Raw genomic sequence first — 57,671 nt, 5'->3', positions numbered from 1 at the left:
TATAAGATGACGATGGATGGTAATGGATTAGAGGAAATTACCCTTCCTAATATAAATTAGGCTAAGCTGGGGCTGTCCGAAAAATTCCTTTGTTTTATTTAAAAATACTTTTGATCGTTCCATCTTTATAATTAGCACTCTGTTGATTGGAGTGGAAGGCACGAAGACTCCTGCGGGAGCAGCGGGACAGGTGAGACCCCACAGGAGCTTGCGACGAGGAGGCTCACCGCCCGCCCCGCGGAAAGCGAAGTGCCTGGAACGGAAATCAACAGACTTATTTTAAGCGGCTAAAACCAAAAATAAGGGGCTGTTCAAAGAGTCGTATTACTGACTTTTTGGACAGCCCCTTACTTACGGTATAAAAATAGAATAACTCACTAACTCATTTTTTGAATCTTCCTGACTACGTTTAACCCATAAGCGTCTGAAATCAGGCATCCCATAGCCAGTTACTTCTATACCCTTTAGTGATTTGTGATAGTTTTGCTCTTCATATGTATGATAAGTGAAGATGACCATAGCCTCTTTAATGAACCATTCCTCGATATGCTGAATGTAGTCCATTCTCTCAGCTATGGTTGGTTTAGTATGTACAGTACTTAGTAGACAATCTAACTTATCTCTTAAACTGTCATTTAGACTAAAACGGAGTACACTATTTTCACTTTTATATAAAATATAATAACTTAACAGTTCGTTTTCCTCGAAAGTTTCCCCTGAATAAAACAAATCGCATGTACTCATTTGAGTTTTCTCATAAATGTTAGACAACGGTATAGAAATTATCTCCAAATTAAGCCCTATGCTCCTACATCGTTCCTTCAGCCAATTCGTATCTTCCATTGCTTCGTCAAAATCAAAAGTACCCAATTTAATTGTTTCGCCGTTATAGCCACTAAGTTTTAAATATTCTCTAGCCCTCTCCATACTATTCGTAACTGGTGTACTACCTTCACTTTTTGCAACGAGAAAACTTGTTGCAACCATTCTTCTAGGAAACCCTAATTCTGAGACAAGTTGTTGTTGATCCAGTAAATTTTGTATGGCCAAACGTAAGTAATGATTATGGTGAATACCTTCTTTATTAAAATTAAAAACAAAGAAATAACTACCTAACTCTTTAAACGTTGTTTTTTCATGCTCCATTCCCTCATCTTCTAATTTATTTATATAAGATTTCGGAACATACCACATTTCAATTCTATCGAGAAACGGTCTCCCTAAAAAATGATTCGTAAATGCCTCGAGTGTTAAAATATTTTCATCATGCTTACCTATTTGAAAAGGTCCTGTTCCCACTGGATGGAGTTCATCTACTTTGACATCTTTTGGAATAATAGAGGCATAGAAGCTGCTAATTAAATCTAAGAAAAAATAACTCGTTTCTTTCAATATAAAATGAACGGTCACTTCATCTATCATCTCTACCTCTTTAATAATATCGAACAGTCCCTTTGTTGGCAGATTTTCATCAAATCTTAAGCGGTTAAAGGTATATTGAACATCTTCTGCTGTTAAGGTTTTACCATGATGAAAAGGCACTCCTTTTCGCAAATAAAACGTCCATTCCCTTCCACTAGATTTCTCTTCCCATGCAAAAGCCAATCCTGGTTGAAAATAATTACTTTTTTTATCATATTTAATTAATGTATCAAAAATTTGTGTAACAATATGTGCCTCGTGAACAATCGCGATTTTTGCTGGATCAAGAGTATGTATTTTTTCATCATTAGGTATTTTTAGAACATCCACTCGCCTACTAAATTCGGAGGAGGAATGAAAACCGAATTGGTTTTGCAACAGGTTCAATAGTACACCTTTAACAGATGGAGGTAACTCACTCCATGTGCAAAAGGTATAAGCTTCTTCTAATTTCTTTTCATTTATTAAACGGCTTACATGTGTCCGCGAAGCCTCTAGTAATGATAAATGAAAAATCAGTGTGGATTGTCTCCCCCTACCTTTTTGTGGTGTCCAACTAATCCATTCATTTTCTATCATTTTCTTCATAATGAGATTAGCATTCCGGATAGTACAAGACATTTTCTCTGCTAGGATGGCTGCGGTAGTTAGAATTTCTTGGTTATCATGTACATGTATAAAAGCTAGACGCATATTGACATAATGTTCTAGAGTATTCATGAGATCTCCTAAAATACGAAATTTATAAATTATATTTACAGTTTTTCTTCCTATTTTTCTTCATTATAATCAATGGAGAAGAAGGAAGGTAGATAATAATGAAATTCCGTGATTTACAGTCAAATATTAAAATTAGACTCTATACAGACTTTATAACCGATCTGTCGCAAATGGCTATATTCCCTTTTATGGCGATTTATTTTTCCTCCCAAGTCGGGCAAGGCATAGCAGGACTCCTTTTAACCCTGAATGTCATTTGTTCCATTCTTGCGGGGCTGTATGCTGGGTATTTATCGGATCGTTTAGGTAGAAAAAAAGTAATGATTTTTGCATTAATCATTCAGATTGGAGCCCTAACTATTATGGCTCTAGCGAATTCTCCATGGTTTCTATCCGTATGGGTTACATACTTCATGTTCCTTATTAGTAATGTTAGCTCAAGTGTTATCAATCCTGCTGCAAGTGCGATGATTATTGATAGCAGTACCGAAAAAGAACGTCCTTATATTTACAGTCTTCAATATTGGTCAGGAAACATCGCTATTTCCATTGGGGCTGTATTAGGAGGATTATTCTTTGAAAGTGGACGATTCATTCTGTTTTGTATGTTTGCTCTTGTTAGCATCGTTACTTTACTCATTATTATTTTCTTGATAGATGAGTCAATGAAAGAGATACATGCTCATGAGGAGAATAACAAACCAAGCTTTAGTAAGAGTATTTTTACTAATTACCTCAATGTGATAAAAGATAGCAAATTTATGTTTTTCGTAATGGGTACCGTTTTTGTTTTATCGCTAGAGTTCCAATTAGACAAATATATTGCTGTTCGTTTAAAAGAAGAGTTTCATGCGAGTCTTTTTGGTTTTGAAATTACCGGTATTAAAATGTTCAGTCTTATCATTCTCATTAATACAGTCTTTGTTGTCGTTGCTACACTACACTTAAGTAAATGGCTAAGTAAGTTTAGTCACAAGCTCATACTGACCATTGGGTTAGTTATTTACTCTCTAAGTTTTAGTGCCTTGGCTGTTAGCAATAGTTTCTTCATATTAGTAGGTGCTGCCGTACTTTTCACTTTAGGTGAGTTAATGTATTCGCCGATTAAACAGACCATCTTAGCAGGTATGATTCCTGATCACGCTCGTGCTTCCTACATGGCAGTAGACAGCTTATCCTTTAATGCAGCCATGTTACTTGGTAGTCTAGGTTTAACAATAGGTGCTGTACTACCTTCATCTGGAATGGCGGTACTTTATCTAATTCTAGGGTTTGTGGGTCTATTTTGCTTCCGTTCTGGCATGAAACATAAAAAAACAACAGAGTACCAACCTGTTGCAAACGAAAGCCACCTGTAATAGGTGGCTATTTCTTTATATATCAAGGTTTTTCAGAGTTTAATCAAACGTTTGATTATATAATAGGGAATGTCTACACTGGATGTATTAATCTGGTTTTACTTAAAGGGGGGAGTAGAAATAATGAAGATTTCGGAATTAAAAATGGAGGATTTCTCAAAAGTCAGTAGTTCGTTTGGTGCTAACCACATAGGTGCTATTTTCGCAGGAGGAGGATTATTAAATTTAATCCTCTCGGTAATTGCTACATTCATCATTTTTGCAAATGCCGAGGAAATGTCAGTATATGATAAGGAAACGACAGCGATGGCTTATTGGTGGTTATTTATGTTGTGTGTATCTATTATTCAATTTTTAATGGGTATTATATTTGGTGGTAAATTCACTCGATACAAATTCATGAAGTTTCAGTCTATTGTTGCAGCTATATTCGTTTTCTTGTCCCCGTTAGTATTGCATGGTTTCTATCAGATTTTGCTATATGATAATTTGATTCATAGTGTGTGGCATTTGTCTTCGTTGGAAAGTATGCAAATGTTTAGGCTTCTTGGTCTTTTTGTCATCGTCTTAGGTGTTGTGATTGCAGTCTACTCGGTGATATATGGATTCATAAGAGCTAAGCATGGTCATTTAAGAGAAAGTGGCAAAGGGACTTTTAATGCGAAGCCTTATGTGTGGAAACTGTCTTTAATTTTAACATTTATCGTGTTGATATTTCCCTTGTTATTAAGAATATTGGGCTTTTTGGTAGTAATATTTGCTTCTAATTCCTTTTATGAGTTTACTGTCGTTTTGTTTGCACATTATCATTATTACATGGGATTAGCATTTCTATTACTCTATCAAATTCCCCTTTCTATGGTGTTGAGAGATTATGTCTTAGTGGTATATACCCGATTTAAGTTTCCGGCTATGTATGATTACGAAAAGGCTATTTTAAAAAGATTAAGTAAAAGTAAATAATTACCATCTATAGTGTGCGTTGATGTGTGAAAACTCACTTAATAACGAAAATTATATAGTTTTGTAAAGTATAAAAAAACACTTACGAATTGAATTATGAATTCGTAAGTGTTTTTGTACTCCAAACTGAACTACTTATTTTATTAGCTGCTACCTTTTTTATTTGAATGTTAATAACCCTGTAATTAATGTACCAAAACTCTCCAACTGCTTTTGTACTTTCCCTGCATATTGCTTGTCAGTTGTTTGAGGACTCGTATTTTCAGTTAACGAAGGTGGGTCGTATGTTACTCCTGTAGCTGATGCCGCTCCCATAATTAATGAACACATAATAATTAAACCTAGAAAAGTGAAACCAAGCCTTTTTAGCACTCTTTTTCTTCTCCCTTCAATTCTACACACTTCATAAAAACTTCGTATGTAAGCACAAAGAAAACTGAACCGTTCTCGTTCCAGACCAGAATCATACTAGTTTGCCTGAAATTAACTCACTTTTTTATACTATGCAAGGGAGAATGAAATATGATACAAAAAAATGAATTTTAAAGCGGAATTTTCTAGCTATAACCAACCCTTTTCCTCAGCAATCGTAATGGCTTCAATTCGATTTTTCACCTGAAGCTTACTAATCACTTCAGAAATATAATTTCTTACTGTACCCGGTGATAGAAAAAGTTCCGAGGCTATTTCCTTTGCTGTCTTTCCTTCAGCTGCTAGTTTTAAAATTTCTTTCTCTCTATCCGTTAAAGGATTCCCATCTTTCATACTGCCAAACACTAATTCCGGTGCATACTCACGCTTCCCTTTCATCACTTTACGAATCGTGTCGGCTAATTCATCACTTGAACCATCTTTTAGCATGTAACCATGAACACCGGCCTTCACAGCACGCTCAAAGTACCCAGGTCTAGCAAAAGTGGTAAGAATAATAATTTTACAATCAGAGCCTAGTTTATTTAACTCTTCAACTACATCAAGTCCCGACATAAGCGGCATCTCTATGTCTAATAAACAGACATCTGGCTTTTCTCTTAAAATGAATGTTAATGCTTCTTCCCCATTTTCTACTTCTCCAATTACTTTAATGTCATCTTCCAAATCTAAGAGTGACCCTAGTGCTCCTCTTAGCATTCGTTGATCTTCTGCAATCATAATTTTAATCACGAAACCTCACCTGTCTCTCTTTGCTTCATAATGACGGGGACCTTGATAATCAGACTTGTAACTTGAGTAGATTGTAGTTTCATAGAACCATCTATTAGCTCGAGCCTTTCTTTCATTCCCTTTAATCCATTGCCGTCCTGTTGGCTTTGATCTAGCCCCTTACCGTTATCTTCTATAACCAAGTTCACTTCACCAGCACTGTTTCTAATTTCCACAGAACATTTTGATGCCTCGCTATGCTTAACTACATTTGTTATACCTTCTCTTAAACACATACTTAGTATATTTTGAGTAAGGTATGGGACATTTTCTATTTGAGTATCACCTTTTAATTCATAGCTAATTCCTGCAGCGTCTAGAATATGTTCTACTTCAATAAGCTCCTCCGCTACTGTAATCGTTCTCATATCAGATACCAATTCCCTTACTTGAGCCAATGCGGATCTAGACGTTCTTTCCATTTCTAGAGCCTCTTTTTTCGCTCGATCCGGATCTTTAGAAACCAATTTACCTACTAATTGGCTTTTTAATGTAATGAGGGAAAGAGTATGACCTAAAGTATCGTGAAGGTCACGAGCAATTCGCATTCTTTCTTCTCTTTTTACAAGCATTTTAATCTGTTCATTTGCTTCATCTAATTTCCGTTCCAGCTCCATACGGCTGTTCATTGACCGTATACCAAAGGGAGATATTAACATAATTATGATAAAGGGTATAAAGTAAAATAGTTCTCGAGTGGATAAATTATCCAATTGTAATATCAAGGGTGATATTATGGCTAGCCCAAAGAGGACTAGTATCTTTGAGAATTTCTTTCTATCCGAATACCAACCTATGAAATTAGCTGGGAAAAAGCCAAGGAACAAATTGTAAAGATTATAACTTACAGATAGAACGAGAATAATGGCCACCTGTAGAATAAGCCAATACGTAAAGACTTTTTTATCCATTGAAAAATATAGTTGTCGATAAGTAACCAAAAATAAAGCTAATAAAAGAAAACCTAGTGCCATCTTCAAGCCTGCTTGTGCACTAATATAGTAAGCAGGCATGCAAAGATACACTAGGAAAATATACGGAAAGAAACCAAATCTTTTTGGGAATATCTCTATTCCTTTTTTCTTCATATGCTTACACCACTGCTTCCTGTTTTCTCCTAATATAACTTGATAATATCATGAACAGGAAAAGATATCCTATTAAAATCACCACATTCATAAATTCTGGCGCATTCCCACGGATGATTTCCCAAGCACCATTACCCAAATTATATGAAGGCAGCCACTTGCCAATGTCCTGAACAAATGTTGGCATAATCTCAAGCGGCATCCACATTCCTCCGGATATAGCTAGGAGCATATAAATAAGATTGCTAATTCCAGATGCCGTATCTACTCTTTTCATTGTGCCGATTAACGTACCAAGAGCCAGGAATGGGGCAGATGCAAGAAGAATCCACAATCCGCTCATTACCCATTCGAAAGCCGTAAGTTGAACCCCATTAATAATGGCTCCAGCTGAGAAGATAACGATGATTGAAAATAAATGAATCACCGTTTGACCTACCATTTTAGCGAAAAAGTAAGCTTGGTCTGACAAAGGAGTAATTCTCATAAACATTGACCAGCCTTTTGTTCTTTCCTCCACTAATCTAATTCCTAAAGTCATGATGGCAGAACCCATTACACTAAACGTGGTCATGGACATTAAATAATGAGCTTGCCACTCTTTTTGATTATCTACATTCGTATTAAAAATTTTAGTGAAAATGACATAAAATAAAATTGGCATCATTAATGACCAAAAAACGTAATACGGGTTTCTCATAATTCTTATAATTTCAGCTTTACACTGCATCCACAAAGCATTCATTTAAATTGCCTCCTTCACATTAACCGTTAATTGTTCAAATGCTTCATCTAAACGGCCTTCTTCTACTTTTATTTGAGTGATTTTATACTTCTTTTCAAACAGTAGGGAAAGGACTAAATCGGTTTCATTTGTAATCACATACACTCTACCGTTTTCTTTATATACTTTTTCAACAGAAGGGAAATTCTCCAATTCATCAATGCTCATTTCCTCACTTGGTATAAAAGAAACATATTGCTTTGAGAGCTTAGACTTGATATCTACCGGTGTTCCATCCGCTACAATTTTTCCTTGGTGGAATAAGATGATTCTTTCCGCTATATCATCTGCTTCCTGAAGATAATGAGTCGTAAACACAATCGTTTTACCTCTTTCCTTCAACGTTCGCACCGTCTGCCAAAACAGCTTTCTCGATTGTATATCCATTCCTACTGTTGGCTCATCGAAGAAAAGTAAATCCTGATCCCCAGCTAAGGCAAGTGCAAATCCCAATCTTCTTGTTTGCCCTCCAGAAAGTTTATCTGCTCTTTTTTTCAGTTCATCGGGTGTAAAACCTGTTAGTGATACAAGCTCATCGTAGTCCATTGGTTTAGGATAATAGCTTCTAAACAACTGAATTACTTCACTCACCTTCAGCCGATCAATAACACTTACTTCCTGAAGCATCGCACCGATTTTTTCACGTATCTCTTTTTCTTTAGGATTGTGACCAAACAATTGAACCTTCCCGCTTGTAGGCTCTAAAAGTCCAAGCATCATTAAAATAGTCGTTGTCTTCCCTGCTCCATTCGGTCCTAAAATAGCAACGATTTCTCCCTTTTTTATTGAAAATGACACAGAATCCACAGCATTTTTATTTTTAAAAGTTTTCTTTACTTCCTTTAGTGAAACGATTTCTTTCATCACTTCCACCTCCAACGTTTGTATCTTCATTATAAGTTAGAGGAATATATTGGATTAGTTGATTGTGTCATGAATGTCATATGACACATGTCACATCATTACAGAAAAAAATTGCAATACTTTTAACACTACAAAAAAAATGTCTTTTCTAATAAAAAATGTTAAAATAGACTTACAAGTCACTTTTCGAATATTTCCACTATTTAACCCATACATAGCCTATAAAAGTGATCATTTAAACAACCCTCAAAATTAAAGGAGATGACAAAAATGAAACACGAACTTATTGAAAGATTAACTAGATATGCAAAAGTAGATACGCAATCAAATGAAGAAAGTACAACTTGTCCTTCTACACCTGGGCAATTAACTTTAGCTAAAATGTTAGTGGATGAGTTAAACGCCATTGGCATGGAAGATGTAACAATGGACGAAAACGGGTATGTAATGGCTACCCTTCCTTCTAATACGGAAAAAGATGTGCCAACAATCGGATTTTTAGCTCACTTAGACACAGCAACTGATTTCACTGGCCATAATGTAAATCCACAAATCGTAGAAAACTATGACGGAAATGATATTCCATTAAATGAAGAAGTGATTTTTTCACCAAATGCTTTTCCTAAGCTAAAAAACTACATCGGACATACTTTAATTACAACAGACGGAACCACTCTATTAGGTGCGGACAATAAAGCTGGAATCACAGAAATTATGACAGCAATGGCCTATTTGATTAAGCATCCGGAAATTAAACATGGAAAAATCAGAGTAGCTTTTACTCCTGACGAAGAAATTGGCAGAGGGCCACATAAATTTGACGTTGACGCTTTTGGAGCTAAATATGCCTATACGGTTGATGGCGGGGAATTAGGAGAACTTGAATACGAGAGCTTTAACGCTGCTTCCGCTAAGTTAACTTTTAAAGGAACGAACATTCACCCTGGAACAGCTAAAGGGAAAATGGTGAACTCCACTAAAATCGCAATGGAATTCAACAGAAGATTACCTGCAGAAGAGGCACCTGAATTTACAGAAGGCTATGAAGGCTTCTATCATTTAGGTTCGTTCGAAGGTGACGTAGAACAAACGAAGCTCTCCTATATCATTAGAGATTTTGATAAAGAAAGCTTTCAAAATCGTAAAGTGACGATGCAGAATATCGCTAACGAACTTCAGGAAATTTACGGTGCGGGCAGTGTCAAACTAGAGTTGAATGACCAGTACTACAACATGAAGGAAAAAATTGAGCCGGTAAAAGAGATTGTTGATATCGCTTATGAAGCAATGACCAACCTAGATATTAAGCCAATCATTAAACCGATTCGTGGCGGTACAGATGGATCACAACTATCTTATATGGGACTTCCAACACCAAACATCTTCACAGGTGGCGAGAACTTCCACGGTAAATATGAATTCATCTCTGTAGAAAATATGGAAAAAGCCACAAACGTTATCATTGAAATTACTCGCTTATTTGAAAGCAAATAAGTTTTAAGGGGCTGTCCGAAAAGGTCCCTATGATTTATTTAAAAATACTCTTGATAGTTCCTTCTTTATATTGAGCACCTGTTGATTGGAGTGGAAGGCACGAAGACTCCTGCGGGAGCAGCGGGACAGGTGAGACCCCACAGGAGCTTGCGACGAGGAGGCTCACCGCCCGCCCCGCGGAAAGCGAAGTGCCTGGAACGGAAATCAACAGACTTATTTTAAACGGCTAAAACAAAAAATAAGGGCTGTTCAAAGAGTCATATTACTGACTATTTGGACAGCCCCTTAACATTTATACTACCGTCATTTGACCTGATTTAAAAAGTTCCTCTAATTTATCCGCCGTTAGTGGCCTGCTAAAGAAATACCCTTGTCCAACCATACAAGCATTTTCCTTTAAAAAATTCACTTGCTCTTTTGTCTCAATGCCTTCTGCAATTACATTAAAACCAAGATTAATCCCCATATCAATAATGGTCTTAACCATGACTCCTTGATTAATATGATAAATAATATCATCAACAAACGATTTATCTATTTTAATATTATCAATTGGTAAATGCTTTAGATAACTAAGTGAAGAGTAACCTGTACCAAAATCATCAATGGATACTTTTAGCCCTAGCTCTTTTAATTGCTTTAAAATTAAAGTAGACTTCTCAATGTTTTGCATGACGCTTTCTGTAATTTCTAACTCTAAATAGGTAGGTTCCAAACCAACTTCTTTTAATGTTCTCTTAACTGAATCCACAAAATGATCATCTTGAATTTGTCTAACAGAAATGTTTACAGCAATCGGAATCTTAGCAAAGCCTTGATCGTGCCAAGATTTCATTTGTGAACAAGCCTCTTTTAACACCCATTTCCCTAAAGGAACGATCAGTCCAGTTTCTTCGGCAAGAGGAATGAATTCAGCAGGTGATATAAAACCATGCTCCTTATGTATCCAACGAACCAATGCCTCAACTCCGATGATTTCACCTGACTGTAAATCCACTTGTGGTTGATAATGCAGCAATAATTGGTTTTGTTCCAATGCCTTTCTTAATCCATTTTCAAGCTCCATTTTCCGTGAAGAACGTTCTTGTAAATGAGCAGTATAGAATTGGAAGGTGTTTTTACCTGATTCCTTTGCCAAGTACATAGCCGTATCAGCATGTTTAATTAATGTTTCTACATCTTCCCCATGCGAAGGATACAAACTAATTCCAATACTAGGTGTTACAAAAAACTCTTGCTGATTTAAGTTAAAAGAATAAGAGAATTCATCTAATATACATTGTGAGATTTCTATTACTCTTTGCTTATCAACATGATCTAGTAAAATAATAAACTCATCTCCGCCTCGACGGGAAACCATTCCATTATTATTTACCGCTTTCTTTAATCTGTCGGCTACCTTTTGTAATAAAACATCGCCAATTGAATGACCCTTTGTATCATTTATAATCTTAAAACGATCTAAATCTAAAAAGAGTACTGCTAACGTTTGATTTTTACTTTCATTTAATAATTTACTTAAATGTTCTTTAAACATATGACGATTGGGAAGTCCTGTTAGCTCATCATAATAAGCCATCACTTCTATTGTTTTTTCTGCTTTCTTTCTTTCCGTTATGTCCTTCCCTACAATTTGGTATGCCGGTCTTCCTTCATATAAGATAGGCATGGCGGTAAGTTCCACATCGATTCCTTTTCGGTCTAACCTTTTCACTGCAAATTCAATTTTCATTCTACCCTCTTTATCTGTATCTAATTGTTTGCTTTTAATTGCATCAATCAGATTTTGAGGTAAGAAACTCCAAATCGATTCTCCAATCAGTTCTTCCTGACTAGATGCTCCAACCATTTTACAACCTGTCTCATTAATATAATCAATTTTATTTCCACTAATAACGGCAATAATATTGGGGGACATCTCTACAAGAGTTTTGTAACGGTCTTCGCTTTCTATTCGGCCAGTAATATCGAATAATACACTACTGAAATCTACAAAATGTCCATTTTTATCTAATGTTGGTATTCCTCTATCTTGAATCCAACGTACTTCTCCATCTGGACGAATAATTCTATATTTACTTGTAACTATTTCTCCAAGTGTTAGTTTTCTTGATCGTTCAGTTAGTATATCTGTATCCTTTGGATGGATAACTTTTTTCCAAAGTGTAGGGTCTTTGTAGAAATCCTCTTTCGGATAACCATATAATTTTTCAATTCCTGGTGTAATTAATAATGTATTTGTCTTTAAATCATGAGACCATACAGCTACATCCAGCGTATCGAATATATTTTTTAGCTTTTGTTTACTACTTTCGAGCTCTTCTCCTGTTTTTACAATTCCCCTTAATAGAAAAAACACCATTACGATTGATCCAAGTAATATAACAAAATGGACAAGATGGCTGCTCACTGTTGGAAAAATGTAACTAATAGCCTCGCTCAGAATTTCTGCAAACAAAAATATTAGAAGGATAAATATGATTTTAGGTTTATTAGCTGAATCTTGTATATTCATCTTGAGTTCCTCTCAATATGTTAAGCTGTTTCAGTTAGTTCTTTAGTTCTAATACTAAAATATCAGACAAACAAAGCCAATACAATCATAGTGTTAAATGTTTTCATAATAAAGCATAAAAAAAAACTAGAAATTTCATTTATCCCAAATATGAATCGTCTTATCTCTAATCGGTTAAGTTAAATTTGAGCATTTCTATGCTCAAATACTTCGTCGGGAGTGATGTATCATGGCAAGAAACAAACTTTTGGTTCCTGGCTCAGCAGATGTGTTGAATCAAATGAAGGAAGAAATCGCCAATGAGTTTGGAGTTCAACTTGGTGCTGAAACGACCGCACGAGCAAACGGTTCAGTCGGTGGCGAAATGACGAAACGCCTTGTTGCACTGGCAGAACAACACCTTAGGGATCAACAGGGAATCTAAAGTTGATTCTTCCAAGGGACCCTCGGGTCTCTTGGACATATCACTTTTGAAAGGAGGAAATTACTATGACTAATAAAAATGACAACCGTGAAAGACAAAATAAATATCCAAACAATCTAAAACAGGACACTGAATTTAATAAAGAAACAGATATTCGAAGTGAGATCACTCAGAAGGATATGAAGAAAAATTAAAAACATAAGGCTAACCCGTTTTGGATTAGCCTTCATTTATACTCCTCTATTTAGTATTATAAGTTTCTTTGCCTCTCGCACTTCTGGTTTCATTCTAGGACACGTATAACATTTATGCTGATCTTCCGTTTGATAGGCTAAGCAACATGAAGGCTTCAGAGGTAAGGGGTCACTTTTATCCCATGGATTATCAACAAATTTCAACTTTTTTTGGAAAGGATGGATCTTTAGGTTAAATAGTGAGGGATGTGTATCTTTCAGGAGTTTCTCTATTCCTTTTAGAAACGATTCTTCCAATTCTTTTGATATCGATACACGCTTGATACGATGTTCAACCCAATATAGACTATGATATACTTGGTGCCATAAATTTAAGAGGGATTCAGTGGTTACATCGGCTAATTCTGTCATAATAGGCGTTAAGTATTGCCGGCAAAATCCCTCTGCTTCCGTTCCTAAATCTGAATGAGCAGCCACTTTATACTCTTCAAAATAAAAGTTAATCCAACATTTGTTTTTCGGTTTTTGATAAACTTGAATTCTTATATCATTTACCTCTATTTTTCTGTCATGGGTATAAAGATAATGGAGGCCGCCCCATAAATAACCTAGCCATCCTGCTATATACAGTGCAGTAACGTTCTGATTGGTAGCTTTTATACCTTGTCCGTAAATGTTCAGGAACTCACTACTCACTTCTTTAGTAAGCAATTCAGGCAAGGAAAAATCCATCAAATTATGCTGCTGATTTCGATTTGATATATAAAATGTTTCCAGCATTACATCCCATTTCAATTCTTTCATTCCTATCCTCCTTTTATGGATATTAGAAAAGCGCAAGCGCCACGGTTAGCGACGTATGGACTGGAGCGCCTCGACTGAGATAAAGGAAACACGAAAAGCGTAAGCGATTCGATGTTGACTTATCGTAGGGAGAGGAGCGAAGTACACTAGTCGCTGGGCGCTGGAGCTAGACAGTTGTCTAACTTCAAGAAGCTTACACTTATAAAGTAAAAAAGGAAGAGCTCCCCCTTCCTCTTTAAAGTTATTGAAAGTTATTTTAAATTCTCCATATTTGAAGTAATGTCATCTAATAATAGATTCGCAGATTTGATACCACCTGATAAGTTCCAGATAATTTCATCCACTTTAAACGCCTTATTGTTCTTAGCCACATTTAGCTTTTGATAAAGTGGGTGAGTCATCCATTCTTCTTGCATTTTCGTTCCACCCTTTTCTGCATCATAATCTGCGTTAAAATAAAACATTACATCTCCATCCATACTGCCCATTTGCTCCTCCGTGATAACTTCCATAAAGTTATCAACATCCTGAGATGCTGGTCTAGCAAATCCGACGTCACTTAGAATAGTACCGGCAAATGTATCTTTTTGATAAATTCGAACCGTGGTTGGTAAGAATCGAACGATTGAGATTTCCATCGTTAATTGATCAGATAGATTTGTCTTCACTTTCTCAACATGTGCATCATATTTGCTCATGGCTTCTTTACCTTCAGTTTCTTTATTTAATGCCTTCGCATAAAGAGTAAAGTTTTCTTTCCATCTACCTGCTAAATCCTCTGAAAAAACAGTGGGAGCTATATCTGATAATTGAGTATAAATTTCTTCATGTCTAACTTTATTTCCAAAAATCAAATCAGGTTTAAGATTTGCGATTGCCTCTAAGTTAGGGAGGGATTCTTCTCCTAGTTCCGGTACATTTTTCATTTCTTCTAAAATATGAGGGAACCACGTTTCTCCTACACCTGATTTAACAGCTCCAACAGGGATAACCCCAAGCTCTAGTACCGCTTCTGTACTTTCATTTGTTAAAACAACTACTTTTTGAGGTGTACCTTTAATCTCTGTTTTGCCCATTGCATGTTCAATCACACGAGTTTGTTCCTGAGTTGTTTTATCTTCTTTCTTAGCTTGTTCTGTTTTAACAGCATTTTCGGGTGCTGCGGTATCTTTTCCACCACAACCCGTTAATATAGTTGCAAAAATGGTAAGTATTAATAGGGTCATACCCCACTTTTTCTTCATAAACATTGACCTATCTCCTCTATTTTTGATTTGAATTTATTATTTATCAATCAATAATGAAATTCATTCTCATTATAAGAGTAAAAAAAAGATCAGGCTATGAACATATTTATCATTTTTCATGGACTCCTTTTTCCTATTCTATTTTCCTAAAGAAAGAGATACTTTCTCTAATCATATGTTCTCTTCCGATTGGACCCCAGGGATCCCATTCGATACTCGCTGGGCAATAGATCTGATTTTCTTTAACAGCTCGTAGCTCTTTCCATGCTGAGTCCATTTTTAGGGCCCTTTTGACAGTTGCCGGTGAACTCCATAAAAACAAAATTCTTTCTGGATTAATCCTTATTAATTCACTAAGAGCATTACATTTATAACCTTCATGTGTAATTTCATCAGCAACGTTAAAGCCCAAATTTGAGAAAAACAAGTCATTAAGGGCGTGTCCTGATCTTCCATAAAGTCTAATATCATTTTCACGAACCCACACAATGGCCCACTTTCCTTTCCTAGTAAAAGGTAATAAGGCATCTTTCGCTTCTTTCTCTATTCTTTTCATGGAATAAATGGTCCGCTCGGCCTCAGTTTCCCTCTTAGTTAGAGTAGCAAGCTGCATTAAGTACTCTTCCCATGAAGGTAAATGTTTTAAATGCACAATGCTCGATTCTTTTATGGAATGTACCTCTTGGTCAGAGTGCAAATCCATTTTTAAAATTAAATCAGGACGTACCTGTAAAATATCATCTAAATTAATCTCATTCTCTACATTCAATGCTTTTGTCCCTTTTAATCTATTACTCAAATAACTTGGAAAGCCAGTCTTTGTTCCAAGTAAATGCGGATAGCTAGGGGCTACAACTGGTTGAATTCCTAGTGAAAGTAGATGATCTTGTAAAAACATCTGACTAACAACCGCTATTCTTTCACCATTTTGTTTCATATAAATGGTTGGTGACACTCCCTCTTTCTTTTTAAAGACTCGACTAAAATAAAACTCATCTTGAAATCCAACTGTATTCGCAACTTCTTTTAGTGATAATGAATTCAGTAAATCTTTTGCATGATTGATTCTTAATAATGTCAAATATTCTGAAGGGGTTTGACCTGTCATTTTTTTAAAAGCTCGGGAGTACGAGCTAGGTGTCATCCCAGCAATCTCGGACAACTGACCAACATAAATCCCTTCGTCAAAATGTCTCTCCATATAGGCAACGGATTTTTTAATCCCCGTTAAATCCATCTCTGTATATTGTTCATACTCTTCATATAAAAGAGATAATATTTCATAGAATAAGGATTGTTGCTTAAAATAGTCACTCGCTGTATTACATTTAAATTTCGTTTCCAACTTTTTTAATAAAATAAATATCTTTGAATTAGATTTTAGTGTTAATTTTTCGATGTCAAAGACTTTTAGTATTTCTTTCGGAGCTTCATCAGGTGGTTGAAGAAGGTATAGATCTAAATCTTGACCCTCATCCACAAATATTTGTATATCGGTTCCTGTTCGAAATAGTAAGCTATCACTCTCAGTTACTATATACTTTTTACCATTAACCACGATTGATCCACTACCTTCAATGATAAAACTCCAGGTATCTGTCTTTGTTTGTATTACTTTTTTATCCCTATATGTAATTTTGTGTTTTTTTAACATTATTAATTTCTGAGCATATGCCTCCAATAAGATTCACTCCCATAAACTTAATTGAAAATAATTCTCATTTAAGTTTATCATATTTTCACAAATCTTACTAATATTCTCCAGGACACACTTTAACCAAACCTCTACCTTTTTTTAACCTTTTTGTAACTTTTTCCTATTCACAAACGACTATGATAATGATGTGAAGCAGATAACAAAATGAATTGCTGGAGGATAAGTTGATGAAAAAAATGAATAAATTAATGATTGCTGGATTAGCTGTTACTTTATTGGCCTCACCTATTATGACAAATAATAGTTATGCTAGAGTACAAGAACAGAAATACGAGTTAGCATCTGTTAAGCATGCATTAACATCTCAGCAAGTTGTTAAATTAGCAGCTAACTGGGCAAAAACAGCTAACTATGTTCAAGGTGGAGGAAATTATAAAGAAGGCGAATACAAATCTTTTCAGTATAAGGGAAAAACGTATCGATATTTAGCAAGAAATATTGATACAAAGAAGGAACTTTTAACTTTATTGAAAAAAACATTAACTTCAAAAGAAGCTGAAAAGTTTATTAAAACCTCAGGTATTATTGTGCACAAAGGAAAATTGGCACAAATTGAAGCAGATGGCGGGTCTTTACTAGACTGGAGTAAGGCAAGTGCTACCTATGTAAAAACGAGTAAAAACACCCTTCACTATCGTCTTGTCGTTCCAGTTGGAGATACGGATGAAAAGGAAATTTACTTAGTGGGGCTTCAAAAAGTAGGAAGAGACTATAGAATTAGTAACATTCCTACATTGGATCACTCCTTTACCTTGACAAATGAAAAAGTGGAAAAGTTAGTAGCAGATTGGATAACAACTAAAATGTATGTCCAAAGTGGCGGAAGTTATAAGGAAGGTGAATATCAATCTTTCTATTATCAGAATACTTATTACCGTTACTTAGCAAGTGATATCGATACAATGAATGAACTCTTAACATTACTCAAACAATCACTTACACAAAGTGAGGCTGAGAAATTTATTAAAGATAATAAAATTATCGTTCACAATGGTAAGCTAGCTCAACCAGATGCTGACGGGGGCTCGTTACTGTTATGGAAGAAAACAAAAGCAGAGTTTGTAAAAGAAAATAATAATACAAAATTTTATAGAGTAGTAGTACCTGTTGGAGATTTAGGAGTTAAATCCGCCTACATTGTTGAGATTCAAAAGGTTGGTGCAGACTGGAAAATTAGCAAGCCTCCTTACCTAGATTTAGATATACCTGGAAATATTAATCCAGCCTATTTATTCATATACAACCTATTAATTAATAGTGATATTTCAAAAGATCAATTACTAAATGTTAACTTAAATGTAGATGAATTTAAAAAGGGTATAAATAAATTAAGATATATTGATATGAAAGAAGTAGGCCGTGAAACAGCTCAGGTAGAGTTTGCAGTTAAGTTCTATGTTGAGCTAAAGAAAGACTACAAAGGCTCGTTAAAACCTGGTGAAAACCAAATGTTTTTCTTAATTCAACAAACAGATGAAATGGAATACAAAATTGTAAGTGTTGGAACTGAACCGCATTTAAAAAAGTAAAATAAATCATGCTTTTACCTTCCCCCGGAAAAAGCATATAAAAGGGTCAGTCCCCCTTTAGTTTACTAAAGGAGAACTGACCTTTGTCATGATTAAATATATTTTTATCTGAAAGTAAGAGATATGATCTGGAAGAAGCTCTTTAATTGGCTTCAACTTATCTCTACCTGCTTCGTTAATTGCCTTTTCTATTGCCGACCTTTCATCCTCGTTTAGCAGAATTGAAAAGTCCAACTCCATCCCTTGTTGGGAACATTGAAGTAAATGATTCTCGACAGTGGATAAAGCTAAATCACGTTTACTAGAAATCTCTAGGACAGTTAATTTTTCCTGATGATATTTATATGTTTCTAAATGAGAGTCAGTAACAGTCTTCTTTTTAGGTTTTGATTTAGGTGTAGCACTAGTTTCAAGGATTGGTTCCCGTTCTGGATGTGCCTCACAGTATCGAACAATTTCATCCATAAAGGCTTGGCCATATTTTTTGAGCTTGTTCTCCCCCACTCCGTTAACCATTAAAAATTCATCTTCATTTTGCGGGATTTTCGCACACATATCCATTAAAGAGCTATCAGAGAAAATAACAAATGGCGGAACTTTTTCCCTGTCAGCAATTTCTTTTCTTAAAGATCTTAGTACTTCAAATAACGGATCTCCTTTTGACACCTGTTTCGTTTCAACTGCTTCTTTTCTAAGAAGTATGTCCTTACCAAGCAGAATGTCCTTTCCTTTTGCAGTAACGTAAATCGTTGGAAAAGTACCATGTTTAACAGCAACCACTTCTTGCGATATTAAAAATTCAATGAAGTCACTAACATCCTTTGAACTTTTATCCTTTAAAATGTTATAGGTCGGAAGTGTTTGGAAGCCAAATTCAATGATTTTCTTATTTTTAGAACCGGTCAACACTTGTGCAACGAAAGACTTACCAAACCTTTGCCCCATTCGAATTATACAAGACAAAACCATTTGGGCTTCTTTTGTAACGTCAACACTTGACCTGGAGTCTGTACAGTTTCCACAACGTCCACAAGCCTCAACCTCGGTTTCTCCAAAATACTTTAATACATAAGCTTGTAAACATTCTTCTGTATGGCAGTAATCAACCATTAATTGAAGCTTTTCTAACTCTTGTGCCATTCTCTCTCGTTCGCTTGACTGCTCAATTAAAAATCTCTGTATTTGTACATCCTGAGAAGAGTATAGAAGGATACATTCACTATCCAACCCGTCTCTCCCTGCACGTCCAGCTTCTTGATAATAGTTCTCCATATTTTTCGGCAGCTGAAAATGAATAACATAGCGGATGTTCGATTTATCTATTCCCATACCAAAAGCAGAAGTTGCTACCATTACGGTTGCGTCGTCTTGTAAGAAACGTTCCTGTTCGATGCTTCTATCCACATCGCTCATACCTGCATGATAACGAGCAACATTAATATTTGCCTTTTTTAATGTCTCATATAACTGATCTACCGTTTTCCTAGTGGCAGCATAAATAATTCCAGCTTCTAACGGGTTCTTTTTAATATAGCTGGTTAAATATTTGAGTCTATCTTGACCTTTAATAGAAGAGAAAGAGAGATTTTTTCTTTCAAACCCCGTAATAACCATATTTCCTTCTTCTATCTGTAGGGACCGACCAATATCTTCTCGAACCTTTGGAGTGGCTGTGGCTGTTAATCCCACTACAATCGGTCTTTCAGGTAAATAGTTAACCAATCTCATAATGTTAAGATAGCTCGGCCTAAAATCATGCCCCCATTGGGAAATACAGTGAGCTTCATCCACTGCTAAAAGCGATATGGGTATACTTTGTAAATCTTGAAGGAACTCACGTGAATCTAATCGTTCAGGAGCAATATATAAAAGCTTATATTCTCCTAGCTTCGCCTCTTCCATCCGTTCTCTAGCTTCAACAATACTAATGGAACTGTTAATATAGGTTGCAGGAATCCCAAGTTGAATTAGTGTATCCACTTGGTCTTTCATTAATGAAATTAGCGGTGAAATAACAATGGTTGTTCCTGGAAGCATAAGAGCTGGGATTTGATAACAGATAGACTTCCCTCCACCTGTCGGCATAATCGCAATCATGTTTTCTCCATCAAGTATGGAACGAATCACCTGCTCTTGACCTGGGCGAAATGCAGAATAACCAAAATAAGATTGAAGTAGTTCTTGAGCTTTATTAAACAAAAAGACGAGCTCCTTTCCGGGGAATGATTTTAAGAGGATGATAGAGGATTAATACAGATAAACTACTAAACATTTTAACATATTTTTTATTCTTTATACACGGTTGAATATACACTTATTAAAAGATGAACAGCTAGCTTTATTGTTCATAATTTCTTCAACAATCTTTATCTAATTTGTGAACTATTTCACAAATCATATTCTAATCAGTAAATCTAGAGTATATTGTAAGTGTAAACAAAACAAAAACATAATTAGTAATAAAGAAAGGCTGGGATTAAAATGTTCAATCAATTTTTAAGAGAGAATAAAATTTCTGCCGGGATATTAACAGTCATTCGTTTATTCCTTGGATATTCTTGGTTTACTGCTGGTCTTGGAAAATTAACAGGTGGTTTTGATGCTTCAGGTTATTTAAAAAATGCCGTCGCTAATCCTGTAAAAGGTCCAGACGGAAGCATAACTTATGGTTGGTATGTATCATTTCTAGAAAACTTTGCATTACCAAATATAGATGTATTCAACTTCCTTATTCCTTGGGGTGAGTTATTAGTAGGTTTAGGATTAATTTTAGGATGCTTAACTTCTGCAGCCGTATTCTTTGGACTTATGATGAACTTCTCTTTCTTCTTAGCAGGAACTGTATCACATAACCCTACTGATATTTTCTTAGGATTCATCATTTTAGCTGCAGGTTATAATGCTGGTCGATTTGGTTTAGACCGCTGGGTCATTCCGTACTTCAGAAAAAAAGCTCATATCGAAAACAACAATCAATCACCAGACAGTAGCTTTAGACCAGCTGCGTAACAGAAAAGCGTAGGCGCCCTGGTTAGCGACGTATTGAATAGGATCACCTCGACTGAAATCATCAAATCCCCCTATTTCTAGGGGGATTTTGTTTGTTTATATACCATTTAAAAATAACGTTGCCGTCATATATTGCTTTGTTAATGTTTGATAATAGGAAGATAGCACGGTTAAAGTAGTCATAATTAAAACATTTAAGACAATGTTTCTTTGTTCTTCATTTAAACCAGTAAAAGTAGGAATCAGCGTTTCGGATTCTTTTTTTATAAACTCTTCTATTTGAAGATTGATAGGGACTGAAATATCTCCAGGTATTAATCTCTCATGATGAATTTTCTCAAAGATCGATGCATAGGCTGCATACAATGTTAGTGGATCAATTACATCATCGGTTCGATCGGCAGGATTGTTAAATACTAATGTTAGCACCTTTCTAATGGACTCAAAGTCAAGGGAGGACTTTAAGTCTTCAATTATTAAAAGAATCGCTGCTTGATCAACCGTATATTTTTTTCCTAACTGCGGAGAGCCAATCAAATTTTTCACATCCCGCTTCACCCAGTTCTGAACGGCAGTTGGAGAAAGGTTTGTAAATTCAATTTGATTACCTAACATGACAATTTCGTTAATAGAGAATCCTATTTTACTTTTATTTTCTTTTATAAATTTCTCAAAAACAGCTGGCATTTTTGTTTCCATGAAAGCAGGTAGTGAAGTTCCATTATGTACTTCGTTTTGGTGGGAGTTTGCCCATGCCGATTGAAGAACGGTCAACGGAGTCTGGTCTCCTTCACCTTTTAAAGCAACTAGAAAATCTGCCATATTACTTCTTGAAAGCTGAAATAGTTCCAACAATATCAACCCCTGAGTCCCTTTTCTTCTAAATTAAGAAATCTTATATCATTAGTCATTTTATCAATAATTGATTCAAGCTACATATACAACTTATACAAAGAGTAAACCCCTGTCCTCATTTTCTTCATCCTAATTGTTTCCTAATCTATAGTCAACACCCTTATGAAACAGTATTTACAAGTTTTATATGTTGAAATCTTTTTTTCATCATCATATAATAAGTCTTAGGATAAGTTCAAATGAACTCAAAAATTATTACCACAAAAGATTATGTTCAAAACATCTATTATAAAAAGGTAAAGGGTGAGTGTATGGGAAAGCGTATTTTTTATTTTTTGTTAACTAATATTCTTGTATTAGTGACCATTAGCATTATCTTTTCTCTCATTGGCGGAGGAAATTACATTAATGCTGCTGGTGGGATTGATTTTGGTGCACTATTAGTTTTTAGTGCGGTTATTGGTTTTTCCGGTGCTTTTATCTCTCTAGCTATGTCACGTTGGATGGCAAAGAAAATGATGAATGTTCGAGTATTAAAACCAGAAGCTTCACTTTCATCCATGGAAAGAGAAATTGTTGAAAAGGTTCACCGTCTCTCAAGAGCAGCTGGTTTAACTCATATGCCAGAGGTTGGAATTTATGATTCTCCAGAAGTAAATGCATTTGCTACAGGACCATCTAAAAAACGCTCTTTAGTGGCAGTTTCAACTGGCTTGTTACACGAAATGGACGATGCAGCAATTGAAGGTGTAATTGCCCATGAGGTTGCGCACATTGCTAATGGCGATATGGTTACGATGACTTTACTCCAAGGGGTAGTAAACACGTTTGTAGTTTTCTTAGCACGTATCGCAGCTTGGGCTGTATCACGTTTTGTTAGAGAAGATATTGCTCCAATTGTACACTTCATTGCGGTAATCGTATTCCAAATTGCCTTCTCGATCTTAGGAAGTTTAGTTGTTTTTGCATACTCAAGACATAGAGAGTTCCACGCTGACCGTGGTGGTGCAGATTTAGCAGGTAAAGATAAAATGACTCATGCCCTTCAGATGCTTAAAGCATACTCTAACCGTATGCAAGGTGTTGAGGAGCAAACAGCTATTTCAACTTTAAAAATTAATAACAAATCGAAGAACGTGTTATTTTCAACACACCCAGATTTAGATGAGCGTATTCGTCGATTAAATGCGAAATAATAACTAAGACAGTCTCTTGAAGAGGCTGTCTTTTTTTTATCTCTCCTGGGCATGAAAAAAGCTACCTTATTTAAAAAGGCAGCTTCAATAATTAATATTAAACTTACTCCCCTTCAGGGACAAATGTACGTTTAGCTAATTCGCTTTCTAGCATAAAGAATGCGTTACTGTCTTTATCAATACGTTTTAGTTTTTGGATTAAGTTATCGAAAAGTGCTTCTTCCTCCACTTGTTCTTCAATAAACCATTTTAAGAAGGTCATAGTCGCATGCTCTCTTTCATCAAGAGCCATATCAGCAAGCTCATAAATGCGACGAGTTACTTCTTTTTCATGTTTTAATCCTTCTTCAAACACTTCTAATACAGAAGAGAATTCGTTATTCGGAGTGCCGAATCCTTCAAATACTACACGCTCTCCCATGTCATTTATAAAATTGTAGAATTTCATTGCATGGAATCTTTCTTCCTCAGCCTGTACAAGAAAGAAATTAGCAAAACCATCTAAGTTCTCTGCAGAACAATGAGCCGCCATTGCTAAATAAGCATGCGCTGAATAAAACTCATAATTCATTTGCTTAACTAAGCCGTTAACTAGTTTTTCACTTATCACAGTAACCCCTCCTACTTTTATTTCAGTATATAATAACATATCCCTTCTTATGTAAGGCAATATTGAACTTTTTGAGAAGAGGTTTATATTTCTACTTAAAAGATTCTAGGGCTTATTCTCTCGACCTTTTTAAATTTTTATTATAGATTGCAGAGGGAAGGTTGATTTCCGCTCCAGGCGCTTGCTTTCCGGGGGGCGTTCGGCAAGCCTCCTCGTCGCAAGCTCCTGTGGGGTCTCGCCTGTAACGCTGCTCCCCCAGGAGTCAAGCGCCTTCCGCTCCAATCAACTAGGATTACTTATAAAAGAAAAAACTGTAGACAATTTTAAATCCTACAGTCAAAGATTAGATTTGTTAGAAACTAGTAATCCAACTCAGATACCCATTTTATTGACTCTCTATATAAGCTATAAAAACGATCTTTTGGTATGGTCGATAAGGAATTAGTTTGAGTTAGTTCTCCCCAGTTGGCTTGTTCATAGTTTATTACTATGTTTAACATGTCTGTGATTTCTCCACTATTACCTAGTAAGGCATCTTTTACTTCTGAGGTTAGCGGAAGTTCCTCTACTATTCTCTCCATCTTATTATTTAAGATAATATCAATAGAAGAAAATAACCCAGACATAAAGTACTCATAATACTTGTTTTGGATACCTAGTTCGATTGTGAGTAACCCCATTAATCTTCCTCTAATTAAGCTGTTTTTTACCAATTCCTTATTCTCTACACTTTGGATATCCTTAAACATGATTAAATAAAGAAGGCTTTTGATTTGTTTTGCTCCTAATCTTACGAGAGCCTGCTTTAAAGAGTAAATTTTCGTCCTTGAACTAAGTGCAACTGAATTGGCTAATTTTAAAATTTTATAAGAAATTCCTAAGTCTCTCTCAATGATTTCGGTGACAATTTGATAATCTGGCTCTTCGTTGTCTAGTTCATTAATTGCACTAATGATATTTATATTTAGTCCCCCATCAATGTCTTTACCTGTTACAATGACTGGTTTACTGAAAAAGTATCCCTGAAAAAGTTCATAACCCATTTCGACAGCCCTTTGGTACTCTTCTCTCGTTTCTACTTTTTCAGCTAAAAATTTAATTTTATTTTTATATCTACCTATTAGATTATGCAAATGGCCCTCTCTACCAAACTCAATTTTGATAATGTCAGCCACTTCTATAAGAGGTAAGTATTTTTCAGCAAATACAAAATCATCTAATGCTAAAATGTATCCTTCTCTCTTTAACCTCTCGCATACACTTACTACCTCTTTAGTAGGTTCTACCCTCTCTAAAATTTCGATTACGATTTTGTCCTTTGGCAATAAAAAAGGTACTTCTTTTGTTAGTAAGTCTTCTGAAAAATTAATAAAACCTTTTGTGCCACTAGTAAGCTCATCAATATCCATAGCGAGAAAAGCATTGTTAATTAATTCGGCCGTTGATTGGCTGTCATCGGTTCCTTCATAAAAATTATTCATACTCTTTCGATACAAGAGCTCGTATCCGAATACATTCATTTTTTCATCAAATATAGGTTGTCTTGCTACGTAAATTTCCATAAAACCACCTTTAGAAATAATGGTTATTTTTACCTATTTTATTATCAAAAAATGGAAGTTGCAAGTTTTATCCGCTAAAGGAATAGGTAGCATCTTTATTATTTTTTCATAAATTGAATTAGTTGGTTAAAAACCTAATACGTTAATTAGATAAAGTGAAAAAACAATAAAGGATGGTATGATGAAAAATACGAAAGTGCTTCAAGAATATGTGCCAAAATTAAATTTAATGGAAACAGAGGTTGCTATTAAGCAGATTAAAGATTTCTTTGAAAGTAAGCTGAGCGAGGCTTTAAGTTTGATAAGAGTTTCAGCTCCTATTCTTTTAAAGGGTGGTAAAGGATTAAATGATAATTTGAATGGGGTTGAACGTGTAGTTGCCTTTGATGCTGTTGACATTGGCGATGCTCCATTAGAAATTGTCCAGTCTTTAGCTAAATGGAAACGAACCGCTCTTGCAAGGTACGGATTTACTCCTGGGCAAGGTCTCTATACAGATATGAATGCAATCAGAAGAGATGAAACTTTAGACCAGCTCCACTCTATATATGTTGACCAATGGGATTGGGAAAAAGTAATCACGAAGAGTCAACGCACGATTAAAACTTTAAAATCGGAAGTTAACAAAATTTATAAAGTATTCCTTGAAACGGAGCAATACTTAAACCACTGTTACCCAAAACTTACCCCTGTACTTCCTGAAGAAATATACTTCATTACCGCTCAAGAACTCGAAAATTTATATCCTCATTATTCGCCGAAGGAAAGAGAAGATTTAATTACTAAACAAAATGGGGCAGTATTCATTATGCAGATTGGAGACATTTTAAGATCCGGTGAAAAACACGATGGTCGCTCACCTGATTATGATGATTGGTCATTGAATGGAGATATCCTTTTCTGGTATCCAACCCTAGAAAGAGCCGTTGAAGTTTCTTCCATGGGGATTAGAGTGGATGAAAGGTCATTGTTAAAACAGCTAAGGCTAGCCAACAATGAAAGTCGTCTCACGCTTGATTATCATCGCTCTGTTCTAAATAACGAGTTACCTTTAACCATTGGAGGGGGAATTGGGCAGTCAAGGTTATGCATGTTCTTTCTTAAAAAGGTTCATATTGGTGAGGTTCAAGCTTCTGTTTGGAATGAACAGATTATAAAGGAATGTCTCGAGAGAAATATTCCTCTATTGTAGGTAGAATGATAACTTCATAAGTGGTGGCCTCTATAAAGAAGATATGTAAATCGTCTTGTGCCAAAATATTACTTTTGGCGTTTTTCTAACTCCTATCAATTATGGTTTACTCGTATTAGAAACATATTTCTATTTTAGAAGGTGACACTTATGAGGAAGTTAATTTTTCTCACTTTATCGGTCCTGTTTGTGCTTTCTTTTGCCACTTGTTCTATGGCAGCAAATAAGTTCTCTTTAAACAAAAATTGGGTGTTTAAACTCGAAGATTCATCCTTTTATGAAAAACGTATTTATCACGTTACAAAAGAACAATACTCGGTTTACATCCTAAGCGATGGAGAAGGTTTTGCAAAAATGCTTACCTTAAATCCCACAGGAAAGAAGGTTTGGGAGAAAGAGTTAAGAAGTTCTTTTGCCATTAGTAACAATACGACACCAGCTTTATTTTTGATTGAAGATGGAAACATTCAAAAATATTATTTAAATAGCGGAAAGAAACTACTAGACATAAAAGCCCCTGTTGCAGACATTCATAATACTGAACTTTATGGAGTGACTAAAAATCAGACTTTAATTTTACTTGATTGGAATACAATGAATATTGTAGAGATTGATGAAAAAGGAAATACACTGTCTACTGTCACCTATTCAGATTCCGCTCTTAAAAAGTTCTCCATCCAAAAACCAAATATGCCAAACGGAACCATTCAGCCTTCAGAAACTATACAAAATGCCATTGTGAAGTCCTACTTACCAAATTTCATAAAAGACAAAGAAGTTTTTCAAAAGAAATACGGAAAAGGAGCAAAGTATTTTCCTTACTTTGAGGCAAAGTCTAGTGGTGCATATGTGTATGTTTTAGCTTATTTTCAGATTAATAGTACGATCAATAACGAGATATTCTCTCACTCGGTTTTGTATAAGTTTAAGAAGACAGGTAGGTATATCTCCCAAAAGAATTTAGGAAATTACAACGGTACAGATATTGATGTTTCTAAAAAAGGGGAAGTCTTCGTTTCGCTCAATAACCTGAATACTGCTTCTCCTTATGGATTAGTAAAAGTAATCAACAAAAAGAACTCGACGATTAAAACCATTAAGTTTAAAAATCAGTACGTTACGGAAGGAAAACTCTACAAGAATCAATTTTTCATTGTTACTGATAAAGCATTTTATTCTTATAAATAGGGACGCAAAAAGGACACTTTTAGCTAGTGTCCTTTTTCTATTAGTCAGTACTTAGTGCCTCTTCCACATTATATCGACTAAGGTCCAACTCCATTGGTTGTCCAAGTACAAGTTTGGCCAGTTCCGCACCTATGTATGGCCCTGCTGTTAAACCCGAAGCTCCTAAGCCATTCGCAACAAATAAACCATTATAATTCGGGATGGCCCCAAAGACAGGGAGAAACCCAGGAGTAAAAGGTCTGAAACCAACTCTTGTTTCTAGCCATGTGCTGTCTGCTAATCCAGGGGCAACTTCAAGAGCCTTACTCAAAACCTCATTTATTCCTCCAGCTGTAATTCTCTTATCCCATCCAGCCTCATCTTCATGTGTCGCTCCTACAACCACCCTACCGTCCTCAAAAGACAATAGATACTGATTATTTGGCGGCATAACGACCGGCCAATCGCTTGTATCTGTCTCTTCTAGCCTAAGATGAACAATTTGTGCTTTTTGAGGGGTAACTTGAAATTTGAAACCTAATGGCTCCAGTAGTTCTCTTGACCAAGAACCTCCAGTAACAATGATCGTATCGGCTAACACTTCACTTCCAGCTACATTAACGCCTTCTATCGTGTTACCTTCTGTTAAAAGACTAGCTTCCCCTTCGATATAAGTTACCCCCAGTTTTTTAGCAGCATTGATTAAAGCATCCCTTAATGCCCTACCATTCACTCGGGCTCCTCCACTAATATAAACAGATCCAAATTCATCAGCTAAAGGTGGAAATAACTCTTTTGTCTCTTTAGGTGTAAGAATTTTTATTTCACCGATTTCCGGAGCATCTTCACGACGTTTCCTCGCCCGCTCTGCCATTTGCTCCAGTTTTTCCTCATTTGTATGTAAACTGATTGCTCCGACCTGCTTATAACCAGTATCTTTTTCTCCATCTTGCTCCAACTGTTTAATTAAGGTTGGGTAATAACGTGCCCCACCTTTTACTAATTCATACCAAGCTTTATTTCTCCGCTGTGAAATCCATGGACATACGATTCCTGCTGCAGCATCTGTCGCCTGGCCGATATCCTTTCGATCAATTAATGTAACTTCCACTCCTAATTTCACTAAATGATAGGCGGTTGAAGCTCCTAGTATCCCTGCTCCAATGACAATGACTTTTTTCATTAAATGCTCCTAACCTAAATATTTTCTAGCCTTATTTTACAAGACAATAACAACGGACTCAAATGGAGGAACTAACTGTTTTTTACTTATGGTCTGGGTAGCGATAACGACTTTTCTGGACATTTTTTGGAAAATTAAGTCGAAAGTGAGCTATTAATCTGTTAAAATTTAATATTATAGTTATTACTTGGATAAGTAGGGTTAGTTTAGTAGTTTTCAGGGGGCTGTTATAAGTAATTTCAATGATTTTGCTTGGTATATCATCGTTTTTTACGAATATATCATCGAATTTTTGAATATATCATCGATTTCACTGAGGATATCATCGTTTTTTTGAATATATCATCGATTTTACTGAGAATATCATCGATTTCCAATATATCATCGATTTCACTGAGGATATCATCGTTTTTTACGAATATATCATCGAATTCTCCAATATATCATCGATTCTTCGAGGAATATATCATTTTCTTAAATCAACCTGTGAAATCATAAAACCTCTCAGTCACCCTACTCTAGCAAACTACATACCAAAAAACCTTAACTCTTCAAATGAACGACTTAGTGAAACTTACAAACAATTTGGGAGGGAAAGTTAGATGAATTCTTTTAAAAAAGCAAATAGGTTATTAATCTTTACAATGATTTTTACATTAATCGCTTATTCACTACCTATTACTAGGGATGTTGCTTTAGCTTATGACTTAACAACATTTACAAAGAAAAATAAGAGTGAATATTACATTGGGCCAGGAGTGAAGCATTCTAGCTATAGCCTAGAGAATGAAGCAAGTATTCAAGCTGTCAATACATTAGAAGTAGATCCTTCTAATCCGCATATTAAACTACTAGTAGGTTCTCCAAGCAAAGTGTTAAGTTTGGATACCGTTAGAAACCAAGCCAAACAAGCCGATTATAAAAATCATCGAGTCATCGGGGCATTTAACGGCGATTTCTATAAAACTACTTCTCCTTATGCTGGTCAACCCATTGGGCTACAAATCACAAACGGAGAAATCATCTCAAGTCCTGTCAATACAAAAAGTGTTTTAACTATTAGCGAAGATGGTAGTGCAACCATTTTAGATTCAGTAAAAATGACCTCTAAAGTTGAGATAACTGGAGTTCGTGGCACCAAAACGCTAACCGGTATCAATAGAGGAAGAAATATTGAAACACAAATCAACAGCTTATTTTTATTTACAGATCGATTTAGTTCAACGACCAAAACTTCAGACAATGAACTAGAAATTTTATTACAACCAACAGAAAATCGAGTTTCCCCTAACGAGACACTAACCGCAACGGTTGAAGATTTTCTGACAACAAACAACTCACCAATTCCTGAGGGCAAATGGATATTAGCTGCTTCTGGTACACAAGCGGATTGGATTGATGAAAACTTAGACATCGGTAGTGAAATTAAATTTACGATTAATTATGGTGAGGAAATAGATAATGGGATTCATGCTATATCAGGTGGAGATTTAATTTTAAAAAATGGAAAGCAAACCTCCATTGCTGTGAACGATGCATCGGGGAGACATCCTAGAACTATGTTTTCCACAAAAGAAGGAAAGCTTTACATAACAACGTTTGATGGAAGACAACCCGGTTATAGTAATGGGGTTACCCTTTATGAAGGAGCGAAATATCTTTCTGATTTGGGAATGGAATCCGTTATTAATATGGATGGCGGTGGTTCAACTACTTACTCGATTCGACAACCAGGGGAACAAGGACTATCTATTCTAAATAGACCTTCTGATGGGTATGAGCGCAGAGTAGCTAACTCATTTTTAGTTGTCTCAACAGCACCTGTTTCTGAGCTAGCAACCATCATTCCAAATGTTAGTGATAGCATTAAAGTGCTAGCTAACTCAACCGTGCCTATCTCTGTAAAAGGATTGGACAAATACTACAATGGTGTGAATGTAAATGCGAACGACCTATCATGGTCAGCAAGTTCGGCAGTAGGAAAAATCGATAATAGCGGTCTGTTTACTGCAGGCTCACAAGCTGGGAAAGGGAAAATTACGATTAAGAGCGGGAAGGCCACTAAATCAATTAATGTTGAGGTAGTCGATTCACTAGCATCTATAACAATTTCCCCTAAAGACTTAGTTATTGTTCCTGGAAGCAAACAAACCTTTAAAGCAAAAGGCTATGACAGCAAAGGGAAAGAGATTTTCCTAACTCCACAAGCATTAACTTGGAAGACATCAGGAAGTATTGGAACGATTGATAAGAAAGGTACTTTATCTTCTGTATCTAAAATTAAAAAGGGTAAGGTAATCGTTTCTCAAGGTAAAACAAAGGCTGAGGCCATTGTATATGTCGGAAAATCTCCTACTACTATTGAAACTTTTACAAGTATTAAAGATATAAGTATTACTTCAGCTAGAGTAAAGAGCGCAAAGGGAACTAGAGTAACTAAGCCTAAGCCTGTTAAAGTAGGAAAATACGCTATGGCTCTTTCATACGATTTTACAGGAACAACGGGTACTTCCGCAGCCTATGTCAATTTTAACGATTCAAATGGAAAAATAGGTCGCCCGCTAGCATACAGACCGATGAAGCTTGAAATGTGGGTGTATGGAGATGCTAAAAAGCACTGGTTACGTGGAGTGATACAAGACGGGAATGGCAAACTTGTTACGTTAGATTTTACAGCTCAAGGGAAACTAGACTGGAAGGGTTGGAAAAAGGTTTCTGCGACGATTCCCGCAAACACACCAACGCCAATAAAGGTTAGACAAGTGTATGTCGTAGAAACGAACAATAACAACAAAAATAAAGGAACTCTTTACTTTGATCACATGAGGGCCATTTATACAGAGCTAAAATAAAAGGCTCTTTTCAAAATTACAATAACAGCCAAATAAAAATATTGACTACTTCCCATGATGTATTAAACTTAAGTTAATATGTCATGGGAAATTCTTGCTAGTTAAACACATAGCCATATTACCAATGCTATATTCTGAATATTCAACACAATCGTTAAGTGTAGGAATTTATTCCTCCCTTGTTTCATAGAATTTACAAAGCAAGCTTAACCTTTATACCCTTCAACTGTGGCTAGTACATTCTCTTTTATCTGAACATTTAGAATTGCAATACTAGAAGGAGCTCACGTATGGTAAAAGCCAGGATTTTTGATTTTTCCTTATTTTTCACAGCCGTCATTATAGCTTTTGTTTCTGGTTCAAACATAACAGATTTAAAAACTTATGGAATTGCTTTACTAATCTATTGGATTTTTTCTAGTTTGTATTATCCTTTGAGAATCGAGTACAAAAGTGGTAATACAAGTATAGACTATGGTATCAGCTACAGTTTATCCTTTGCCCTGTTTGCTGGACCACTAGGACTATTAATTTATGAGATAATGTATGGAATATCAGTCTATGTTTACAGAAGGTGGACAAATCGAGCTATTAAAGGTGACTTTTTAGACTCCTTTTACAATGTTGGATCATTTGTTTTAAGTAATACTATATGCTATTACCTATTCATTAATTTTAACCCTCTATTTAACACTATTCCTTATGGCTTTATGATTTTAATATTCCTGTTGGTAATAGTAAATTACTTTATTTCGAGTACTCTACTAGTTACCGTATTCTTTATTTTAGGTGAGATGAAAACCCTAAATGAAGCAATTAGTTTCTATAAGAACAGACCTTTCCTTGATACTGGAAAAATAGCTATTACTAATGGTCTTTTGTATTTGTTCCTACAACAAGGTCAATGGGAAATGCTTTTTAGTATGTTCTTACTCAATTATATTGTTAGTCGCTCATTCTACTCTAAAACTCAAAGCATACAAAACAAAATTGAACGAGACAAATTCGAACAAATGGCATATACCGACTTCTTAACAGGCGTTTCAAACCGTGCCTATATGGATAAGAAAATGGCTGAATTAAAGAATAGCTCTAAAAGTATCGGAATTGTAGTAACTGATATTGATAAATTTAAAAAGATTAACGATACTTACAACCATGCTATCGGAGACCAAGTGATTAAGCATTTCGCTACTACCTTAAAGAACAACTTAACGGATAAGGATATTCTATTTAGAAGTGGTGGCGAAGAATTTACTATTTTTCTACGAGAAAAAAGTCCTGAAGAATGTGAAAGTTTAATTGAATCTATCAGACAACGTTTAGAAGAACAGTTAGTAGAAGTTGAATTCAACACCTATAATCTTTCTATTAGTTATACAGCTTCATTTGGATTATACTATCATGAATCTAAGGACCAAGTTTCTCTTGAAAAAGCATATATATTTGCAGACCAGCTGATGCTGCAATCGAAGCAAGTTGGAAGAAACAAACTAACGGTAAGTACTAGATAACGAAAAAACACTCATTCGAGTGTTTTTTCTAGTTTTTCAGTTGCTTTTTATATGCCTTTGAAGTTCTAATCTCTACTGTTAAAGAACCATTTTTTGTAGTTGCTTTCACAAGCAATGGTACTCCTGTTGTATTCTCAAACCTAAAGTCTACCCCGCCATAGGATACAGTAGCGTCTCTTCCTTTTGGAACGTATCCAACATTAACAGAATGATTATGGTGTTCGACGTATTTTACACCTAGTTTATCAATCGCATTGTAAAGTGTGGAGGAGGTTTGACAGATTCCTCCGCCTACTCCCATTACTAATTTTCCGTTAACCGCTTCTTCCGCTTCTTGATATCCATGTGCTTTATCACTTGGTCCAACCGTCGTGTTAAAAGAAAATATATCCCCCGTTCCAAGAATGACGTTATTTATTGCCTCTGCAGATAACTCAATATTCTTGGACCTTCCTGCTACATTCGTATTGTAGTAAGTTGTGTAAGTGGCCACCACGGCTTCTCCTAATGTAGGGACATCTTCTGGCTTATAGCCACTTTCCGTTTTATAGAGAGGCAGCTCTACCGTTCCACCTTTCTCAGATGCTTCGACCACTCGTTCTAATAACTCTGTTTCTTCTAATATTACTCTAGGATTTCCCTTAATCACTTGACCGTCTTTTCCTATTCGATCAGGAATCATTCTTTGGTCGTATCCCTCTTCTTGTTCTGTCCCTCGCGCAATCTCCTTAGCCCAAGTTTTAATTTCTTTTTCAAACTCACTATCCTTCGTTCCATAACCCAACTCTAGAGGAGTAAATGTTTTTATAACCTCTTTTGTTTCTGGGTGTACTATTTCAACAGTAATTGGCTTCTGTTCTTCCTCTTCTTTTTTCTTTTCTGCTTCTTCCTGTTCTCGTTCCTTTTCTTCTTTTTCATAAGCCGCAATCTGTTTTTCTAACTCTGCAACTCTCTCCTCTAATTCTTTTTCTCTAGTAGAGGTTTGTTCTGAACACCCTGCTAATCCCACTAAACTGACAGCTAGCAACATTGAAATTCCCCAGTTTAACTTCCCCATTTTTCTCCCAACTTTTCTTATATTTTCAGGGCTTCAATCCCCAAATTTTTACACTCTAAATCATATTCATTTCCTTCATGTATATGACACGATATAAGCCCATATTTTCTAGATTGGGGATAAAGTTTTAGGGAAATTCAATAAAAAATGCTACAGCATGAAAACTGTAGCATTTTACTCATTATTTTAGGCAATCTCATCTAAGTCTTTTATTAACATTTTCTTACTGTCTTCCACGACTACCTTCTTTGCATATTCATATGCTGTTTGTTTTGCCAGCTCTGCTTTTGAAAGGTTTCCTTGGACATGAAAAGCTCTAGCTAATGCTTCATAAGCATAACCAATATAGAATGGTTTGAGTTCTGCCTTTTCACTAATGGAAACACAACGTTCTGCATATTTTAAAGCGTTTGTCCCTTCTCCAATCGATGCATATACTCTGGATAATTGCCAATATCCTATAGAGAGGTTCTGTTCAGTACAGTCATGACTTTGAGTCCAGTGCCAGAAAGAACTATGACATAAATGTACCATCTTTTCATTTTGTTCTTCCGACCGATTTGGAATGTCTAATAAGTCCCAGACTTTGTTAAAGGTTGAAGCAGCTAGCCCTCGGTGGCTAAAGCTTTGATCTGTTTTAGTACCCATTATAAACTTCCTTTCTAATAGAGAATCTTAGCTCTATTATAGCATCTATAACAATTATCCTTTTCCTTCAATCACTATTATTCTAGTGTGTATAGGGTAACTATTTTAGTGAAAACTCATACCCAACATAATTAAACGAGTTCGTAAATCCTAACCCTTCTGCTAGGGCGACAGATGGTTTGTTTCCTTCCATGCAGTCCCAGTATGGAGTTAATTTATGTTCTAGGCATTCTCTAACAAAATAGTGTGCGACCTTTTGAGCAAGTTTCTTACCTCTATGGTCTTTCAATGTCTCTATGTCTACACAATGATATTGTTCATAAATTAAGGCTGAGAAACATACACTGACAACTTTATTTTCATACATAGCGCAAAACCCCTTACCTTTATCGAAAAAGTCCTCTGGGTTTGGCCAGAAATCATGAAGCTTAGCATGCAAAAACTCGAGGTTGATTATAGATTGATCATAATATAATTCTCGAGTAATTCTTTTAATCTCGTAGTTCGCTTCAATGTCTTTCTCATTTTGTAGTTGATAATTTTTCTCCTCTAAAGTAAAAACCTTTTGATTCCAACTACCTAATGTTTTATGGGCAAATACCTCTTTAATGGTTACATACCATCCCGGATGATTACTTATACCTTCAAACCATTCTAAGTTCATTTCCCTTGCCTGAGGTGCAATCACTGTTTCAATCAGTTGATTTAAATTTTTGTTAAACTCTTCATTGTTCTCATCTCCAATAAAATAGAAACCATCGTTATTCCCTTGCCATATAAGCCCTGACTTCGGTGAGTCAACATTATCAACAAAGATTCTTCCTGGACTATTTCCATCCACAATGGCTTTAACCTCTGCTTGACCGTTTACATTTATAATTGGTTTACATTTATAGTACTCTTCCTTTTTTAATTCAGTAATCATTATATATAATCCTCCAGCTTTTACTTATGAGTATCGCTTTAATATTCTATTTATTGGTTAATATACCCTTTAATACACTCTCATTCTAGTAAAAAAAAGGAGACTATGGCAGAAATGCTACCTAGTCTCCACTATCACTTTGCATTTATATTTCCCAAGAACAAATAATCTGATCTTTTCCGTTTCGTTTTGCTTCAAGCTCTGCATAATCTGCTTTCTTAATTAATTCAAGATGATCTTTTACTTGGTCTAGTTTAAAGCAAGAGATTCCAATACTAGCAGAAACTTTATAATGATTTTGAAGGACTCCTAAATTTCTAAATACCCCTAATATCCTTTCAGCAACCTCTTTTGCCTCTGTACCACTCGTATTAGGCAATATAACGATAAATTCTTCTCCACCATACCTACCTGCAATATCCGTTCTTCTTATTGAGTTCTGTAAGGATTCACATACTCTTTTTAGTACAGAATCTCCTTCCTGATGCCCAAAAGTATTATTGATAAACCTAAAATTGTCTAAGTCTATCATTAAGAATGAGAGGTCATGTTTATATCTAATGCATTTACTGAATTCCTCTTCTAACCGTTTCATAAAATAATTTCTTTTATATAAACCTGTTAAATCGTCCGTTATTAATGTTTGATATAAAACATTATTCTCAATTTGACTTGATATCGCTTCAAATAAGTCTGTGATAAATTTTTTGTCTTGAGAGCTAAATTCATTAAAGTTATAGTTCTCTAAGGAAACGAGTGCAATTACCTCTTCTGTCTCTTTAGAACAGATTGGTAAAATATAATAGTTCGATGAGGTCCCTTGAACCATTTTAGGAGTATTCATTTTTACTTTGAGTATTTCCTCTAACTCTTCATTTTCCTCTTCATGCACTTGAAGCTGGTCATTAAGAGTGATTCTATTATTATAAGAATAATGCGATTGAATGATCTTCATATGAAATTGATCAAATAACAAGTTTTCAAATAGGATAGCCGCGATACTTTTTGATAATGTATAAATATCAAAAGTTGACTTAATACGTTTCATACTATCAAGCAGCAGCTCGTTATACACTATTTTTTCAATCATATCATTATTCTCTTTATTAACTTGGTCAAATATTTCTATAACCTTACTTTGCTTCTTCTCTATATTCTTTTGTTCTAAAGGAAGTAGGCTTGAGCTTAATTCACCTAAACTACTAATAAATGTTGTTTTAACACTATCCTTAATTCTTAAATTAAATTCATATACTTCTTTTAAGTTCTTTTGCTGATTATACTTCCTCATCCACTTTAAAGACTTCTGTAAGTATAGATTACACTCAATGAATTCATTCTTTTCTAATAATATTTTTGCTTTAAGAAAATGAAACTTTCCTAATGCTCCGTAGTACGAGCTTTCCATAATAATGGTATATAATTGGTTAGCCATTTCATAGCTTTCATCCAACTGATTTAATTTAATAAGAGCCTCTATAAGCATTAGATGTGCTGCTATTCGGTTAGTAATAGAAATGGAAGGGATATTGATTAATTGAGTTAGATCATCTCTTACTAGTTCGAAACGTTCATATAAAAAGTTATACTTACTTTTAATTAATAGTTTTTCATTTTCAAGTCCGCGTCTGCCACATATATGGTTAATTACTGGCCAAAGTCTCTTAGCCTTTTTTCTATTTTTCTGCTCAATAATGACGGTGAACAATAAAATATAGGCCTCATCTCTTTCTTGAAGTTGACCATTTCTTTTTGCTATTAGTAAGGCTTCCTTCAAATATTGCTCTGCCTTAATATATTGACCCATTTCTCTCTGATAAGATGCCTTTCCCATCATTAATGTGATTTTTTTGTAGCCTTCATTAGCCGAAATTCTATCAGCATTTTCTATAAACTTATTTGCTTGATAAAAATCTCCTAAGCTTATATAACAATCTATTAAATTTATGGAAGCAGTTAATTCGTTACTTACATTCCCCATTACTTGAGAGCTACTGAATGATTTCAAAAAGTAATCTTTTGCTTTTTGCATATCCTTAGTTAACTCATATATCCCGAGTAAATTATAGGCACTAGTTTGATAAGTTTTTAAATTATACTTTTCAGCCAGTGATAATACTTCATACAGAAGATAAATGAATTTATTCGTTTTTTCATCCTCGTAAGGTATATATGACAAAAGAACATATAAGTTGTATAACCATTTAACATATTTCCTAGGTTTTAATTTACTTTTTAAAAGCCCTCTGTTTTCCTCATAAAAAGCAAATAACTCATATAACTTCTCATACTTTCCTTCTTGCATATAATAAAAACCAATGACAATTCTGCTTTCAACTTGTACAGAAAGGGAATTATTTTTATCTTTTATTCCTTTTTCAAATACTGAAATATATGGTTCTAGTAAATTGGTTTGATGTGTATTTAAACAGTCTACTGCAAAATTATTTAATGCTTTAAGCGAGCCTGTTTTTTCAAAAATTTGGAGGTTTAACCTCAAGCAGTCTTTTGTCCCTCCAATTTTATCTAGAATTTTTGCCTGAAGTTTTAAATAAGTGAATGGTATCTCTTTATTAATAAAACTAATATAGATCACAGATGCCTTTTCAAATGTATCTAATGCATCTTGATACATTTGATTTCGATAGCACAGCCTTGCATCACAAATATAATAAGCAACTGCCCTCTTCCAGTCCTTCCCTTTCTCAAAAAGATAAGCGAGTTCGCTTAATTCTTTTACACCTTCTGCTAAGAGTGACTCTGCTAAGTTTATGTGTAATTGAGCTATCTCCTCTTTAGGAATCGTTTGATATACTCGTTTCTTTTCCTCCATTGACGGGAATTGATAGTGAGTCATCATTTCTAACAAGATCCCTTTTGTTTCAAGCATATTAATAATTGTTAATAAATCTGAGTAATCATCTATACAACAAACCCTTTGTAATGCCTTAAATACCGCCTCTTCCTTATTCAAGAACGACCGGAAAAGGGAAATCACATTACAAACTTTTCTAGATAATGGATCTAGTTGTTCAATATGATAATGAAATAATGTAAGATCTGAGAATGGTACCTCGAGATTAGATGGACTGACAGACAATCTCCACTTAAAATCTTCTAAATAGATTTGCTTTGTGTCAGCTAAATAATCTAAGATATAAAATGCTCTCTCTAACAGCCCTTTAGAATGAAAGTCTATCCAAGTAACAAATTCTGTATCAATAAAGTCGTTGGACCCTAGCTTTGTATCCAAACATTGAATTAACTCATCCTTTGAAAGAGGAGCAAGATCTAGTATATTCGTAACCCATTCTTTCATTAATATGGTCTCACTAGGTTTTGAGATAGCTATTATCCCTATTTTCCCTTTTGAAGATGCTAGTATATGATTGAAGATGCTGTTTGATATTTCATCAACTTTATGAGCATCATAAATCTCCAAAACAATCGGATTGTTAGAAGTATTGAGGTACTCTAAAAGAAAACCCTGTAAGACTCCCTTTATACATCCATTAAAGTTCTTATTAGTAAGAGTAAATTCCTTTTCATACTTTCTTTTAATACTTGGGAATATGGAGGATAATGTAGGCAAGTAAGACTTCGCCATTTTCCTCTTTTCTTCGGAATTTAAAGAGTAAACTAAACATTTTGCTACAATTTCTTCGATTGCACTTAGAGAGGCTCCTTTTGCCGTCCCACTTAAATAACCAATATTACTGTATGTGCCGCTAACCTCATAAATCAACCGTCTTCTACCTAGTCCCTCTTGTCCCATAATTAACATAGATGGTTTACTTCCATTAATGACTTTTTGATAAAAACTCTCTACTTCTTCTACCTCTTTTTTTCTGCCAATAAATTCTGAGTAGAAAAGGTGAACGGATCCGTAGTTTTTTTCTATTTTCACATCACTATTAGAATTCCCCATTAACAGATGAAGCTCTTTTAGCATTTGTTTTATCCATTGATATCGCTTTGACGGCTTATGATGGAGCATCTTTAAAATAATTCTATCTAATTGATCTGGTATTCTCTTATCGTAATCAGAAGGTGTCAGGCTTTCTTTAACCGGCTCTTTACTCCCTATCAGTAAAAGTAAAAATGTGTAACCTAGATTATATATGTCAGACCTTGAATCAATCGGATGCATCTTAAGTAGTTCGGGCGCAAAGAAAGGATTTTCTTCCACACTAATAGCATTAAGCAATTGTATGGTCGAAGGAAATAGCATAGTCATTAACTTTATTTCATTCGTCGGAAGGACCCAAATATATTCCGGTATTAGTGAACCATGCCACATTAACCTAGAATGAAGTTCATCGGTCGCTTCTGTGATTCTTAACATTAAGTTAATTTTCTGGTCATATGTGCCTTCCGTTAGGTAAACTGATAGCGGTTTCATTTCTTTAAAATATTCATATATGATAAATAGTTCATCATCTGTACGAATCAAGTCTATTAGTCTAAGCATAGACGGACAGGTGGATAATTTATTTGCCTTATTGTGAATATGCCCCTCTTCAATAAAAGTGGCCATCTGTCCCGAAATCTTCAAGACAATAACATCCATATCTTTATAAGGTATATACCCCTTATAAATTTCACCGTAATAACCTTTTTCAACCAATAGCTCTTGTAAGATAAAAGAATGACCCATATCATGATTAGGTACTTCAATCTTCTTTTGACTACATTCTTTCTTCTTTTTAATATGATTGCTTGACTGAATTAACAAGTTTTCAAACTCTGCCTTTGCTAAAGGTGGGCTATAGTAAAAGCCTTGATATTGATGACAATCTACATCTTTAAGTACTTTTAGTTGCTCCTCATTTTCTACACCTTCTGCCACTATATTTAGCTGCAAAGACTTCGCAATTTGAATAATACCTTTGATGATGTTTTGGTGATTTAATTCTGTTTCTACCTCACTAATAAAGGACTTGTCTAGCTTTAAAGTATGAATAGGTAAATCCTTAAGTGAAGATAACGAGGAATAGCCAACGCCAAAGTCATCAAGCGCAATTCGAACTCCCATACGGTTCATAGCAAAAAGCTGGCTCTTGATACTCAATAAGTTTTGAATCATGACACTTTCAGTTAATTCAAATTCGACTAACTTAGGAGCAATAGAATATTTTTCTATCATCATTTGAATAAAATGGATTAACTCGGGGTCTTCAAATTGAATTAATGATAGATTAATAGCCATACTTAATGGCTTAGATAGGGATTCATTCCATAACCTTAATTGCTTAAAAGTGTGTTCAATGACCCACTTTCCTAACGGAATAATAAATCTCGTTTTCTCCGCTAGTGGAATAAACTGAACGGGTGAAATCCAACCATGCTCCGGATGCTTCCATCTTAACAATGCTTCTACCCCAGAAATATTTCCTGTCTGAATATTTACTTTAGGCTGATAATGTAATGAGAAATTTTCAAAATTATTTTCTTTTAGAAGCTCTTCCTCCAAATTGATGTTTAGATTAGTAACCACGATAAGTTTCACTCCTTTTGATGGTTTACTTTGTTTATACGCATTGTTTTTAATTTATTGGATTCAGTTATCTTTTCGAAATGAGTGTAAAAACTGTTTTTATGTGAAATTATTTATACAGTTGTTTTTCAGAAGGAGAATGAAAGAAGGTGATTCTTTTTTACTATTTAAAGTATTTTTATAATATAAATTACCTATTTTCTATATTATGTACAAAATGTGAATAAAAAGGAAGAGAATTTGCTAAAATTGTCGAAAAAAGGAAGAGGGAAAGCTAATTGTTGGATGATACAAAACAGCAAAAAGGTGCCCCGAAAATGATCGAGACACCTTCTTCTATTAATCTTCTACAATCTCTTTACGATTTTTCTTCAACATCTTTGAGAAAATTTCATAAACAATTGGTACGATAACAAGCGTTAATAAGGTTGAACTTAATAGTCCACCAATTACAGTAATCGCAAGGTCTGCTGACATAAGACCTCCGCCACCACCAACACCAAGTGCCATTGGAAGCATTGCACCGATAGTTGCGATTGCCGTCATTAAGATCGGACGTAAACGAGTGGCACCTGCTTCAAGAATAGCTTCTCGCATCGATAAACCATCACGTTCCATATGAATAATTCGGTCTACTAGTACGATTGCATTTGTTACAACAATCCCAATCAACATTAATAGACCCATCATTACTTGTACTGAAATTGTGTGATCGGTAATAAATAATCCTACAAATGAACCGATTACCGTAAATGGTAAAGAGAATAGGATAGCAAATGGTGCTAAACCTTCACCAAACGTAACTACTAAAATAAAGTACACAATTAAAATCGCTGCAAGCATGGCAATTCCTAATTGAGTGAATGTTTCAACCATATCGGCTGTAACTCCAGTAACACTAGTGGTTACTCCTTTAGGTAAATCAAGGTCTTTTACTTTCTCATCCACTTCAGAAGATGCTACCGAGATATCATCTCCAACAATCGTACCTGAAACGGTTGCATTGTATTCTCCAGCAGAACGAGTTAGTGTATTTAACGTTGTTCCTTCTTTTACAGTCACTAATTCAGACAACGGAACCGTAGTCCCTAGAGCTGTTTGAATTTCTGTTTTTAATAAATCCTTAACTGATTTTGGAGCTGTCTTTGCATCTCGTTGAATAACAACCTCAATTTCATCCCCATCATTTTCAAGTGTTGTTAACACTTCTTTAGCTCCAGAATTGGATAAGGCCATAACAATTTGTGCTGTAGTTAAACCATATTTAATTACATGATCTTGTGAAACTTCAAAGACATTTTCAACATATGGATCTTCAGCATCCGATTTTACATCTTTTAAGTTTTTAACCTCTTTAAATGCACCTTCAACTTGCTTTACTGCCTTCATTAAATCATTTAAATCTTCGCTATAAAGAGTATAGCTCACTTCGTTTGAAGACATAGAAGATGCACTAAAGTTTTGAGTTTTCCACTCACCTGACTGACCAATGTTAAATATATACTCTTCCACTTCTTCTCTAGCTTCAGGGAAGTCATCCATTTCTGGGTCAAAGATTAAGTACATTAATGCACCGCCTCCGCCACCCATCATCATAGCAGAAGGATCAATATTTTCAGGATCCGTAATAGATAATTGAACAATATCAATATCTTCACGTTTTAATAGTTCTTTTTCAACTTCTTCGATATTAGCTTCCGTCTCTTCTTTTAACTCTCCTGCCTTTGGAGTATAGGTCAAGTACATAACCTTCTCTTCTGAAGAGCCCATGAAACTAAATCCGATTAGAGGAGTTAAAGCAAGTGAACCAACTAATAAAACAATCGCAATCAATGAAGTAATAATTTTATGATTTAACGCTTTTTCTAGAACACCCTTATACCATAGTGATAGTTTGCCAACTTCTTTATGGCTTTTCTCTGTTTTCTCTCCATAAAGGTTCTTACGGAACAAGAAATGTGAAAGCGCTGGTACGATTGAAATCGCTACAAGTAATGAAGCACCTAGTGCAAATGACATCGTCAACGCAAACGGCATGAACAATTCACCAACCATACCGCCTACAAAAATAAGTGGTGCGAATACGGCAACGGTTACTAATGTAGAAGAAAGGATTGGTTTAAACATTTCAATGGTGGCTTCACGAATTAATGCTCTCCCACGGAGCTTTTCTTCTTTTAAATACATACGTCGATAAATATTTTCTACTACTACAATTGAATCATCAATTACACGACCGATGGCAACCGTAATCGCCCCTAAGGTCATAATATTTAACGTTATATCCATCCAGTTTAATAAAAGTAAAGCCATAAAGATGGAAACTGGAATCGAAATGATTGATATAATAGTAGATTTAAAGTCTCGTAGGAACAACAGAATAATAATAATCGCGAATAAACCACCGAATAAGGCTTTTTCAAGCATTGAAAACACTGAGTCTTCAATTGGTTTACCTTGGTCTAAGGATATGTCAACCTGTAATCCATCGATTGCAGCTTCTTGTTCCTCTAGTAAATCTTTAACAGCATTTACAACTGTTACAGTGTTGGCCTCTTGACCTTTTACGATTTGGATTGAAATCGCATCTTCCCCGTTTGTACGAGAAACAGATTGAACTTTACCAACCAATTCAACTTTTGCAATGTCACCAAGTTTGACAAACGGTACTGGATTTTCAGCTGTAGGTGTGACAGGAATTAAAATTTCTTTTAATTGCTTAACCGTTTTTACATCACCATCAACTCCTACGGCTTCTTCTCCTTTGTCAAATTCATAAAGACCTAAAGATAAAGCCATATCACTTCCTTGAACCATTTGTTTCACTGTTTCTTCTGTTAATCCAAGGGAAGCCATTTTTTCTTCATCAAATTTAAATTCAACTTGTTCAATATGTTGACCTGTAATCGTAGCTGAAGCAACACCATCAATCTTTTCAATCTTAGGTAATAAAAGATCTTCAACTGTTGATGTTAGTTCAACAATATCTTCTTTCGAACTACTCACCGAAAGAGCAACAACTGGCATCATGTTCATGCTGATGGCCATGATGGTAGGCTTTTCAACCGCTTCTGGTAATTTCACATTGTCAATTGCTGATTCTAACTGACGTTTTTTCTCATCCATATCAATACCGTATTCATATTCGATTTGAATTTGGGATACGTTTGAGGAAGAGTTTGAATACAATTTCTTTACATCTTCTAGACCTTCAATTGCTTTTTCCAGCGGAATGGACACTTCATCCATGACACGCTCAGGAGTAGCACCAGGATATACACCCATTACGATTAAATAAGGAATGGATATATCAGGAATGGACTCCATTTTCATTCGCGTACCTGAATAAATACCTGAAACCGTAACAATAATGGTAAGTAACCATACAGCCAGTTTATTTTTCAAGACAAAATTAACTAAACCTTTCACTATTACACCTACCCTAAATTGACTTATATCTTACATTTTTTTATAATAATGACTAATCGGTCAAATGTCAATCAAATAGGAGGAGTGTCACTATGTCTAAAAAACTTCTCATAATGGAAAAATCAATAGAATTATTTGCTGAGAATGGCTTTGAATCAACTTCAGTTCAGCAAATCACGGAACGGTGTGGCATTTCAAAAGGGGCTTTTTACCTTTACTTTAAATCTAAAGAAGAGTTGATTACTAGTTTAATCGACCATTTTATGAGTAGTATCATATCTGATATTGAACAGTCAGTCAGAAATGAAACACAGACAGACAAATTATTATATAACTTACTGGATGTTTTATTTAGCACATTTCAAAAGCAGACCAATTTCACAAAGTTTTTTATAAAAGAACAAGTACTTACCTTTAATCAGGATTTATTTGCTCAATTACAAATGTACACAACTATTGTAAACAAGACTGTCCTTTCCATCATCCAAAAGCAGTTTGCATACACTCGTCAAGAAATGCATCTTGACCTACTGTTTACCATTAATGGATTCATAAAGAGTTACTTAGAATTATTCTTTATAGATGACTATGAAATCGACGTGGATCAATTATGTAAGGCAATTGTAGAAAAGGTCAATATTATAGCCGAACACTCAACTATTCCATTTATAACTCCAGAATACTTAATCAAAACTAAGATGCAGAGTGCTATTTCGAAAGAACAGGTCATGAATTTATTAAAAGAAGCAATGGATGAAATACAAGAAGATGTAATCATCCTAGATTCATTAACTTTGTTATTGGATGATTTAACTAACCCCACGTTAAGTGAGGCTATTAGACAAGGGTTATTAAACAATCTTCGAACAAATAACTCTTGTAGATGGGTAGCTTACATTTATGATTTATATATTAAGGAATCATCTAGTGCAGGAAAAAATTGAGGAAATAAATTAGAGGATTGGAACTCACCTGTTCGAGTATTTAATAGTGAGTTCCTTTTTTCATCAATACATATTGTCAAATAATCTACGACTTATAATTTTCTGTTTCTTTCTGTTTTAGAATATCTCTTATTTCCGCTAGCAAAATTTCCTCTTTTGATGGAGTTGGTGGTTCTGCTGGTTTAGTTTCTTCTTCTTTCTTCTTAAAGGAGTTAATTGCTTTTATAAAAATAAATATTGAAAAAGCAATGATGATAAAGTCAAATGTAGTTTGTATAAACTGCCCATATTTTAAAACTACTGGCTCTTCTCCTTCTCTACTATAAACATACTGTAGAGTAGTAAAATTAACTCCACCCACTAAGAGTCCTAGGAGAGGCATAATGATATCGTTTACTAAAGAAGTGACAATCTTGCCAAAAGCACCTCCAATAACCACTCCGACTGCCAAATCTAATACATTACCTTTTAGTGCAAATTTCTTAAATTCGTTTAACATGAACTGTTCTCCTAACCATGAATTTATTTGTTTTTTAAAACATTTTTCAACTATCATTATTTCTTAAAAATTATGTTCTCAAAAAGGAGTTCCTATCAATTGAATTAGAAAAAACCGACTGTGTTATTTAAAACAGTCGGCTTTTGTTTCGAGATTCTTCATTCAATAGCTTCTGTCACCAACCAAGGATTTTTTGTTCGATTCTCCTGCCAAGTTTCTTAAGTCAGCCCCAGATGGATTTTGGAACACTCTAAGTCCAAACTCAGGTGCAACCGCAAATAGATGGTCAAAAATATCAGATTGAACAGATTCATACACTGCCCACTGTACGTCATTGGTAAACGCATATATTTCAAGAGGCAATCCGTGTTCATCATGGTCCAGCTGTCTCACGATTAAGGACATATCCTGATTGATACCAGGATGATTTTTCAGATAATTGTAGATGTAAGCCCTAAACACTCCGATATTCGTAAGAGCTCTTCCATTCACAGGATTGTTCCTATCTATTTCGTTTTTGACATTGTACTCAGTAATTTCCTTTTCCTTTTGAATAATGTAATCTGTAAGGTAATGCACTTTTATAAATTTCTCAATCATTTCCTCGGTGCAAAACGTAATACTACTGGTATCGACGAACAGAGAGCGCTTGATTCGTCTGCCGCCTGAGCTTTGCATCCCTCTCCAGTTAATAAATGAATCAGAAATAAGGGCATAGCTTGGGATCATCGTGATCGTTTTGTCAAAGTTTTGGACCTTTACAGTATTTAACGAAATATCGATCACGTCACCATCTGCTCCATACTTCGGCATTTCAATCCAGTCCCCAACTCGAACCATATCATTGGCTGTTAACTGAATTCCTGCCACTAGTCCTAATAACGAATCTTTAAATACTAACAACAAAACGGCCGAGAGAGCACCAATCCCACTTAATAGAAGAAGAGGACTCTTACCTATTAAGTTGGAGATGACTAAAATAAACCCGATAATCATGATAATAATGTTAACCACTTGAATATATCCTTTAATAGGCTTAACTCTAGATATTTCAAAGGTTTGATAAACATCATTTAATCCATTCAGTAAACTTTGTATAAACACTAACCCTACAATGATCGTATAAACAATAGCCAAATTCTCAATGGTTGATTGATAGGCTGGAAAAGTTGAAGCAAATGAATAAATAATGATCGAAGGAACAATATGGGATAACTTACGGAAAATTTTTCTTTCCAGGATGATGTGACCCCATTTGACTTTGGAGTTTGTAACGATACGAGTAATAATCCTAATTACGATGTACTTTGAAATAAAATTGGCTACGATACAGATAAGCCCTATTAGTAGAACCTTGATTATAATGGATAGATATTCTACCGTTAACGGATCTAATTCCATATCCAAAAGTAAATGATTAATGAATTGCATTTGTTCTCCTCCGTTTAACTTTGCATCATAAGCAACTCTACGAGGAAAGTATCTCCACTGTCAATTCAATATCGCAAAAATGGTGCCTTAGCCCTTCAGTTATAACGCTTTCAGATTACTTGCGTTAGTTAAAAAGATGTGTTTCATTGTTGCAGAAAATGGTAAAAGGCAACGCCCCAAAATTTGGGGGTAGATGCCTTTTTTAAAATGAGTTGGTATTTTTGTGGCTTGAATGGTGATGTAGGCATTTCTACTGCTCCCCATTCAATTAAATACTACGACTCAAAACTATCAAGCAAAGCACGTGCTTCATCCGTTGACTTGGTGTTCATTAATTGAATTCTTAATTCATTTGCCCCTGGAAATCCTTTGACGTAGATCTTAAAAAAGCGATGTAGAGCGGTGAACTTACGCAATTTTAAATTTGAATATTGGTCATGTAGATCCAGATGCAATCTTAAGAGATCAAGTAATTCCTTACTACTATGCTCTTTCGGCTCTTTTTCAAAGGCAAATGGATTTTTAAAAATTCCACGCCCTATCATGACTCCATCCACACCATACTGTTCTGCGAGCTTTAAGCCCGTTTGACGGTCAAGAATATCTCCATTAATTGTTAAAAGGGTATCTGGTGCCACCTCGTCACGAAGTTTCTTGATCTCTGGAATCAGCTCCCAATGAGCATCTACTTCGCTCATTTCCTTTCTCGTGCGCAAATGTATGGAAAGATTAGCGATGTCTTGTTTCAAAATGTGTGTCAGCCAGTCGCGCCATTCGTCTACCTCCGTGAAACCAAGTCTTGTTTTTACACTTACGGGCAGTCCTCCAGCTTTTGCCGCTTGAATTAATTCTGCTGCAACTTCTGGACGAAGGATAAGTCCGCTTCCCTTTCCATGTCGGGTTACATTAGGGACAGGACAACCCATATTGATATCGATTCCCTTAAATCCAAGCTCGGCCATACCAATACTCATTTCCCGAAAGTTTTCAGGCTTATCCCCCCATATATGGGCTACAATGGGCTGTTCATCCTCTGTAAAAGTCAAACGCCCTTGCACACTTTGTTTTCCCTCTGGATGGCAATAACTCTCACTGTTCGTAAACTCTGTAAAAAAAACATCCGGTCTAGCTGCCGCGCTTACTACATGACGAAAAACAACATCCGTCACTTCTTCCATTGGTGCTAGTATAAAAAAAGGTCGTGGTAATTCACGCCAAAAATTTTCTTTCATATTTAAATTCAAATCCTCTCATTAATCGATCCCAGGTTAATTCCTTATCCCAAGATTAAAAAGCAGAATATCCCTGCCTCCTTTACACTTATACCATTTTTGAGTACTTTTTATCAAATGAATAGGTATATGTTTATTTTTAACTTTTCAAACTTTGTATAACCAAAAAAATCACTGCTAAAAACTTCCCATTCACTAGTATTTTTCTTTCATTTTTTATACATTATTCCCATATAAAAAAACCTCCTATCTTTATACAAATAATCACTTTTAGATAGAAAATTAAGTCTAAGTTTAGTATGATATCCACATGTGATATCTAGATAAGGGGTAAATAAAAAATGAGCGTATTAAACGTACAAAATTTAAGTCACGGTTTCGGTGACCGTGCAATTTTTAATGATGTGTCTTTTCGTCTTTTAAAAGGAGAACACGTTGGACTAGTTGGGGCAAATGGTGAAGGTAAGTCTACTTTCATGAATATTGTGACTGGTAAGTTGCAACCCGACGAAGGGAAAGTTGAATGGTCAAGAAAGGTTCGTGTCGGTTATTTGGATCAGCATGCTGTTCTTCAAAAAGGTAGTACAATGCGTGAAGCTTTGAGTACGGCATTTCAATATTTATTTGATGCTGAAGCAGAGATCAATGAACTATATGGAAAAATGGGCGATGAAGGTGCTGATATTGATGCACTGCTTGCTGAAGTTGGGGAACTACAGGAAACTTTAGATAGTAATGATTTCTATCAAATTAATTCAAAAGTTGAGGAAGTTGCTCGTGGTCTAGGATTAGACGATGTTGGCCTTGATCGAGATGTAAATGATCTTAGTGGAGGGCAACGTACGAAAGTTTTACTAGCTAAACTTTTGCTAGAAAAGCCTGAAATCCTATTACTAGATGAGCCTACGAACTATTTGGATGAGCAACATATCGAATGGTTGAAACGATATTTACAGGAATATGAGAATGCATTCATCTTGATTTCACATGATATTCCATTCTTGAACAGTGTTGTTAACTTGATCTATCACATGGAAAACCAAGAGCTGAATCGTTATGTTGGTGACTATGACAACTTCTTAAAGGTTCATGAAATGAAGAAGCAACAGCTAGAGTCTGCCTACAAGCGTCAACAACAAGAAATTGCTGATTTGAAAGATTTCGTTGCACGTAACAAGGCAAGTGTTGCGACTCGTAATATGGCGATGTCTCGTCAGAAAAAGCTCGACAAAATGGAAGTGATTGAATTAGGCAGAGAGAAGCCTAAGCCAGAGTTTCATTTCAAAGAAGCTCGTGCAGCCAGTCGTTGGATTTTCACGGCTGAGGACCTTGTGATTGGTTACAATGAACCACTTTCACGCCCTCTGAATCTGAAAATGGAACGCGGGCAAAAAATTGCTTTTGTTGGTGCAAACGGTATTGGTAAATCTACTCTTCTAAAAAGTATTCTTGGCTTAATTGATCCGCTGGATGGTAAAGTTGAACGCGGTGAGTATCAACACATCGGCTACTTCGAGCAGGAAGTTAAACAGTCTAACTACAACACTTGTATTGAAGAGATTTGGAGCGAGTTCCCAAGTATGAATCAGGCGGAAGTCCGTGCTGCTCTAGCAAAATGCGGATTAACGACAAAACATATTGAAAGTAAAGTCGAAGTCCTTTCCGGTGGCGAAAAAGCCAAAGTTCGTCTATGTAAAATTTTAAACACAGAAACAAATCTATTAATACTAGACGAGCCTACCAACCACTTGGATGTGGACGCTAAAGAAGAACTGAAGCGTGCTTTAAAAGCTTATCGCGGAAGTATCTTAATGGTATCCCATGAACCTGACTTCTATCGTGAAATTGCGACTGATATTTGGAATTGTGAGGATTGGACTACGAAAGTGTTTTAAATAAAGATTAAGGGGCTGTTTGATAAGTCGACGTGGTTTGACTTATCAAATAGCCCCTTGTGTTATTAGCCATTTCATAATTTTGAGGAAATAACTTGTTTAAAAAGTCTCCTAAATTCCTCCCGATCTTCTTCTGTAAAAGGTTTTGGCCCTTTTGTTCGCTTTCCGCTTTTTCGAGCCATTGCACTTAAATATCGTGTTTGTAACAATTGGTCTATGTTTTCATTACTATACATAAAACCCTTATGGTGGATAACTATAACCCCTTTGGCTAATCCTAGTGACGCAAGACCATAATCTTGAGTAATAATCATATCTCCGTTCACTGCTAATTTCATAATTCGATAATCTGCAGCATCTGCACCGGAATCAACATAAATGGTTTCCACGCCGGATGGTTGTTCTGCAGTCGAAAAATGAGAAAAGCTAGTAACCAAAATAACAGGAATTCCTAATTTCCTTCCTTCAGAAATGACAATATCTTTTACCGGACAAGCATCTGCATCAACATATATTTTCATCTTTTATCACTCCTGTAAAGAGATCAAATTACTGGTCCCATTTTTAACGAGCTTCGTTTTATAATCGGTGTTCTTTATTTACATTATCCTTCATTGCACTGCAAAAACCATTGATTTATCTTTGATATTAATTAAGTATAATGGTTACGGCTGCTTTCTACTTTGGACTATTTGAATTATTTTTGCAACCAATCAGATATCTATTTTTTCTTATTCTACAAAAAGTAGCTTTTCTAGCAGTAGGAAATTATTGAGGTAGTATCAAGAGGGTTTAAGAAAAAATCTTGGGTACAATAAAGTTTACACATGAGGAGGGACAAGATGAGGCTCAAAGATGGAGATTTTTACACAAATGTAAACACTAATAAAGTATATAGGTTAAATGAAGATAAGGATAGCAACTGTACTTTAGTATAGATAATGCAGAAGGTTATCAGGAAACGGAAAGGTCCTCAGGTCGTGATATGCTGAGATTAATAAATAGTAGTTACAAAAAATAACTATAAGATGGGTTTTCCAATGTTTTTAATCCCATACAACCGTTGTTTCCCGTTGGTTCGTAATCCAAATTACTGCCATTTCTTCGGCTAATATATACTTTCCCATCCGTTTTTCCCCTGTTCTGAGATGTTCATTATTTAGAGCATTATTAGAGCATTTCTTAGACTTTCATACCGTATAAAAAAGAGCTTAGGACCTAGATTCCTTGCTCTCTTTATGGGGTACCGTCAGGAAATTGTAGTAGCTTCCTAGCCCCCACTAATCTTCAGAAATTTGTATAAAGGCTTGTCGCTATTCCGGTGTAAGTAATTCTCTACCTCTCGCCATTTTCATACAGTATCATCTCATTTCTGTGACTATTCAGTATTAGTTCAATTATATATCAATAGAGTGTACTCTATTGATACAAGTGTAGGAGACTGATAAAGTCAAAGTTAAGAGCGTCTCATAAGACTTATCTCAAAAATGAGGTGATATTTTGTGGAAAATTGGTTTTATACGTGTCAGTTCTACTAGCCCAGAATTCTTCAAGGCCATTTCAGCAACTGAACGAAAATAGAAGATAAATTTCATATAGAGGTGGAATTATATGCCTAAAATTGACAATATGTTAGCGATTCTGTGGATGCTTCGTTCAGGTGAAAAAATTACTGCAAAACAAATTTCAGAAAAGTTAGAAATTAATATAAGGACTGTGTATCGTTATATTGATACCATTTCAACAAGTGGTGTACCTATAATTTCAGAACCAGGACATAACGGTGGATACACTTTATTGAACCATTTTATTGAGGCTCCTCTTTTTTTTGATTTTGAGGAGCAAACTTCACTATTTCACGCTGCTGTTTTTGCAGAAGAAGCCGGATATTATGGAGGTGAAGCACTAAATAGGGCCATTTCAAAACTAAGTAAATACTCAAATCAAGAGCAGGAAACAAAGATAAACCAACATTTAACTAGTCTTGAAGTAATCAGTCGATTAAGTTCTCACTCTATGGAATCTTTTTTGAAGGAGTTGGAGCAGGCCTTAGCTGACGGGTACTCAGTAAAAATTCTTTACCATAAAAGTGGCGAAAAGCAATTAAATGATAGATTGGTCGATCCGTACAGAATTATTTATTGGAATAATAAGTGGTATGTGATTGGATTTTGTCATCTTAGGAATGATATCCGTAGTTTTAGAGTAGATCGAATTGATAGTCTAATGCTAACCGAAAATAAGTTTAACCGGCCAGAAAATTTTTCAGCACGTGACTTTTTTATAAAAAATCTTCTTCCAACTATAGAAGGTAAGGAAGGGATTATTTCTTTGGTTATTAGTGGGGATAAAAATGTATTGGCTGATATTTGCCAACATTGGTTTTTAGGACATTATTTACAAGAACGGACCTCAAATCAAGCAGTTTTTCTTCTTGAAAAAGATATGATACATACATATGTACCTTATTTACTTTTACCGTACAATAAATCTATTAAAGTTATTGAGCCAATTAGTCTTAAGAAAAGACTTATTGAAGTTCTATCGGAATTAATAAAATTTCATCAAGTATGATAACTTCCCTGACGTTAGCTGTCAGGGGAGTTATTTTATAATAGGCTATATCAATTGTGATTGGAGTGTTATAGGATGCAAACAAAAAAAGTTTATCTTTATGTATTTAATACAATGTCGGACTGGGAATATGGATATTTAATTGCTGAACTAAACTCAGGAAGATATTTTAAAAAAGATTTAGCACCTTTAAAAGTAATTACAGTAGGAGCTAATAAAGAAATGATTACTACTATGGGAGGACTGAGCATAAAACCAGATATTTCCCTTGATGAATGTACTCTTGAGAGTAAAGATCTTTTAATTTTACCAGGAGGGACTACTTGGAATGAAGAAATTCATCAACCTATCTTGGAAAGAATTGGCCAAGCTTTAAAGCTTGGCACTATTGTTGCTGCAATTTGTGGTGCAACTGAGGCCCTTGCGAATATGGGATACTTAGATACTAGAAAGCATACAAGTAATAATTTAGAATACACTAAAATGGTATGTCCTAACTATAAAGGAGAAAAGTTCTATGAGGTGGGATCTACGGTATCTGATGCGAATTTAGTTACTGCATCTGGAATAGCTCCTCTGGAATTTGCGATGGAAGTATTGAAAAAATTAGAGGTATTTGCACCAGATACATTACATTCATGGTATAACCTAAATAAGACTCATAAACCTGAATACTTCTTCCAGTTAATGAATTCAATAAATAGCTGAGCTGAAAATAAGCAACTTAGTAGATTTATATTAGTTTAAATAAATTACCATGCTTTAGACAATGTCAAAGCATGGTTTTAGAATATAACTTAAAAATGCTTATGGAGTATGAAAAAGCCCAATTTCTCTATTGCTACTGAAATAAGTATAGGCTCCACTGGGACGGTTCTTCTGGCCTAAGACCAACTTGAGAGGTTAGATCTCTCCATCCTTTAGTAAGTAATCCTCCTTCATCAGACTTCCTAAAAACGCTTTTTCGGCAACACTCATCAATCTTCACCTGCTGTTAAGTTGAGTTCAAACTCATCAGGAATATCTCTTCCGGCTGTTAATGGTCTGGTCTTTGGCTTTTCGTTCTCCTGATAGGAATCAATTTCTTCAACCGTCAGCAGTTCTTCATTCTCCCAGTTTTTTAAAATCCCAACGACATAACTCAGCCTTCGCTTGTTATTAGCACACGCAATCTTCATTGCTTTTAAAATCAACTCTTTCGGCTGTAAAAAACGAGAATCATCTAACCAAGCTAACAGCTGCTTTTTGCCATTTATGTTCGAAAAACCAAATCCGTTCTGATCCCAAAACTCCACGATGTCTTTAACATCAAATGGATAATGCTGAATGTATGTAGTATTCTCTATATCTGGATAAAGAGGTTGTTGTTTTTCTTTTTGTTGTTGTTTTTCTTTTTCTTTTTCTTTTTCTTCTTCTTTTTCTTTTTGTCCCCGTATCGTATTTTGATGCAGAAGTGTATCGTCTAGCTCTTTGTCACCTAAATCTATATATGTATTCAATTCACCTTCATTATCAGAAAAAATCTCTTTTTTACCACAAAAAGATTCATAAAGACTACGAATATCGTGCTTTAGAATGGACTCCATCACATATTCAACAAGCGAGGCATCCTCCACTTCCTTCAATTCGGAAAAAATACAATCCATCACCGGCTTCCCGCCTTTACCCAGGTTATATTTCCCCCAATTTTTAATTGCCAATTCCCTTGTTTCCGGATTGTACTGAATCAGCTTGTGATGTAAAGAAAATCGTTCCATCAACGAATGAACCTTCTCAAGGGAATAACCCAAATCAAAGGCCATTTGTTTTTTCGTAATTTTATAGATTCCAATTTGAGTAGTATGTGGGTTCGTAAGTAAATAGAGATAAAAATACCGATCCTCCGGGGTCATCTCCTCCATAACAATCGGATTCTTCCAAAAGCCCGTCCGCACCATTCGATATTTTCCCATCTTTATCACATTCCTTTCTTCAATAAAAAATACTTTTCATAGTCTTTATACAAATTAATGAAGAAAATGGGCAGGGTCTTTCTTGAGTATATGTGAATGTTTTTTGACAGATTTGTTTGGTTGTTACTGATTACCTCAGATTAGTAGTTATAAAAGAATGGATAATATGATTTTCTCTTCAAACAAAATAACATCCACAAATATTGTGAAGACAACGTTTGTGGATATTGTTTTGTTTAATAAAAGACAAAGGGATAGTCCCTGGTGCTTTCCAGTAAGCATAACCGGGGCATGTTACTACTTGTTATAAGGTTCACCATAAGCTCCTATTATCCGAGCCCCTCTACTATTACTTCTTCGTGCTTTACACCTATTTTTACATTTTATTCGTAAAATAAGTAATTCGTCTTTATGAAAAAATATGATACATTAGTAAGGAAAAAGTTGAAGGGAGTTTTTTATGTCTAACCAAGATTTAAACCATACTTTACCACCAAAAACATGTACGATTGAGAGATTGGTTACAGTGCCGGAAGATGTTAATAAAGTTATTGAAGGCAAGAAAACAGCAACACGCAGGAACGGAAGATACGCAGATGTAGGGGAAATTATGGTTTTAGAAGATAAAAAATTTATCGTTAACCGTGTTTACTCTCAAACATTAGGTGAATTAACAGACGAACATGCTCAACATGAAGGCTTTGAAACAGTTGAAGAATACAAACAAGCCATTCTATCCTACCATCCTGGGATGCCTTGGCTTCCCCATATGAAAGTTTGGGTTCATGAATTTAGCCCTGTTATCGAGTAAGTATGCATTTTTTTTATAAGATTTTAATCTTTACCCATGTTTTAAGCGCGATTATTTCAATCGGCCCTTTCTTCAGTCTACTTCCGATAACAAAAAAACTGAGTCATGCAAAAGAAGTCGAACTTAACGTGCATTTGGACACATTCCGATTTGTTGTTCGTCTAGCAAAGCATGCTGGTCATGTACTAGTAGGATCAGGGATCCTACTAGTCATTTTCGGACCATGGACATGGAGAACACCTTGGATTATCATGACAATTTTTATTATGTTTTGTTCACTTTTCTTTTTGGCTCGTGCCTTTTCCCCGACACTTCGGAGATTTCACGAAGAAGGTCATAGAAGGCAAGAGCTCATAGCTAAACTGAAACGTACAGTTTGGATTTATATTATTTTATTAATGTCTATGCTTTGGTTCATGGTTGTTAAACCAACTCTATGGTAAAGATAGCGGTCTTAATATAAGTAAAAGTCAGTTCCCACTTTGTAAAATTGGAACTGACTTTATGAATACCTTACATTCTTAATTTATATAAAGAAATAATAATATTTATAAATTACAATCAAGATTAAGAAGATTAAAAAACTCCTTTTATAATACCACTATAGCTACTAATCAAAGTGGTATCCTTCAAAACTCAAACCATCAGTATACTTCTCAATTTTTTTAATGGCCTCAACAATGTCCTCTAAATAAAGGGTGTATTCTCTTCTCATTGATAAATGACCTCTTCAAGAATTCGGTCACGAAGCTGAGGCTTAATGCCATTTAATTGTAACCTCATATTTACAGTTTACGATTACTTGTGGTAAGGTTTACCGTATCACAAAAACACAAAAGACTCTCTTTCTGAGAGCCCCTTAAAATCTATTTTAATATTAACTCAGCCACACACTCCACGTGGCTCGTCTGCGGAAACATATCCACAGGCTGCATATAACCTACTTTATAGCTACCAGCCAAAACAGAAATATCCTTAGCCAAAGTAGAAGGATTACACGAAACATAAACCACTTTTTTAGGTTTCACCTTCAATATTGTTTTCAATAATTGCTGGTCTAACCCAGTTCTCGGTGGATCCACAATAATAACATCTGGCTTCCAACCTTCTTTTGCCCATTTCGGAAGAACCTCTTCCGCTTTCCCTGTTACATACTTAGCATGTTTAATTCCATGTCTTTCCGCATTTTTCTTAGCGTCTTCAATAGACTCTGGAATAACGTCCATTCCTCTGATTTCACCAGCTTTTTCAGCCAGCCATAAGCCGATTGTTCCGACACCGCAATAGGCATCCACGACTTTTTCTTTTCCT

At 35.3% G+C, this 57,671-nt stretch carries 45 protein-coding genes (2 of these 45 cut by a window edge); 19 read left to right on the top strand and 26 right to left on the bottom strand.

Annotated features, from left to right (window positions below; all coding sequences use genetic code 11):
• A protein-coding gene (locus tag SM124_RS17875; RefSeq protein WP_322447884.1) for a TolB family protein crosses the window boundary here: on the top strand, positions 1 to 60 show its final stretch. 984 nt of this gene lie to the left of the window's left edge; 60 of the gene's 1,044 nt are visible here — the last part of the coding sequence; its start codon lies off the left edge, out of view; its stop codon occupies positions 58 to 60.
• A gap of 291 nt (positions 61 to 351) precedes the next feature.
• On the opposite strand, the gene SM124_RS17870 is transcribed toward SM124_RS17875, so the two are convergent.
• Positions 352 to 2,142: an ABC transporter substrate-binding protein gene (locus SM124_RS17870; protein ID WP_322447883.1), complete on the bottom strand. Its 1,791-nt coding sequence runs from the start codon at positions 2,140 to 2,142 to the stop codon at positions 352 to 354.
• Between the two features lie 98 nt (positions 2,143 to 2,240).
• Here SM124_RS17870 and SM124_RS17865 point away from each other — a divergent pair, with 98 nt between their 5' ends.
• Together SM124_RS17865 and SM124_RS17860 are read left to right on the top strand one after the other, a co-directional pair.
• Entirely contained in the window at positions 2,241 to 3,500 is a 1,260-nt protein-coding gene (locus tag SM124_RS17865) for an MDR family MFS transporter (protein ID WP_322447882.1), read from the top strand.
• A 123-nt stretch (positions 3,501 to 3,623) separates the two neighbouring features.
• Positions 3,624 to 4,463 (top strand): hypothetical protein, encoded by an 840-nt coding sequence (locus SM124_RS17860; protein WP_322447881.1) that lies wholly within the window; start codon positions 3,624 to 3,626, stop codon positions 4,461 to 4,463.
• A 159-nt stretch (positions 4,464 to 4,622) separates the two neighbouring features.
• Here the strand turns inward: SM124_RS17860 and SM124_RS17855 are convergent, their stop codons facing one another.
• The 5 genes from SM124_RS17855 to SM124_RS17835 all read right to left on the bottom strand — a co-directional run bounded on the left by SM124_RS17855 (position 4,623) and on the right by SM124_RS17835 (position 8,402).
• Positions 4,623 to 4,835, bottom strand: a complete 213-nt coding sequence (locus tag SM124_RS17855; protein WP_322447880.1) for a hypothetical protein — start codon at positions 4,833 to 4,835, stop codon at positions 4,623 to 4,625.
• A 189-nt stretch (positions 4,836 to 5,024) separates the two neighbouring features.
• Positions 5,025 to 5,627, bottom strand: coding sequence for a response regulator transcription factor (locus SM124_RS17850; RefSeq protein WP_322447879.1), 603 nt, complete (start codon positions 5,625 to 5,627; stop codon positions 5,025 to 5,027).
• Positions 5,624 to 6,754, bottom strand: a complete 1,131-nt coding sequence (locus SM124_RS17845; protein WP_322447878.1) for a sensor histidine kinase — start codon at positions 6,752 to 6,754, stop codon at positions 5,624 to 5,626. Before SM124_RS17845 ends, SM124_RS17850 begins: the two co-directional genes overlap by 4 nt.
• A 4-nt stretch (positions 6,755 to 6,758) precedes the next feature.
• Positions 6,759 to 7,499, bottom strand: a complete 741-nt coding sequence (locus SM124_RS17840; RefSeq protein WP_322447877.1) for an ABC transporter permease — start codon at positions 7,497 to 7,499, stop codon at positions 6,759 to 6,761.
• A complete protein-coding gene (locus SM124_RS17835) occupies positions 7,500 to 8,402 on the bottom strand; it encodes an ABC transporter ATP-binding protein (protein WP_322447876.1) in 903 nt (300 codons plus the stop codon).
• A 270-nt stretch (positions 8,403 to 8,672) separates the two neighbouring features.
• Between SM124_RS17835 and pepT the strand changes: the two genes are divergently transcribed.
• Positions 8,673 to 9,896, top strand: coding sequence for a peptidase T (pepT, locus tag SM124_RS17830; protein WP_322447875.1), 1,224 nt, complete (start codon positions 8,673 to 8,675; stop codon positions 9,894 to 9,896).
• A 292-nt stretch (positions 9,897 to 10,188) separates the two neighbouring features.
• Here pepT and SM124_RS17825 read toward each other — a convergent pair whose 3' ends face one another.
• The gene (locus tag SM124_RS17825) at positions 10,189 to 12,411 is read right to left on the bottom strand and encodes a sensor domain-containing protein (RefSeq protein WP_322447874.1); all 2,223 of its coding nucleotides are present in this window, start codon (positions 12,409 to 12,411) and stop codon (positions 10,189 to 10,191) included.
• Between the two features lie 229 nt (positions 12,412 to 12,640).
• Between SM124_RS17825 and SM124_RS17820 the strand changes: the two genes are divergently transcribed.
• Both SM124_RS17820 and SM124_RS17815 read left to right on the top strand, forming a co-directional pair.
• Positions 12,641 to 12,835: an alpha/beta-type small acid-soluble spore protein gene (locus SM124_RS17820; protein ID WP_322447873.1), complete on the top strand. Its 195-nt coding sequence runs from the start codon at positions 12,641 to 12,643 to the stop codon at positions 12,833 to 12,835.
• 65 nt (positions 12,836 to 12,900) lie between these two features.
• Positions 12,901 to 13,029 carry a hypothetical protein gene (locus SM124_RS17815; RefSeq protein WP_322447872.1) on the top strand — a complete coding sequence of 43 codons (129 nt, stop codon included), beginning with the start codon at positions 12,901 to 12,903 and terminating at the stop codon, positions 13,027 to 13,029.
• 36 nt (positions 13,030 to 13,065) lie between these two features.
• On the opposite strand, the gene SM124_RS17810 is transcribed toward SM124_RS17815, so the two are convergent.
• From SM124_RS17810 to SM124_RS17800, 3 genes are all read right to left on the bottom strand, one after another.
• Entirely contained in the window at positions 13,066 to 13,833 is a 768-nt protein-coding gene (locus tag SM124_RS17810; protein ID WP_322447871.1) for a (2Fe-2S)-binding protein, read from the bottom strand.
• A 251-nt stretch (positions 13,834 to 14,084) separates the two neighbouring features.
• Positions 14,085 to 15,077 carry an ABC transporter substrate-binding protein gene (locus SM124_RS17805; RefSeq protein ID WP_322447898.1) on the bottom strand — a complete coding sequence of 331 codons (993 nt, stop codon included), beginning with the start codon at positions 15,075 to 15,077 and terminating at the stop codon, positions 14,085 to 14,087.
• 136 nt (positions 15,078 to 15,213) lie between these two features.
• Complete coding sequence (locus SM124_RS17800) at positions 15,214 to 16,761, bottom strand: helix-turn-helix domain-containing protein (RefSeq protein WP_322447870.1); 1,548 nt, start codon at positions 16,759 to 16,761, stop codon at positions 15,214 to 15,216.
• A gap of 203 nt (positions 16,762 to 16,964) precedes the next feature.
• Here SM124_RS17800 and SM124_RS17795 point away from each other — a divergent pair, with 203 nt between their 5' ends.
• On the top strand, positions 16,965 to 18,326 hold the full coding sequence (locus SM124_RS17795; RefSeq protein ID WP_322447869.1) for a DL-endopeptidase inhibitor IseA family protein: 1,362 nt from the start codon (positions 16,965 to 16,967) through the stop codon (positions 18,324 to 18,326).
• Between the two features lie 57 nt (positions 18,327 to 18,383).
• Here the strand turns inward: SM124_RS17795 and recQ are convergent, their stop codons facing one another.
• Positions 18,384 to 20,525 carry a DNA helicase RecQ gene (gene recQ / locus SM124_RS17790; RefSeq protein WP_322447868.1) on the bottom strand — a complete coding sequence of 714 codons (2,142 nt, stop codon included), beginning with the start codon at positions 20,523 to 20,525 and terminating at the stop codon, positions 18,384 to 18,386.
• 282 nt (positions 20,526 to 20,807) lie between these two features.
• On the opposite strand from recQ, the gene SM124_RS17785 reads away from it, so the two are divergent.
• On the top strand, positions 20,808 to 21,335 hold the full coding sequence (locus tag SM124_RS17785) for a DoxX family membrane protein (protein ID WP_322447867.1): 528 nt from the start codon (positions 20,808 to 20,810) through the stop codon (positions 21,333 to 21,335).
• 96 nt (positions 21,336 to 21,431) lie between these two features.
• Here SM124_RS17785 and SM124_RS17780 read toward each other — a convergent pair whose 3' ends face one another.
• Positions 21,432 to 22,187, bottom strand: coding sequence for a DUF1836 domain-containing protein (locus SM124_RS17780; RefSeq protein ID WP_322447866.1), 756 nt, complete (start codon positions 22,185 to 22,187; stop codon positions 21,432 to 21,434).
• A gap of 314 nt (positions 22,188 to 22,501) precedes the next feature.
• Here SM124_RS17780 and htpX point away from each other — a divergent pair, with 314 nt between their 5' ends.
• Complete coding sequence (gene htpX / locus SM124_RS17775; protein WP_322447897.1) at positions 22,502 to 23,386, top strand: protease HtpX; 885 nt, start codon at positions 22,502 to 22,504, stop codon at positions 23,384 to 23,386.
• A 103-nt stretch (positions 23,387 to 23,489) separates the two neighbouring features.
• On the opposite strand, the gene SM124_RS17770 is transcribed toward htpX, so the two are convergent.
• A complete protein-coding gene (locus SM124_RS17770) occupies positions 23,490 to 23,996 on the bottom strand; it encodes a ferritin (protein ID WP_322447865.1) in 507 nt (168 codons plus the stop codon).
• Positions 23,997 to 24,355: 359 nt separating this feature from the next.
• Positions 24,356 to 25,558 carry an EAL and HDOD domain-containing protein gene (locus tag SM124_RS17765; protein ID WP_322447864.1) on the bottom strand — a complete coding sequence of 401 codons (1,203 nt, stop codon included), beginning with the start codon at positions 25,556 to 25,558 and terminating at the stop codon, positions 24,356 to 24,358.
• A gap of 181 nt (positions 25,559 to 25,739) precedes the next feature.
• Between SM124_RS17765 and asnA the strand changes: the two genes are divergently transcribed.
• On the top strand, positions 25,740 to 26,750 hold the full coding sequence (asnA, locus tag SM124_RS17760) for an aspartate--ammonia ligase (RefSeq protein ID WP_322447896.1): 1,011 nt from the start codon (positions 25,740 to 25,742) through the stop codon (positions 26,748 to 26,750).
• A gap of 150 nt (positions 26,751 to 26,900) precedes the next feature.
• Complete coding sequence (locus SM124_RS17755; protein WP_322447863.1) at positions 26,901 to 27,938, top strand: hypothetical protein; 1,038 nt, start codon at positions 26,901 to 26,903, stop codon at positions 27,936 to 27,938.
• 40 nt (positions 27,939 to 27,978) lie between these two features.
• Here SM124_RS17755 and SM124_RS17750 read toward each other — a convergent pair whose 3' ends face one another.
• Positions 27,979 to 29,100 (bottom strand): NAD(P)/FAD-dependent oxidoreductase, encoded by a 1,122-nt coding sequence (locus tag SM124_RS17750; RefSeq protein ID WP_322447862.1) that lies wholly within the window; start codon positions 29,098 to 29,100, stop codon positions 27,979 to 27,981.
• Between the two features lie 602 nt (positions 29,101 to 29,702).
• On the opposite strand from SM124_RS17750, the gene SM124_RS17745 reads away from it, so the two are divergent.
• The gene (locus tag SM124_RS17745) at positions 29,703 to 31,952 is read left to right on the top strand and encodes a phosphodiester glycosidase family protein (protein WP_322447861.1); all 2,250 of its coding nucleotides are present in this window, start codon (positions 29,703 to 29,705) and stop codon (positions 31,950 to 31,952) included.
• A 290-nt stretch (positions 31,953 to 32,242) separates the two neighbouring features.
• Positions 32,243 to 33,466, top strand: coding sequence for a GGDEF domain-containing protein (locus SM124_RS17740; protein ID WP_322447860.1), 1,224 nt, complete (start codon positions 32,243 to 32,245; stop codon positions 33,464 to 33,466).
• Between the two features lie 28 nt (positions 33,467 to 33,494).
• Here SM124_RS17740 and SM124_RS17735 read toward each other — a convergent pair whose 3' ends face one another.
• The 5 genes from SM124_RS17735 to SM124_RS17715 form a co-directional block, all read right to left on the bottom strand.
• On the bottom strand, positions 33,495 to 34,523 hold the full coding sequence (locus SM124_RS17735) for a VanW family protein (RefSeq protein WP_322447859.1): 1,029 nt from the start codon (positions 34,521 to 34,523) through the stop codon (positions 33,495 to 33,497).
• A 186-nt stretch (positions 34,524 to 34,709) separates the two neighbouring features.
• Positions 34,710 to 35,171, bottom strand: coding sequence for a tetratricopeptide repeat protein (locus SM124_RS17730; RefSeq protein WP_322447858.1), 462 nt, complete (start codon positions 35,169 to 35,171; stop codon positions 34,710 to 34,712).
• Between the two features lie 100 nt (positions 35,172 to 35,271).
• Positions 35,272 to 36,096, bottom strand: a complete 825-nt coding sequence (locus tag SM124_RS17725) for a GNAT family N-acetyltransferase (RefSeq protein ID WP_322447857.1) — start codon at positions 36,094 to 36,096, stop codon at positions 35,272 to 35,274.
• Between the two features lie 145 nt (positions 36,097 to 36,241).
• Positions 36,242 to 41,593 carry an EAL domain-containing protein gene (locus SM124_RS17720; protein ID WP_322447856.1) on the bottom strand — a complete coding sequence of 1,784 codons (5,352 nt, stop codon included), beginning with the start codon at positions 41,591 to 41,593 and terminating at the stop codon, positions 36,242 to 36,244.
• A 339-nt stretch (positions 41,594 to 41,932) separates the two neighbouring features.
• Positions 41,933 to 45,022: an efflux RND transporter permease subunit gene (locus tag SM124_RS17715; protein ID WP_322447855.1), complete on the bottom strand. Its 3,090-nt coding sequence runs from the start codon at positions 45,020 to 45,022 to the stop codon at positions 41,933 to 41,935.
• 92 nt (positions 45,023 to 45,114) lie between these two features.
• Here SM124_RS17715 and SM124_RS17710 point away from each other — a divergent pair, with 92 nt between their 5' ends.
• The gene (locus tag SM124_RS17710; protein WP_322447854.1) at positions 45,115 to 45,966 is read left to right on the top strand and encodes a TetR/AcrR family transcriptional regulator; all 852 of its coding nucleotides are present in this window, start codon (positions 45,115 to 45,117) and stop codon (positions 45,964 to 45,966) included.
• A gap of 85 nt (positions 45,967 to 46,051) precedes the next feature.
• Here the strand turns inward: SM124_RS17710 and mscL are convergent, their stop codons facing one another.
• The 3 genes from mscL to SM124_RS17695 form a co-directional block, all read right to left on the bottom strand.
• The gene (mscL, locus tag SM124_RS17705; RefSeq protein ID WP_322447853.1) at positions 46,052 to 46,465 is read right to left on the bottom strand and encodes a large-conductance mechanosensitive channel protein MscL; all 414 of its coding nucleotides are present in this window, start codon (positions 46,463 to 46,465) and stop codon (positions 46,052 to 46,054) included.
• Positions 46,466 to 46,627: 162 nt separating this feature from the next.
• Positions 46,628 to 47,896 carry a mechanosensitive ion channel family protein gene (locus SM124_RS17700; RefSeq protein ID WP_322447852.1) on the bottom strand — a complete coding sequence of 423 codons (1,269 nt, stop codon included), beginning with the start codon at positions 47,894 to 47,896 and terminating at the stop codon, positions 46,628 to 46,630.
• A gap of 275 nt (positions 47,897 to 48,171) precedes the next feature.
• Positions 48,172 to 49,128, bottom strand: a complete 957-nt coding sequence (locus tag SM124_RS17695) for a tRNA dihydrouridine synthase (RefSeq protein ID WP_322447851.1) — start codon at positions 49,126 to 49,128, stop codon at positions 48,172 to 48,174.
• Positions 49,129 to 49,469: 341 nt separating this feature from the next.
• Between SM124_RS17695 and SM124_RS17690 the strand changes: the two genes are divergently transcribed.
• Entirely contained in the window at positions 49,470 to 51,023 is a 1,554-nt protein-coding gene (locus SM124_RS17690; protein WP_322447850.1) for an ABC-F family ATP-binding cassette domain-containing protein, read from the top strand.
• 74 nt (positions 51,024 to 51,097) lie between these two features.
• Here SM124_RS17690 and SM124_RS17685 read toward each other — a convergent pair whose 3' ends face one another.
• Positions 51,098 to 51,544, bottom strand: coding sequence for a YaiI/YqxD family protein (locus tag SM124_RS17685; protein ID WP_322447849.1), 447 nt, complete (start codon positions 51,542 to 51,544; stop codon positions 51,098 to 51,100).
• Between the two features lie 1,090 nt (positions 51,545 to 52,634).
• Here SM124_RS17685 and SM124_RS17680 point away from each other — a divergent pair.
• Positions 52,635 to 53,597, top strand: coding sequence for a helix-turn-helix transcriptional regulator (locus SM124_RS17680; RefSeq protein WP_322447848.1), 963 nt, complete (start codon positions 52,635 to 52,637; stop codon positions 53,595 to 53,597).
• Positions 53,598 to 53,672: 75 nt separating this feature from the next.
• Positions 53,673 to 54,305, top strand: a complete 633-nt coding sequence (locus SM124_RS17675; RefSeq protein WP_322447847.1) for a type 1 glutamine amidotransferase family protein — start codon at positions 53,673 to 53,675, stop codon at positions 54,303 to 54,305.
• A gap of 269 nt (positions 54,306 to 54,574) precedes the next feature.
• Here SM124_RS17675 and SM124_RS17670 read toward each other — a convergent pair whose 3' ends face one another.
• Positions 54,575 to 55,549, bottom strand: a complete 975-nt coding sequence (locus SM124_RS17670; protein ID WP_322447846.1) for a DnaD domain protein — start codon at positions 55,547 to 55,549, stop codon at positions 54,575 to 54,577.
• Positions 55,550 to 56,009: 460 nt separating this feature from the next.
• Here SM124_RS17670 and SM124_RS17665 point away from each other — a divergent pair, with 460 nt between their 5' ends.
• Positions 56,010 to 56,360, top strand: coding sequence for an ASCH domain-containing protein (locus SM124_RS17665; RefSeq protein WP_322447845.1), 351 nt, complete (start codon positions 56,010 to 56,012; stop codon positions 56,358 to 56,360).
• Between the two features lie 2 nt (positions 56,361 to 56,362).
• Entirely contained in the window at positions 56,363 to 56,803 is a 441-nt protein-coding gene (locus SM124_RS17660; RefSeq protein ID WP_322447844.1) for a hypothetical protein, read from the top strand.
• A 423-nt stretch (positions 56,804 to 57,226) separates the two neighbouring features.
• Here SM124_RS17660 and rlmD read toward each other — a convergent pair whose 3' ends face one another.
• Positions 57,227 to 57,671, bottom strand: partial view of a 23S rRNA (uracil(1939)-C(5))-methyltransferase RlmD gene (gene rlmD / locus SM124_RS17655; protein WP_322447843.1) — the end only. It continues 935 nt past the right edge of the window; only the last 445 of its 1,380 coding nucleotides appear in the window; the start codon falls outside the window, past its right edge; its stop codon occupies positions 57,227 to 57,229.

The sequence above is a fragment of the Robertmurraya mangrovi genome (assembly GCF_034427655.1).
Classification (GTDB): Bacteria; Bacillota; Bacilli; order Bacillales; family Cytobacillaceae; genus Robertmurraya_A; species Robertmurraya_A mangrovi.
The sequence above is the reverse complement of the archived record's forward strand: the minus strand, read 5'-3'. Positions and strand labels throughout refer to the sequence as shown.

Bases quoted from the DNA above. Each gene is read 5' to 3' on its own strand.
- SM124_RS17785 (WP_322447867.1), top strand. From the start codon at position 20,808: ATGTTCAATCAATTTTTAAGAGAGAATAAAATTTCTGCCGGGATATTA.
- SM124_RS17865 (WP_322447882.1), top strand. From the start codon at position 2,241: ATGAAATTCCGTGATTTACAGTCAAATATTAAAATTAGACTCTATACA.
- SM124_RS17820 (WP_322447873.1), top strand. From the start codon at position 12,641: ATGGCAAGAAACAAACTTTTGGTTCCTGGCTCAGCAGATGTGTTGAAT.
- SM124_RS17670 (WP_322447846.1), bottom strand. From the start codon at position 55,549: ATGGGAAAATATCGAATGGTGCGGACGGGCTTTTGGAAGAATCCGATT.
- SM124_RS17730 (WP_322447858.1), bottom strand. From the start codon at position 35,171: ATGGGTACTAAAACAGATCAAAGCTTTAGCCACCGAGGGCTAGCTGCT.
- SM124_RS17675 (WP_322447847.1), top strand. From the start codon at position 53,673: ATGCAAACAAAAAAAGTTTATCTTTATGTATTTAATACAATGTCGGAC.
- SM124_RS17810 (WP_322447871.1), bottom strand. From the start codon at position 13,833: ATGAAAGAATTGAAATGGGATGTAATGCTGGAAACATTTTATATATCA.
- asnA (WP_322447896.1), top strand. From the start codon at position 25,740: ATGAAAAATACGAAAGTGCTTCAAGAATATGTGCCAAAATTAAATTTA.
- SM124_RS17710 (WP_322447854.1), top strand. From the start codon at position 45,115: ATGTCTAAAAAACTTCTCATAATGGAAAAATCAATAGAATTATTTGCT.
- SM124_RS17805 (WP_322447898.1), bottom strand. From the start codon at position 15,077: ATGAAGAAAAAGTGGGGTATGACCCTATTAATACTTACCATTTTTGCA.
- SM124_RS17755 (WP_322447863.1), top strand. From the start codon at position 26,901: ATGAGGAAGTTAATTTTTCTCACTTTATCGGTCCTGTTTGTGCTTTCT.
- SM124_RS17660 (WP_322447844.1), top strand. From the start codon at position 56,363: ATGCATTTTTTTTATAAGATTTTAATCTTTACCCATGTTTTAAGCGCG.
- SM124_RS17870 (WP_322447883.1), bottom strand. From the start codon at position 2,142: ATGAATACTCTAGAACATTATGTCAATATGCGTCTAGCTTTTATACAT.
- SM124_RS17835 (WP_322447876.1), bottom strand. From the start codon at position 8,402: ATGAAAGAAATCGTTTCACTAAAGGAAGTAAAGAAAACTTTTAAAAAT.
- SM124_RS17740 (WP_322447860.1), top strand. From the start codon at position 32,243: ATGGTAAAAGCCAGGATTTTTGATTTTTCCTTATTTTTCACAGCCGTC.
- mscL (WP_322447853.1), bottom strand. From the start codon at position 46,465: ATGTTAAACGAATTTAAGAAATTTGCACTAAAAGGTAATGTATTAGAT.
- SM124_RS17840 (WP_322447877.1), bottom strand. From the start codon at position 7,499: ATGAATGCTTTGTGGATGCAGTGTAAAGCTGAAATTATAAGAATTATG.
- SM124_RS17700 (WP_322447852.1), bottom strand. From the start codon at position 47,896: ATGCAATTCATTAATCATTTACTTTTGGATATGGAATTAGATCCGTTA.
- SM124_RS17695 (WP_322447851.1), bottom strand. From the start codon at position 49,128: ATGAAAGAAAATTTTTGGCGTGAATTACCACGACCTTTTTTTATACTA.
- SM124_RS17860 (WP_322447881.1), top strand. From the start codon at position 3,624: ATGAAGATTTCGGAATTAAAAATGGAGGATTTCTCAAAAGTCAGTAGT.
- SM124_RS17765 (WP_322447864.1), bottom strand. From the start codon at position 25,558: ATGGAAATTTACGTAGCAAGACAACCTATATTTGATGAAAAAATGAAT.
- SM124_RS17815 (WP_322447872.1), top strand. From the start codon at position 12,901: ATGACTAATAAAAATGACAACCGTGAAAGACAAAATAAATATCCAAAC.
- SM124_RS17690 (WP_322447850.1), top strand. From the start codon at position 49,470: ATGAGCGTATTAAACGTACAAAATTTAAGTCACGGTTTCGGTGACCGT.
- htpX (WP_322447897.1), top strand. From the start codon at position 22,502: ATGGGAAAGCGTATTTTTTATTTTTTGTTAACTAATATTCTTGTATTA.
- SM124_RS17845 (WP_322447878.1), bottom strand. From the start codon at position 6,754: ATGAAGAAAAAAGGAATAGAGATATTCCCAAAAAGATTTGGTTTCTTT.
- SM124_RS17665 (WP_322447845.1), top strand. From the start codon at position 56,010: ATGTCTAACCAAGATTTAAACCATACTTTACCACCAAAAACATGTACG.
- SM124_RS17750 (WP_322447862.1), bottom strand. From the start codon at position 29,100: ATGAAAAAAGTCATTGTCATTGGAGCAGGGATACTAGGAGCTTCAACC.
- SM124_RS17795 (WP_322447869.1), top strand. From the start codon at position 16,965: ATGAAAAAAATGAATAAATTAATGATTGCTGGATTAGCTGTTACTTTA.
- SM124_RS17685 (WP_322447849.1), bottom strand. From the start codon at position 51,544: ATGAAAATATATGTTGATGCAGATGCTTGTCCGGTAAAAGATATTGTC.
- SM124_RS17680 (WP_322447848.1), top strand. From the start codon at position 52,635: ATGCCTAAAATTGACAATATGTTAGCGATTCTGTGGATGCTTCGTTCA.
- SM124_RS17725 (WP_322447857.1), bottom strand. From the start codon at position 36,096: ATGATTACTGAATTAAAAAAGGAAGAGTACTATAAATGTAAACCAATT.
- SM124_RS17735 (WP_322447859.1), bottom strand. From the start codon at position 34,523: ATGGGGAAGTTAAACTGGGGAATTTCAATGTTGCTAGCTGTCAGTTTA.
- pepT (WP_322447875.1), top strand. From the start codon at position 8,673: ATGAAACACGAACTTATTGAAAGATTAACTAGATATGCAAAAGTAGAT.
- SM124_RS17745 (WP_322447861.1), top strand. From the start codon at position 29,703: ATGAATTCTTTTAAAAAAGCAAATAGGTTATTAATCTTTACAATGATT.
- SM124_RS17825 (WP_322447874.1), bottom strand. From the start codon at position 12,411: ATGAATATACAAGATTCAGCTAATAAACCTAAAATCATATTTATCCTT.